General features: G+C 46.1%; 51 protein-coding genes (1 of these 51 running past the window's edge). 7 read left to right on the top strand and 44 right to left on the bottom strand.

The window, feature by feature from the left end; all coding sequences use genetic code 11:
• From carB to ACHAL6_RS10365, 5 genes are all read right to left on the bottom strand, one after another.
• Window positions 1-2,093, bottom strand: the 5' portion of a protein-coding gene (carB, locus tag ACHAL6_RS10385) for a carbamoyl-phosphate synthase large subunit (protein WP_395270602.1). 1,087 nt of this gene lie to the left of the window's left edge; only the first 2,093 of its 3,180 coding nucleotides appear in the window; the start codon lies at window positions 2,091-2,093; its stop codon lies beyond the left edge, outside the window.
• Entirely contained in the window at window positions 2,094-3,170 is a 1,077-nt protein-coding gene (carA, locus tag ACHAL6_RS10380; protein ID WP_395270601.1) for a glutamine-hydrolyzing carbamoyl-phosphate synthase small subunit, read from the bottom strand. It lies immediately after the preceding gene.
• Window positions 3,163-4,443: a dihydroorotase gene (locus ACHAL6_RS10375; RefSeq protein WP_395270600.1), complete on the bottom strand. Its 1,281-nt coding sequence runs from the start codon at window positions 4,441-4,443 to the stop codon at window positions 3,163-3,165. Before ACHAL6_RS10375 ends, carA begins: the two co-directional genes overlap by 8 nt.
• Window positions 4,440-5,321 carry an aspartate carbamoyltransferase catalytic subunit gene (locus tag ACHAL6_RS10370; RefSeq protein ID WP_395270599.1) on the bottom strand — a complete coding sequence of 294 codons (882 nt, stop codon included), beginning with the start codon at window positions 5,319-5,321 and terminating at the stop codon, window positions 4,440-4,442. Before ACHAL6_RS10370 ends, ACHAL6_RS10375 begins: the two co-directional genes overlap by 4 nt.
• Before the next feature lie 257 nt (window positions 5,322-5,578).
• Window positions 5,579-6,613, bottom strand: a complete 1,035-nt coding sequence (locus tag ACHAL6_RS10365) for an AbrB family transcriptional regulator (protein ID WP_395270598.1) — start codon at window positions 6,611-6,613, stop codon at window positions 5,579-5,581.
• Between the two features lie 273 nt (window positions 6,614-6,886).
• Here ACHAL6_RS10365 and ACHAL6_RS10360 point away from each other — a divergent pair, with 273 nt between their 5' ends.
• The gene (locus ACHAL6_RS10360) at window positions 6,887-7,759 is read left to right on the top strand and encodes a DMT family transporter (protein WP_395270597.1); all 873 of its coding nucleotides are present in this window, start codon (window positions 6,887-6,889) and stop codon (window positions 7,757-7,759) included.
• Between the two features lie 133 nt (window positions 7,760-7,892).
• Here ACHAL6_RS10360 and ACHAL6_RS10355 read toward each other — a convergent pair whose 3' ends face one another.
• From ACHAL6_RS10355 to ACHAL6_RS10325, 7 genes are all read right to left on the bottom strand, one after another.
• Entirely contained in the window at window positions 7,893-8,819 is a 927-nt protein-coding gene (locus ACHAL6_RS10355; protein WP_395270596.1) for an ABC transporter ATP-binding protein, read from the bottom strand.
• Window positions 8,809-9,888: an ABC transporter ATP-binding protein gene (locus tag ACHAL6_RS10350; RefSeq protein ID WP_395270595.1), complete on the bottom strand. Its 1,080-nt coding sequence runs from the start codon at window positions 9,886-9,888 to the stop codon at window positions 8,809-8,811. The genes ACHAL6_RS10355 and ACHAL6_RS10350 overlap by 11 nt, the downstream gene beginning before the upstream one ends.
• 9 nt (window positions 9,889-9,897) lie before the next feature.
• Window positions 9,898-10,953: an oligopeptide ABC transporter permease gene (opp3C, locus tag ACHAL6_RS10345; RefSeq protein WP_395270594.1), complete on the bottom strand. Its 1,056-nt coding sequence runs from the start codon at window positions 10,951-10,953 to the stop codon at window positions 9,898-9,900.
• Window positions 10,946-11,887 carry an ABC transporter permease gene (locus ACHAL6_RS10340; protein WP_395270593.1) on the bottom strand — a complete coding sequence of 314 codons (942 nt, stop codon included), beginning with the start codon at window positions 11,885-11,887 and terminating at the stop codon, window positions 10,946-10,948. The genes opp3C and ACHAL6_RS10340 overlap by 8 nt, the downstream gene beginning before the upstream one ends.
• Window positions 11,888-12,004: 117 nt before the next feature.
• The gene (locus tag ACHAL6_RS10335) at window positions 12,005-13,681 is read right to left on the bottom strand and encodes a peptide ABC transporter substrate-binding protein (protein ID WP_395270592.1); all 1,677 of its coding nucleotides are present in this window, start codon (window positions 13,679-13,681) and stop codon (window positions 12,005-12,007) included.
• Window positions 13,682-14,170: 489 nt separating this feature from the next.
• Window positions 14,171-19,258: an SdrD B-like domain-containing protein gene (locus tag ACHAL6_RS10330; RefSeq protein WP_395270591.1), complete on the bottom strand. Its 5,088-nt coding sequence runs from the start codon at window positions 19,256-19,258 to the stop codon at window positions 14,171-14,173.
• Between the two features lie 567 nt (window positions 19,259-19,825).
• On the bottom strand, window positions 19,826-21,232 hold the full coding sequence (locus tag ACHAL6_RS10325; RefSeq protein ID WP_395270590.1) for an MATE family efflux transporter: 1,407 nt from the start codon (window positions 21,230-21,232) through the stop codon (window positions 19,826-19,828).
• A 268-nt stretch (window positions 21,233-21,500) separates the two neighbouring features.
• Between ACHAL6_RS10325 and ACHAL6_RS10320 the strand changes: the two genes are divergently transcribed.
• Window positions 21,501-21,866 carry a YegP family protein gene (locus tag ACHAL6_RS10320; RefSeq protein WP_395270589.1) on the top strand — a complete coding sequence of 122 codons (366 nt, stop codon included), beginning with the start codon at window positions 21,501-21,503 and terminating at the stop codon, window positions 21,864-21,866.
• Between the two features lie 118 nt (window positions 21,867-21,984).
• Here the strand turns inward: ACHAL6_RS10320 and ACHAL6_RS10315 are convergent, their stop codons facing one another.
• From ACHAL6_RS10315 to ACHAL6_RS10175, 29 genes are all read right to left on the bottom strand, one after another.
• Window positions 21,985-22,848, bottom strand: coding sequence for a FoF1 ATP synthase subunit gamma (locus ACHAL6_RS10315; protein WP_395270588.1), 864 nt, complete (start codon window positions 22,846-22,848; stop codon window positions 21,985-21,987).
• Window positions 22,845-24,359 carry a F0F1 ATP synthase subunit alpha gene (locus ACHAL6_RS10310; RefSeq protein WP_395270587.1) on the bottom strand — a complete coding sequence of 505 codons (1,515 nt, stop codon included), beginning with the start codon at window positions 24,357-24,359 and terminating at the stop codon, window positions 22,845-22,847. The genes ACHAL6_RS10315 and ACHAL6_RS10310 overlap by 4 nt, the downstream gene beginning before the upstream one ends.
• Window positions 24,349-25,128: a hypothetical protein gene (locus tag ACHAL6_RS10305; RefSeq protein ID WP_395270586.1), complete on the bottom strand. Its 780-nt coding sequence runs from the start codon at window positions 25,126-25,128 to the stop codon at window positions 24,349-24,351. Before ACHAL6_RS10305 ends, ACHAL6_RS10310 begins: the two co-directional genes overlap by 11 nt.
• Window positions 25,129-25,132: 4 nt before the next feature.
• Window positions 25,133-25,399: a F0F1 ATP synthase subunit C gene (locus tag ACHAL6_RS10300; protein ID WP_207600079.1), complete on the bottom strand. Its 267-nt coding sequence runs from the start codon at window positions 25,397-25,399 to the stop codon at window positions 25,133-25,135.
• An 11-nt stretch (window positions 25,400-25,410) separates the two neighbouring features.
• Window positions 25,411-26,103, bottom strand: a complete 693-nt coding sequence (locus ACHAL6_RS10295; protein WP_395270585.1) for a F0F1 ATP synthase subunit A — start codon at window positions 26,101-26,103, stop codon at window positions 25,411-25,413.
• Between the two features lie 4 nt (window positions 26,104-26,107).
• The gene (locus ACHAL6_RS10290) at window positions 26,108-26,392 is read right to left on the bottom strand and encodes an ATP synthase subunit I (RefSeq protein WP_395270584.1); all 285 of its coding nucleotides are present in this window, start codon (window positions 26,390-26,392) and stop codon (window positions 26,108-26,110) included.
• Window positions 26,393-26,406: 14 nt separating this feature from the next.
• Window positions 26,407-26,706, bottom strand: coding sequence for an AtpZ/AtpI family protein (locus ACHAL6_RS10285; RefSeq protein ID WP_395270583.1), 300 nt, complete (start codon window positions 26,704-26,706; stop codon window positions 26,407-26,409).
• A 9-nt stretch (window positions 26,707-26,715) separates the two neighbouring features.
• On the bottom strand, window positions 26,716-27,093 hold the full coding sequence (locus tag ACHAL6_RS10280; protein ID WP_395270582.1) for a hypothetical protein: 378 nt from the start codon (window positions 27,091-27,093) through the stop codon (window positions 26,716-26,718).
• A complete protein-coding gene (atpD, locus tag ACHAL6_RS10275; RefSeq protein ID WP_395270581.1) occupies window positions 27,083-28,480 on the bottom strand; it encodes a F0F1 ATP synthase subunit beta in 1,398 nt (465 codons plus the stop codon). The genes ACHAL6_RS10280 and atpD overlap by 11 nt, the downstream gene beginning before the upstream one ends.
• 321 nt (window positions 28,481-28,801) lie before the next feature.
• The gene (locus ACHAL6_RS10270; RefSeq protein WP_395270580.1) at window positions 28,802-30,238 is read right to left on the bottom strand and encodes a multicopper oxidase family protein; all 1,437 of its coding nucleotides are present in this window, start codon (window positions 30,236-30,238) and stop codon (window positions 28,802-28,804) included.
• A gap of 70 nt (window positions 30,239-30,308) precedes the next feature.
• Window positions 30,309-32,435 carry a copper-translocating P-type ATPase gene (locus ACHAL6_RS10265; protein WP_395270579.1) on the bottom strand — a complete coding sequence of 709 codons (2,127 nt, stop codon included), beginning with the start codon at window positions 32,433-32,435 and terminating at the stop codon, window positions 30,309-30,311.
• A 22-nt stretch (window positions 32,436-32,457) separates the two neighbouring features.
• Window positions 32,458-32,724, bottom strand: a complete 267-nt coding sequence (locus ACHAL6_RS10260; RefSeq protein WP_395270578.1) for an SHOCT domain-containing protein — start codon at window positions 32,722-32,724, stop codon at window positions 32,458-32,460.
• A 16-nt stretch (window positions 32,725-32,740) separates the two neighbouring features.
• Complete coding sequence (locus tag ACHAL6_RS10255) at window positions 32,741-32,917, bottom strand: SHOCT domain-containing protein (protein WP_395270577.1); 177 nt, start codon at window positions 32,915-32,917, stop codon at window positions 32,741-32,743.
• A gap of 241 nt (window positions 32,918-33,158) precedes the next feature.
• Window positions 33,159-33,260, bottom strand: a complete 102-nt coding sequence (locus tag ACHAL6_RS10250; RefSeq protein WP_395270615.1) for an LDCC motif putative metal-binding protein — start codon at window positions 33,258-33,260, stop codon at window positions 33,159-33,161.
• Window positions 33,261-33,420: 160 nt separating this feature from the next.
• Window positions 33,421-34,779, bottom strand: coding sequence for a sensor histidine kinase (locus tag ACHAL6_RS10245; protein WP_395270576.1), 1,359 nt, complete (start codon window positions 34,777-34,779; stop codon window positions 33,421-33,423).
• Window positions 34,776-35,471 (bottom strand): response regulator transcription factor, encoded by a 696-nt coding sequence (locus ACHAL6_RS10240; protein ID WP_395270575.1) that lies wholly within the window; start codon window positions 35,469-35,471, stop codon window positions 34,776-34,778. The genes ACHAL6_RS10245 and ACHAL6_RS10240 overlap by 4 nt, the downstream gene beginning before the upstream one ends.
• Before the next feature lie 365 nt (window positions 35,472-35,836).
• A complete protein-coding gene (locus ACHAL6_RS10235) occupies window positions 35,837-36,529 on the bottom strand; it encodes an N-acetylmannosamine-6-phosphate 2-epimerase (RefSeq protein ID WP_395270574.1) in 693 nt (230 codons plus the stop codon).
• Window positions 36,526-36,861, bottom strand: coding sequence for a hypothetical protein (locus ACHAL6_RS10230; RefSeq protein WP_395270573.1), 336 nt, complete (start codon window positions 36,859-36,861; stop codon window positions 36,526-36,528). The genes ACHAL6_RS10235 and ACHAL6_RS10230 overlap by 4 nt, the downstream gene beginning before the upstream one ends.
• A gap of 11 nt (window positions 36,862-36,872) precedes the next feature.
• On the bottom strand, window positions 36,873-37,706 hold the full coding sequence (locus ACHAL6_RS10225; protein WP_395270572.1) for a carbohydrate ABC transporter permease: 834 nt from the start codon (window positions 37,704-37,706) through the stop codon (window positions 36,873-36,875).
• Window positions 37,707-37,717: 11 nt separating this feature from the next.
• Entirely contained in the window at window positions 37,718-38,653 is a 936-nt protein-coding gene (locus tag ACHAL6_RS10220; protein WP_395270571.1) for a carbohydrate ABC transporter permease, read from the bottom strand.
• A gap of 65 nt (window positions 38,654-38,718) precedes the next feature.
• Complete coding sequence (locus ACHAL6_RS10215) at window positions 38,719-40,092, bottom strand: ABC transporter substrate-binding protein (protein ID WP_395270570.1); 1,374 nt, start codon at window positions 40,090-40,092, stop codon at window positions 38,719-38,721.
• 54 nt (window positions 40,093-40,146) lie between these two features.
• Window positions 40,147-41,244, bottom strand: coding sequence for an ABC transporter ATP-binding protein (locus tag ACHAL6_RS10210; protein ID WP_395270569.1), 1,098 nt, complete (start codon window positions 41,242-41,244; stop codon window positions 40,147-40,149).
• Window positions 41,216-42,094, bottom strand: coding sequence for a MurR/RpiR family transcriptional regulator (locus tag ACHAL6_RS10205; protein ID WP_395270568.1), 879 nt, complete (start codon window positions 42,092-42,094; stop codon window positions 41,216-41,218). The genes ACHAL6_RS10210 and ACHAL6_RS10205 overlap by 29 nt, the downstream gene beginning before the upstream one ends.
• Window positions 42,095-42,569: 475 nt before the next feature.
• Entirely contained in the window at window positions 42,570-44,327 is a 1,758-nt protein-coding gene (locus tag ACHAL6_RS10200; RefSeq protein WP_395270567.1) for an ABC transporter substrate-binding protein, read from the bottom strand.
• Between the two features lie 114 nt (window positions 44,328-44,441).
• Window positions 44,442-45,404: an ABC transporter ATP-binding protein gene (locus ACHAL6_RS10195; RefSeq protein WP_395270566.1), complete on the bottom strand. Its 963-nt coding sequence runs from the start codon at window positions 45,402-45,404 to the stop codon at window positions 44,442-44,444.
• Window positions 45,382-46,404 carry an ABC transporter ATP-binding protein gene (locus ACHAL6_RS10190; protein ID WP_395270565.1) on the bottom strand — a complete coding sequence of 341 codons (1,023 nt, stop codon included), beginning with the start codon at window positions 46,402-46,404 and terminating at the stop codon, window positions 45,382-45,384. The genes ACHAL6_RS10195 and ACHAL6_RS10190 overlap by 23 nt, the downstream gene beginning before the upstream one ends.
• A gap of 4 nt (window positions 46,405-46,408) precedes the next feature.
• Window positions 46,409-47,482, bottom strand: a complete 1,074-nt coding sequence (locus tag ACHAL6_RS10185) for an ABC transporter permease (protein ID WP_395270564.1) — start codon at window positions 47,480-47,482, stop codon at window positions 46,409-46,411.
• A 12-nt stretch (window positions 47,483-47,494) separates the two neighbouring features.
• Window positions 47,495-48,406 carry an ABC transporter permease gene (locus tag ACHAL6_RS10180; protein WP_395270563.1) on the bottom strand — a complete coding sequence of 304 codons (912 nt, stop codon included), beginning with the start codon at window positions 48,404-48,406 and terminating at the stop codon, window positions 47,495-47,497.
• A 380-nt stretch (window positions 48,407-48,786) separates the two neighbouring features.
• The gene (locus tag ACHAL6_RS10175) at window positions 48,787-49,131 is read right to left on the bottom strand and encodes a hypothetical protein (RefSeq protein WP_395270562.1); all 345 of its coding nucleotides are present in this window, start codon (window positions 49,129-49,131) and stop codon (window positions 48,787-48,789) included.
• Between the two features lie 322 nt (window positions 49,132-49,453).
• Here ACHAL6_RS10175 and ACHAL6_RS10170 point away from each other — a divergent pair, with 322 nt between their 5' ends.
• The 4 genes from ACHAL6_RS10170 to ACHAL6_RS10155 all read left to right on the top strand — a co-directional run bounded on the left by ACHAL6_RS10170 (window position 49,454) and on the right by ACHAL6_RS10155 (window position 53,010).
• On the top strand, window positions 49,454-50,926 hold the full coding sequence (locus tag ACHAL6_RS10170; protein ID WP_395270561.1) for a MerR family transcriptional regulator: 1,473 nt from the start codon (window positions 49,454-49,456) through the stop codon (window positions 50,924-50,926).
• Window positions 50,923-51,144, top strand: coding sequence for a hypothetical protein (locus tag ACHAL6_RS10165; RefSeq protein ID WP_395270560.1), 222 nt, complete (start codon window positions 50,923-50,925; stop codon window positions 51,142-51,144). Before ACHAL6_RS10170 ends, ACHAL6_RS10165 begins: the two co-directional genes overlap by 4 nt.
• Window positions 51,145-51,473: 329 nt before the next feature.
• On the top strand, window positions 51,474-52,655 hold the full coding sequence (locus ACHAL6_RS10160) for a GNAT family N-acetyltransferase (RefSeq protein ID WP_395270559.1): 1,182 nt from the start codon (window positions 51,474-51,476) through the stop codon (window positions 52,653-52,655).
• 7 nt (window positions 52,656-52,662) lie between these two features.
• On the top strand, window positions 52,663-53,010 hold the full coding sequence (locus ACHAL6_RS10155; RefSeq protein WP_395270558.1) for a glycoside hydrolase family 3 N-terminal domain-containing protein: 348 nt from the start codon (window positions 52,663-52,665) through the stop codon (window positions 53,008-53,010).
• 105 nt (window positions 53,011-53,115) lie between these two features.
• Here the strand turns inward: ACHAL6_RS10155 and ACHAL6_RS10150 are convergent, their stop codons facing one another.
• From ACHAL6_RS10150 to ACHAL6_RS10140, 3 genes are all read right to left on the bottom strand, one after another.
• Complete coding sequence (locus tag ACHAL6_RS10150) at window positions 53,116-54,639, bottom strand: PepSY domain-containing protein (protein ID WP_395270557.1); 1,524 nt, start codon at window positions 54,637-54,639, stop codon at window positions 53,116-53,118.
• 75 nt (window positions 54,640-54,714) lie between these two features.
• Window positions 54,715-55,842, bottom strand: coding sequence for a PepSY domain-containing protein (locus ACHAL6_RS10145; RefSeq protein ID WP_395270556.1), 1,128 nt, complete (start codon window positions 55,840-55,842; stop codon window positions 54,715-54,717).
• Complete coding sequence (locus ACHAL6_RS10140; protein ID WP_395270555.1) at window positions 55,839-56,432, bottom strand: RNA polymerase sigma factor; 594 nt, start codon at window positions 56,430-56,432, stop codon at window positions 55,839-55,841. The genes ACHAL6_RS10145 and ACHAL6_RS10140 overlap by 4 nt, the downstream gene beginning before the upstream one ends.
• An 867-nt stretch (window positions 56,433-57,299) precedes the next feature.
• Here ACHAL6_RS10140 and ACHAL6_RS10135 point away from each other — a divergent pair.
• A partial coding sequence (locus ACHAL6_RS10135) for a helix-turn-helix domain-containing protein (protein WP_395270614.1) occupies window positions 57,300-57,671 on the top strand: 372 nt, incomplete at its 3' end.

Raw genomic sequence — 57,671 nt, 5'->3', positions numbered from 1 at the left:
TCTTCCGCAGTGCTTCTGGCATCCTTATTGTCATGAACCACGCTTCCCTCCGGCATGGGGATGGAGAGCGCTTTCAGCTTCTTCTCGAAAAGGTCCCGGTCCTCTGCAAGGTCGATGCTTTGCAGGCTGGTCCCCAGAATTCTTACCCCTCTTCTCTCCAGACCTTCGGCCAGATTGATGGCGGTCTGACCGCCGAACTGAACGATGACGCCCATGGGCTTTTCCAGTTTCACTACATGCATCACATCCTCCAGGGTCAGCGGCTCGAAGTAGAGCTTGTCGGATATGGAAAAGTCCGTGGAGACGGTCTCGGGATTGTTGTTGATGATGATGGCCTCATAGCCCAGCTTTCTGATGGACCAGACGCAGTGGACCGTGGCATAGTCGAATTCCACACCCTGACCGATCCGTATGGGACCGGAACCCAGAACGATGACCTTTTCCCTGTCTGAGGAGACCGACTCATTTTCCACCTGATAGGTGGAGTAGTAGTAAGGCGTTTCAGAGCTGAATTCTCCTGCGCAGGTATCCACCATCTTGTAGACAGGGCGAAGGGAAAGCTTCCTTCTCATTTCCTCCACCTTTTCTTCCGTGGTTTCATAAACCTTTGCGAGAGCCGCATCGGAGAAGCCCATCTTCTTTGCTTCCGGAAGGATCTTTCCCAGCGGCTCCTTCTGCATGCGAAGCTCCAGGTCCGCGATATTCTTCAGCTTATGGAGAAAGAACAGATCCATCTTTGTTCCTTCTTCTATACTTTCCAGCGCCACTTCTCTAAGAAGCAGCTCATAGATTACAAACAGTCTGTCGTCTTCCGCCCGGGACAGAAGAGCGAGAAGCTTTTCCGTTTCGATGTCCTTGTATTTCGGAAGGCTCAGGTGGTCCGCCTTGATTTCCAGGGAGCGCACTGCCTTTAAAAGTCCTTCCTCAAAGGAGCTTCCCAGGGACATGACTTCTCCTGTGGCTTTCATCTGGGTACCCAGCTTTCTGTTGGCCGACTGGAACTTATCGAAAGCGAACCTGGGCAGCTTCACCGCGATGTAGTCGATGGCCGGTTCAAAGGAGCAGTAGGAGGCTTTTGTCACAGGATTCAAGAGCTCATCGAGCCTGTAGCCCAGAGCAATCTTCGACGCCACCTTGGCGATGGGATATCCCGTGGCTTTGGAAGCCAGAGCCGAAGACCTGGATACTCTCGGATTGACTTCGATGATGAAATACTGGAAGCTTTTCGGGTCCAAAGCCAGCTGCACGTTGCATCCGCCCCTTATATCCAATGCTCGGATGATCTTGAGAGAAGCATCCCGGAGCATCTGCACTTCCTTGTCCGTCAGCGTCTGAACCGGAGCCACCACAATGGAGTCTCCCGTATGAATGCCTACAGGGTCCACATTCTCCATGGAACAGACCACGATGGCTGTATCATTTTCATCTCTCATTACTTCAAATTCGATTTCCTTCCATCCTGCGATGGACATTTCGATGAGGCACTGTCCCACCGGGGAAAGGCTGAGTCCGTTTTCCACGATGGCCTTCAGCTCCACCCTGTCTTTCGCGATTCCTCCTCCGGTTCCCCCCATGGTGAAGGCGGGTCGAACGATGACGGGATAGCCGATCTCATCCGCGAAGCGAAGAGCTCCAGCCACATCCTGGGTGATGAAGGAAGGCGGTACAGGTTCACCGATTTCTCTCATGAGACTTCGGAAGGCTTCCCTGTCCTCCGCTTTCTCGATGGCTTTAAGGTCTGTTCCCAGAACCTCCACATGAAACTCGGAAAGGATGCCGTCTTTGTGCAGCTCCATGGCCATGTTAAGGCCTGTCTGTCCTCCTAGGGAAGGAAGCAGGGCATCGGGTCTTTCCTTTCGGATGATCTTCTTGAGAAAAGGAAGGGTCAGCGGCTCCATGTAGACTCTGTCCGCCATTTCTCTGTCCGTCATGATGGTGGCCGGATTGGAATTCACAAGAACCACCTCGATACCTTCTTCCCTGATGGCCTGGCAGGCCTGGGTCCCCGCATAGTCGAATTCCGCAGCCTGTCCTATGATGATGGGTCCTGATCCGATGACCAGGATCTTTTTCAAATCTTCTCTCTTTGGCATTTACTCTACCTCCCCGTTTTCCATGAGTCTTTTAAATTCCTGATAGAGGACCCTGGCGTCCCTGGGTCCTGGTGAACTTTCCGGATGAAACTGCACCGAGAAAGCCTTCCTGCCAGGAAGCACAAGGCCTTCTATGGACCCGTCATTGACGCAGCTGTAGAGAACAGAAAGGCCGGTCCCTTCAAGGGATGCACTGTCCACCTCATAGCCATGGTTCTGACTGGTGATGAGGATCTTTCCGTTTCGATGGTCCCGCACCGCATTGTTTCCACCTCGATGACCGAACTTCATCTTTCTTGTCTTCGCCCCGGCCGCCAGCGCCAGAAGCTGATGGCCCATGCAGATGCCAAAGAGCGGAACCTGTCCGAGAAGCCCTTTCACCGTTTCTATGGGCATCAGCGCATCCTCCGGATTTCCCGGACCGTTTGAAAGAAGCACTCCATCGGGATGCTGCTCCAGAATCTCTTCTGCACTGGTGTCGTGGGGCACCACGGACACATGATATCCTTCTTCCATCAGTCCTTTTAAAATCCCCGCTTTCATCCCGAAGTCCATGAGGATGACCCTCTTGCCCCTTCCGGGCACATCATAGGCAATCTTCGTGGAAGCACGCTCGATGTGATTGGTGAAGAAGGGATGAGATGAAATCTTTTCCAGGCACTCATGAAGCGGCATCTCCTCGGGGAGGATGGCGCCTTTCAGTGCACCCTTTTCGCGGATGTGCCTCGTGAGCTGCCGGGTGTCTATCCCAGAAAGGCCTGGGAGTCTGTACTTCTCCATATAGGCTTCCAGGGTCTTTTCGCTTCTGAAATTCGATGGGTGGGTGCAGTAGTCTCTTACAATCAGTGCTGAGAGAAAGGGTCTCAGAGACTCATAGTCCTCCCGGTTGATGCCGTAGTTACCAACCAGTGGGTACGTCATGACCAGCATCTGGCCCAGGAGCGAGGGGTCTGTGAGAAGCTCCTGATAGCCCGACATGGAGGTGGTGAAGACCACCTCTCCATAGACATCCTCCTTGTACCCGAAGGCCTTTCCGTGAAATTCGCTGCCGTCTTCCAAAACCAGTTTCTTATTCAATGATCTTTCCTCCTTCTACGATGCGCTTTCCTTCCAGCATCACTGTCTCCACTTTTCCTCTGACTTCCCAGTTCTCAAAGGGTGTATTCTTCCCCTTGGAAGCGAAGGCTTCGCTTTTTATCACCCAGTCTTTTTTCAGATCGATGAAGGTGAGATCCGCGCTTGCCCCTTCTTCCAGGCTGCCGTAAGCAAGTCCCATGATTTCCGATGGACCCGCTGTCATGGCTTCCACTAGTCTTTCCAAGGTCAGGTGCCCTTTCTCCACAAGATGGGTATAAAGAAGGGCAAAGGACGTTTCCAGACCCACAATGCCGAAGGCGCTGCCTTCCAGCCCTTTCTCCTTGTCCTCTCTGGTATGGGGTGCATGGTCTGTGGCGATGGCGCCGATGACGCCTTCTCGGAGTCCTCTGATCAGCGCTTCCCGGTCTCTTTCACTGCGCAGCGGCGGATTCATCTTGAAGTTTCCGTCTTCCCGCAGATGATTCTCCGTGAGAAGCAGATGATGGGGCGTCACTTCTCCCGTGACCGGAGCGCCATCTCTCTGGGCTCTTTCAAGGGCCCGGACGCCGCCTGAGGTACTCATGTGGCAGATGTGGTAGCGGCACCCTGTGGCCTCACTTATGGCCAGATCTCTTACAATCTGAAGGTCTTCCGTGAGGGAATGGATGCCTTTGTGCTCATGTTCTCTTGCATAGTCTCCCTGATGGATGTATCCGCCGAAGAGCATGGAGTCTTCCTCGCAGTGGGCGGTGATGATGCCATCAAGCTCTTTGATCCTTCGCATGGCCTGATACATAAGCCCTGCGCTCTGAACGCCTTTCCCGTCATCGGAAAATCCTATGACGCCTTCCATGTCCATGGCAGTGAAATCCACGAGCTCCAGTCCCTTTTCTCCTTCTGTGATGGCGCCGTAGCTTTTCACCCGGATAAGGCTGTCTGTTTCCGCCTTCCTTTGAAAGGCCTTCAGCCTTTCCGGTGTATCGGGCACCGGGTCGGTGTTGGGCATGGCCACGATGGTGGTGTATCCGCCAAGGGCGGCGGCTCTTGTTCCGGTTAAGATGGTCTCCTTCTTTTCTCCTCCAGGCTCTCTCAGATGCACATGGATATCCACAAATCCCGGCGTCACCAGCATGCCTCTGGCATCGTACACTTCCTCGCCCTTTTCCTCTGAAAGCTTTTCTCCGATCTCAAGGATTCTTCCTTCATGGATTCTGATCTCACAGGGCGCTGTCTCATTTCCTTCTCTGATTCTTACTGCATGTATGATTTTCATGAATTCCCCTCCCTAAGCGCTCTCTCTAGTACCGCCATTCTCACGTAGACGCCGTTTCTCATCTGTCTCATGATCCTGCTTTTTTCGCATTCCACCACTTCATCTGTGACTTCCCAGCCTCGGTTCACCGGAGCAGGATGCATGAGTATGGCGGAAGGCTTCATGAGGGAGATTCTCTTCTCATTCATGCCGTAGTCCCTGTTGTAGCTTTCGCAGTCCACCACGGATTTCACTTCATGGCGCTCATGCTGGACCCGCAGCATCATGACGATGTCCATGTCGCGGATGACCTCATCCATTTCGTGATAGGTTCTCTTTTTCTCCTGGAAGACTTCTGGTGCACTCTGGTACACTTTCATGCCCAGCCTCTCCATGACTTCCATGTTGGAATGGGCCACCCTGGAGTGGGAGATGTCTCCTGCGATGAGGATCTTGAGGCCTTCGAATCTTCCGAACTCTTCTCTGATGGTCAGAAGATCCAGAAGACTCTGGGTCGGATGGTCTCCGCTTCCGTCTCCGCCGTTTAAAACCGGTATGGAGAGCTTTCCGCGAAGAGCTTCATAGTACTTGTCCTCTTTAGATCGGATCACCAGGGCATCTGCCCCGATGGCTTCATAGGTCTTTGCAGTATCGTAGAGACTTTCTCCTTTTTTCTGGCTGCTTCCTTCCGGATACAGATCCATGTTCTGCATCCCCATTTTCTTTTCTGCCATGATAAAGGACTGGTGTGTTCTGGTGCTGGGCTCAAAAAAAAGATTCCCCACGATCCGATCCGGAAAGTGTGAAACCTCACCATTTTTAAACGTCATGGCACGATCAAGTAAAGAAACAATTTCATTGATGTCAAGTTCTCTTAAACTGAACAGATTTCTTTCCATAATAAAAACCTCCTTTACCCGCGGTAAAAAGAGGTCAGTTAACCATAACAGATGAAAGCGGAGCGATAGACTCCTGCCTTGATCATAAAGTATTCTTCTTCTCTTTTCAGCCTCACGGGACTGATTTAAAGTATTCTTCTAGATTTTATAGCGGATTGTTTCTCCTGTCAACCGGAAATGTCAACTATTTATCATTGTTCACAAAGAAACCGTTCCCATGAAAAGGGCTTTAAAAACAGGGATTCCGCTCTCTTTCTTCAGCCCAGAAACTTCGAAATGAGATAGAAAATCTGCGGAAAGACGGATACCGCACCGATGAGCCTTGCGATCTGGATCATGGCCACATCCGAACCTGAAACGCCGAGATCCGAGGCAATGAGCGCCATATCCGATGCGCCCGCCGGGGACGAGGAAAGGATGGCCTGAGACAGAGGCAGCTCATATCTCCTGGCGAGAAAATGTCCGATGAGATAGCAGGTCAGGATATTCAGCGCCACCATGATGAGGGCGGGAAGGATAAGCAGCTTCAGGTCCGCAAAATCCTGATAACTGAAATGACTGCCGATGTAGGCGCCGGAAAATAGCTGTGCCATTCTTTTGAACCACATGGGAAACATGACTTCCAGCTTGAGAATCTTCAGAATCACCACACTAATCATGGCAAAGATCAGCGTGCCCGCTGGTACACCCAGAATATCACCAAGGTACCCCGCAAGAAACGCCACGAAAAGTGCTGACCAGAGCTTCACACTACCGAAAGGAGATACCTTTTTCTCAATGAGAGACGGCTTCTCCTTCACTGCACTTTCTCTGGGCTCATACCGGATGAGAAGCGGCACTACCGCAAGGCCTGATACCAGACGCACAAACTGAAGCACCGTGACCTTGGCTGCATCAGCGCCCAGGTCCGCCGCAATGAGCGGTGTGTCACTGATTCCGCCTGGTACGGCGGACAGAAACGAGGTGAGCAGATCCAGAGGACTTGTAAGATAGATGAGCACCCCCACCACCAGATTCGTCACAAAAAGACCCGCCAGAAGCGTCAGAATGGGCCGGATGAGATATTTCATCCGGGGAAAGTTCTCTCTTTTCACACTCATTCCGATGTAAGCTCCTGCAATGCACTGGGCCACGAATCGAAACTCCGATGGTATATGGACGAAATCCGTATTGATGTTCAGAACCGCCACAGTCAGAACGCTCCCAAGCATCATCCCTCCGGGAATGCGCAGTTTATGAAGAAAAAAGCCTCCTAGAAAGGCCAGAAAGATTGTCAGTGCAAGATATCCCATAATAAACCTCTTCTCCAGTTTTGAACCTATATTCTACTTACTATTCTATATTATACAACCATAGCACATTGCACTTCCAATGTGTTATTTCTCAGTCCTTACATGCTCGACACAGAACCTCCTATAGCAATTTAACCTTTACCATCTAAAGACTTTGATATATTCTTATACTAACTGAAGTAAATCCTGTAGGATGGGATTTCATCAATGCTCCCGTATTTTTACGTCCATTTGCTTTGCTAACGCTGCTGCCGTCAACGGAGGAATCTTTTTATGACAAAACGGAACACCGCCATATTCTATGCAGTACTTGCTGCAGCCCTTTATGCCATCTCTTCCCCTGTTTCCAAACTTCTCCTTGTGGAGGTTCCCCCCACCATGATGGCTGCCCTTCTGTATCTTGGTGCAGGCATCGGCATGTCCATCATCGCATTTTACAGATATAAGCGGGGGAAACTGAAAGAAGAGATGCGGCTCACAAAAAAAGAGCTTCCCTATACCCTGGGCATGATTGTCCTGGATATTCTCGCACCGATTTTTCTCATGGTGGGACTCACCATGACCACCCCGGCCACAGTGTCCCTTCTCAATAATTTCGAAATCGTGGCCACTTCCCTCATCGCCTTATTCATCTTCAAGGAGTTCATCACGAAAAGGCTCTGGATCGCCATCGGTCTCATCACCGTTTCCAGTATCCTTCTCTCCGTGGAGGACTTCTCCAATCTGTCCTTTTCCTTTGGTTCTCTGCTTGTGCTTCTGGCTTCCATAAGCTGGGGCTTCGAGAACAACATCACAAGAAAGCTTTCCGTGAAGGATCCTCTTCAGGTGGTCATCCTGAAAGGGTTCGGTTCGGGACTGGGATCTCTTCTCATTTCCCTGGCATTGAAGGAAACCACAACGAATATCCTCTACATCGCCCTTACACTCCTGCTGGGCTTCGTTGCCTACGGCATGAGCATCTACCTCTATGTCTATGCTCAGAGGCATCTAGGGGCCGCCAAGACCAGTGCCTACTATGCTGTGGCTCCTTTCATCGGCGCAGGTCTGTCGCTGCTGATCTTTCTGGAAGTTCCTTCCCTCACCTTCATCATCGCCCTTCTCATCATGATCATCGGCACCTATTTTGCCTCCACGGACGCAAAATAAGGAAACACCGGAAATTGATTTGCATAGAAAAGTAACCGCCATGGAACCAGACTTATTTCTGGTTCCATGGCGGTTCTTGCTTTTTCTGCTGTAAACTCCTACAGCATTTTTATCCAGCTGTCCGGATCGATCTTTATTTTGTCCACTTTTCCAGTTCCTCTTCCGTGGCGAGTACCATATGGGTTCCTCCGATGTTGGTCAGGGTGCCCTTGGTATAGTCGATGCCACTGGAAGCATAGTCATAGTTCATGGCCTTTCTGTCCCGCTCCGTGATGGGGTTGGGATGGGGAATGGCGGACAGAAGCGATTTCGTGTACGGATGCACCGGATTCGAGAAGATCTCATCCGTGGTGCCTGTTTCCACCAGATGACCATAGTGCAGTACGCCGATTCTGTCTGAGATGTATTTCACCATGGACAGGTCGTGGGCGATGAAGAGATAGGCGATGTTGGTCTTCTGCTGAATCTCCTTCATAAGGTTCACCACCTGGGCCTGAATGGATACATCCAGCGCACTGATGGCTTCATCGGCGATGACCAGGTCCGGGTCCATGATCAGCGCTCTGGCGATGCCGATACGCTGACGCTGTCCACCGGAGAACTGATGGGGATAACGGTTGGCATGTTCATGGGAGAGGCCCACCAGATCAAGGATGTCATAGACCTTCTTTTTTCTTTCCTCCGCCTTCATCTCCGGATGATGGATATCCAGCCCCAGAGCGATGAGATCCAGTACTTTCTTTCTTGGATTCAGTGAGGCCATGGGATCCTGAAAGATCATCTGCATGTTCATGCGAAGGGCTTTATTGGTGTCCTTGTCGAGCTTTCCGGATATATCCATACCATTGAAGAGGATTTCTCCTCCTGTAGGTTCATAGAGCCGGATGACGGAACGTCCGATGGTGGATTTACCGCTTCCGGATTCTCCCACAAGGCCATAGGTCTCCCCAGGATAGATGTCAAAGGAGACGCCGTCCACAGCCTTGACGTAGAACTTTCTTGAAACCTTGAAGTGCTGCTTCAGATTTCGTACTTGAAGGAGCGGTTTTCTATTTTCCATTCTCCATGACCTCCTTCCTCATGACTTCGATTCTTGCTCTCAGCTGCTCAGGCATGTCCACCTTCGGTGCGTCCTCATGGAGGAGCCACGTGCTGGCATAATGGGTATCAGTGATCTTGAACATGGGCGGCTCTTCTCTGTAATCAATATTCAGCGCATACAGATTTCTCGGTGCGAAAGGATCTCCCTTCACCTGATTCAGAAGGTTCGGAGGACTTCCGGGGATGGCATAGAGAGATTCCTCCGTCTTTTCCAGACTCGGAATGGCTGATAAGAGGCCCCAGGTATAGGGATGACGGGGATCAAAGAAGATCTCTTCCGTGGTGCCCTTCTCAATGAACTTTCCGGCATACATCACTGCCACATAATCCGCCACCTTGGCCACAACACCCAGATCATGGGTGATGTAGATGACCGAGATGCCAAGCTTCTTCTGAATGTCTTTGATCAGTTCCAGAATCTTCGCCTGGATGGTCACATCCAGTGCCGTGGTGGGTTCATCACAGATCAGCACTTCCGGGTCGCAGGACAGGGCAATGGCGATGACCACTCTCTGTCTCATGCCGCCGGAGAGCTGATGCGGATAGTTCTTCATTCTTTTTTCCGGTTCAGGAATACCTACGAGATCCAGCAGTTCAATGGCCTTCTTTCTCGCTTCCTCCCTGCTTTTACTGTAATGGTAGATCATGCCCTCCATGACCTGTGCTCCGATGGACATGGTGGGATTCAGGGACGTCATGGGATCCTGGAATACCATGGCGATTCTTTTTCCGTTGATTCGTTTTCTCATCTGGTTCTTGGACAGCTTCAGAAGGTCCTCGTGGATGACTTCCTCTCCTCTTCTGTAGGTGAAATCAATGGTTCCACTGTTGATGGTCTCATTGCCCGATAAAATACCCATGATGGCCTTTACCGTAACGGACTTTCCGCTGCCGCTCTCACCGACGATGGCGACGGTGTCACCTTTGTACAGGGTGAAATCCACACCACGGATGGCTTTGATCTCACCGGCTGATGTCTTGAACGAGATGGACAGGTTTTTCATATCCAGTACAACTTCTTTTTGCATAACATTCACCTACATTTCTTTCATTTTAGGATCAAAAGCATCCCTTAAACCGTCTGCCAGGAGATTGAAGCTCAGCATGATCACAGCAAGGACGATCACCGGGAACACGATCATATAAGGATGTGTGGTGAAGGACTTGAAGGCATCACTGATGAGCGATCCCAGGGAGGCATTCGGTGCCGGTACACCAAGTCCCACGAAGGCCAGAAAGGCTTCGGTGAAGATGGCGTTGGGCACGGAAAACATCGACATGATGATCAGCTGACCGAAGATGTTGGGCAGAATCTCCTTGAAGATGATGAAGAAATCTTTTGCACCCAGCGTCTTGGAGGCCAGAATGAACTCCTGCTCCTTCAGCTTCAGCACCTGCGCTCTTGCCACACGGCTCATCCCGATCCAGCCCGTCAGGGCCAGAGCCAGGGTGATGGTGAAGAGCCCCGGTTTCATGACGATGATAAGTAGCGTTACGAGAACCAGTGTCGGAATACCGTTGAGCACTTCAGAGAATCTCTGCATGATCATATCCACCCTGCCACCGAAGTAGCCGGAGATCAGGCCATAGCTCATACCGAAGATCATATCCACCAGCACTGCCACAAGAGCAATGTAGAGGGAGATTCGGGTTCCTGTCCAGGTTCTTGTGAAGATGTCACGGCCCAGAACGTCTGTGCCGAACCAGTAGTACGTATCTTCCAGACCCGTTTCTTTTTCAGGGTCCACATATTTATTGATTTCCACAACACCTGTGGAGGTGTTCATGGTTTCCGCACCATCAAAAATACCGATGCCCAGGCTTTCAATGCCCTTTATTCTCGGTGCCAGATTCTGGTGCTGAATGATCTGAGAATCAAAGGTGTATTCATTCATACCCGGTCCGATGACGGCCATGATGATGATGAGCACGATGAAGATCAGGCCGAAGATGGCACCCTTGTTCTTCACGAATCTCATGAGGATGTCTTTCCAGTAGGATTCCTTCGCATAGGTTTCATCCACGAAATCATCCTGGTCTTTTCTCACCAGCTCAAAATCGTCCGGCTTAAATTCTATCGTCTGATTATTCATGGAGATCCTCCTTTGCAAGTCTGATTCTTGGATCGATGATGCCGTAGAGTATGTCCACCACAAGCATGATGCCGATGAACATGACGCTGTAGACAAAGGCCAGTGCTATGATGACGTTATAGTCATTGGATTGGATGGCTGTAACCATGAGAGAGCCGATACCCGGAATGGAGAACAGCTTCTCGATGACCAGGCTTCCCGTCATGAGACTGACAATGAGTGGTGCCAGTACCGTGATGATCGGAATCAGCGCATTTCTCAGTGCATGGACGAAAATGAGTCTTTTCTGGTCCACTCCTTTGCTTTCCGCAAGAAGCATATAGTCTGACCCCAGCACTTCCAGCATTTCCGTTCTCGTGAACCTGGCCACCGTGGCAATGGTGAACATGCTCAGCGCCACTGTAGGGAGGATTGTCGACTCGAAGGGCGCATCGATCTCATAGAGAAGCGGGAACCACTTCAGTTTGAATCCCATGGAATAAATCAGCGCCATGGCAAACACATAGGAAGGAAGACTGACACCCAGAACTGAAATAACAGTAGTCAGCGTATCGAAAATCGTATTGTGCTTGATTGCAGCGATGAGCCCCAGTACGATCCCGATGATGGTACCGATGAAGACTGCCTGACCACCGATTCTCAAGGAAAGGGGTAGTCTTGACTGCAGAAGCTGCGTAATCGGTGTGTTCTTCGAAATATTGTAGGAAACACCAAAATCCCCGGAAACCATGGCTTTCAGGTAATTGAAGAATCTTACAAACATCGGTTTGTCCAGGCCGTATTTCGCATTGATGATGGCTCTCTGGGCATCGGTCAGCTTTTCATCGTTGAACGGTGAGCCCGGCATGAGCTCCAGCATGATGAAAAGGATAAAAAGAATGACCAGAAGCGTCAATGCGGAGATGCCGATACGTTTTAAAATATACTTTTTCATAAGCACTACTCCTCATAGAATTAGCTCGGTAAACAGAAGAAGGACGCTGTATTTTCATGTGTTCTCAAACAGCGTCACACTCTTCTTTTGTTTTAAATATATAGGGTTAGAAGTAAACTAGTTTTTGGTTGCGTTCTTGAAGACTCTGTTGATACCCACGGAGTGGAACTCAACGCCTTCAACACCGGTTCTTACCATGACCGCATCACCCTTCTGGTATACAGGCAGGATGACTGCTTCGTCCATGACAATCTTTTCAGCGTCTTTCAGTGCTTCCCATCTGGCTTCCAGATCAAGAGCAAGGTCGCCCTTCTTGGCATCTTCGATGATGGCATCATATTCTGCGCTGGACCATGAACCATAGTTGTTGGAACTTCCTGTGGTCCACATGTCAAGATAAGTCATTGGATCCGCATAGTCTGGGCCCCATCTTGTCAGAACAAGCTCGTAGTCTCCAGCCTGCATTCTTTCCACACGATTCTTCTTTGGCATGGTCTGCAGTTCTACAGTGAGTCCTGGAAGAGTTGTCTGCCATTCGGACTGCAGGAACTGTGCCACGTTGATGGAAGCTTCAGTGTCTTCTACAAGCATGGTGTAGGTAAGTTCTGTAACGCCTAGCTCTGCCAGACCTGCTTCAAAGTATTCCACAGCTTTCGCCTTATCGGTTTCAAGGTAGGTTCCGGCGGTTTCTCTGAAGTCCTTACCATCTGGGCCTGTGGCCAGAAGTGTAGGTACAGGGAAGTTCGCAGGAATGGATCCGTCTTTCAGGATATTGTTGGCTATGGCATCCTTATCGAAAGCCAGGGCCATACCGGTTCTGATGTTCACATTTTCAAGTCCTGCCACCAGCTGATTTGGAGAAACATACCACAGGTATCCTGCTACTACATTAACGAATTCAGGATCGTTCATGAACTGTTCCACCTGTTCTCCGGAAAGAGTCGCGATGTCGAGGTCTCCATTCTGATAGGAAAGCATGGTCTGCTGTGAATCCTTGATGACCTGGTACTGGATTCCATCCAGTGCTACAGCATCAGCATCCCAGTAGTCTGCATTCTTTTCCAGGGAAATGGTTGTCGCTGCTGGCTCGTAAGCGGTGATCTTGAAAGGTCCGTTTGCAAGCAGTGTTTCTGGAGAGGTTCCATAGTTGTCGCCTACTGATGTGAAGAACTCTTCATTCATAGGAAGGAAGGATGGGAAGGACATGAGAGATTCAAAGTATGGTACAGGGAAATCCAGTTCCACGACCAGAGTCTTCTCATCTTCTGCTGTGACACCCAGCTCTTCTACTGCCACTTCACCGGATGCGATGGCATCTGCGTTCTTGACGCCTGCCACGCCCATGATGAAAGCATATTCACTGGCAACTTCAGGGTCTACCAGTCTTCTCCATGCGAAAACAAAATCATCTGCTGTCACAGGAGTACCGTTGGACCAGTTTGCGTCTTTCAGCTTGAACGTATAGGTCAGTCCATCTTCACTCTTCTCCACGGTATCCACCATGGCTGGAATCGCTGAACCATCCGCATCTACGGAGTAGAGACCTTCAGTCACTGCTGCGATGACTTCAAATGAAGTTCCATCTGTAGCAATCTGAGGATCCATGGAAGCCACTTCCACGTTGAACTGCACTTTCAGTACATTGTCGCCATCTTCACCTGTCGGTTCTTCTCCTGGCGTTTCTGCTGGAGTTTCACCCGGCGTTTCTGCTGGCGTATCGGCATCTCCGCATGCTGTGATCATCATCACTGCCGCAAGCGCCATGGCTATTGCGAGTATTCTCTTTTTCTTCATGATATTCCTCCTTGTTTTTTTAGACTAATTCCTGTTACGGAAACATCTGTACAGACCACCCGAACATTATTGTGAACAAAATGTATCGATGTGATTGTTTTTTATAATTATACATCTACCATTTCTCAAGTCAACAAAAATGAGATAATTTCTTCCATAATAATGATATTTGCTAAAATAATCCTCTATTCATTTGATGTAAACGTATTTAAATTACATAATATTATTGATTTATCAATATGTAAAATGAATTCAATGCGTACGATAATTTCATTTTTTCCGCTTCCATTCCGATTATCCCAGTCGATTCACAGAAATAAAACAATATAGTACGTCATCCATGCAGGATATCCTGCATGGATTCCAGAAACATGAAATTTCATTCTCATAATTATGCATACTATACATTCGCTGCAGAAAACCTCCGAAATGGTAAATCCCCCGGCAGCTTCAGCTGCCGGGGGAAACCAGTCTGGGTCCGATCAGATTCTAGTATTTGGTTGTGTTATAGAAACTGTTCATCTCCCAGTAAGGAACATAGACTACGGAATGCGCTGCAATATAGATGTCTCCGCTGAACTTATCCTTCGGTGTATACTCGAATACTGTAGCCTGGTCAGGTACCAGAGGTTTGAATGGGAACTGTCCAGGGTCTGCAACAGTAACTGTTGTCTTACCAGTTTTCTTCTCAGGCAGCTCATCCTCTCCAGCATACAGATGAACTTCCATCAGGCTGAATCCCTTATTCATCTCATACCTGAACGTTACCTTACCGTCCAGATAAGTCACATAAAGTCTGCCTGCATCCAGTGCCTTGGTGACATCGTTAAGTCCTGCGCCTGTGTAGACGGTGAAGACATACTTTCCTTCAGGCAGAGGACCATTGGTCCATCCCCAGTTGGCGGCGGTGACAATCTCATTGATTGGAATGGATTTATCCGGACTCAGATAAGCCCATCCGGTCTCATCGTAGAGCTTCTGTCTGACTTCCACTGTTTCAGTGTCTTTATCGGTGATCTCATTTGGCAGACCTCTTGGATTTGCCAGAACGTATGCTGTATTTTCAAGCATACCGATATCAGCCACAGTAAGAAGTCTCTGATAGCTGTGTTCATCGCTTGCGCCAGTAATAAGTGTTGTCGCAAATTCAGGCATGCTTCCCAGCATGGTGTCTGTAACTGCGATGTTCACAAGATCCACATCTCCGGTGTTTGTGATCTTCACGGTGTAGGTCAATGTGTCTCCTACGTGAGCAAGATTGGTATTGACGCTCTTTTCAAGGTCGATGTGAGGATGTACCAGATTTACGGTAGCACTGGCTGATAACTCGAACCTACTGATGGCCTCAAATCCTATTGGGCTTGCAGCAAGGGTTACTGTGTTCTTCAGCTCTGTCCAGCCGTACTTGGTCATATAATCCGGATCATCTGTTTCCTTCACCACATAATTCACGGTGATGGTCTTGACAGCACCTGATGCCAGATCGAATGTATCATCCAGTCCCAGCATTGGGTCTGTGACTCTGACCTTCATATCCGGTGCATAGCTTTCAGCGGTGAGGTTGGTGACCTTGATGGTGTAGACGATGGTGTCACCGACTTTGGAGATCTCCGTGTCAGCCATTTTTTCAATCTTGATGTCCGGTGTAAAGAGCCTAATCTCATGGCTGTCCTTATCTGTCAGGACATTCGGGAATCCTTTAGGAGATGCTGTGACTTCTGCTGTATTGACAAGCGGATTCGTGTCGCCTGCTTTGACGAGATAAGTATAGGTGTACTCACCAGACATTCCAGATGCAAGCACGGCATCCTGTACAACCAGTCCTGCGATGTCATCATCAACAGTAAATACCAGGTCTGGTGCGTCCATGGAACTGGTGTTTTTCACGATGATCTTGTAAGTAATGGTATCGCCGATCATGGATACCGTTCTATCAGCAGTCTTCTCGATGGTTATGCCAGGCTGGAAGAGGTTGATGGAGAAGGTGCTGGTCTCCGTAACAGTTTTAGTGAATGAACCCATGACATAATTGTAAGTAGCTGTGACTTTGTTTTCAAAAGGATCTGCTGCACCTTCTGGAATCATGAATTCCTTGCTGGCAGTATCTGTTTCACCAACACCAAGTACAGTCTTTGTAAAGAGACTGGTCAGGTCAAAGTCAAAGGTTTCGTCATAGACTTTCTCAAGTTCTAACGGAACATCTCCGATATTCTTGACCGTGAAGGTATAGGTTACAGGGTCGCCGATCTTCGACAGCTCATCACTCTTCTTGGTGATTTCCAGCATCGGCATCAGCACTTTCGTGTCTGCAGATGCTTTTCCTCTGAATACATTCGTGAAGTCCGCGAAGGAGGTGACAAAGGACACTTCATTTGTGATGATGGAGCCTCTGACTGCATCCAGTGGAATCATGTAATCGGTGGAAGCATCATCAAAGACCATGCTTTCTCCTGATTTCAGACTGAACACCTTGGCATCGGCACCGACCCATCCCAGCTTCTCATCTGTTACAGTGAACTTTGTTTCTGGTGTATCAGTTGAGCTGATGTTCTTGATGGTGATGATGTAATGAACGGTCTCACCAGGCACCGCTACAGCCTTGTCTACAGTCTTTGTGATGCTGTACTCAGGCTGGAACAGGTTCACTTCATGGCTGGATTCCGAGGTGACAGCTTTCTCGTAGGTACCGGAAACATATTTATACTCTGCAGTTACAACGTTCTTGAATGGATCTACGGCATCTTCCGGAATGAGGAATTTCACTGAGACTTCATCGCTTTCGCCCGGTTTCAGGATATCCTTCATGAAGAGACCCGTCAGATCCTTATTCATGGTCACATCAAAGATTTTCACTTTGTGCAGATCCACGGAACCGATGTTCTCTACCAGGAATTTGTAGGTGACTTCATCACCGATCTTCGATAACGCATCGCCGGTCTTTGTGATCCTGATTGCAGGTGTCTTCACCGTTGTTTCCGCAAAGGCTTTACCCTCATAGGTGTTCGGGAAGTCTGCAAAGGACGTTACAAAGGAGGCTTCATTCTTGATGATGGATCCATCCAGTGCGTCTGCCGGAATCACGAAATCCGTTTCAGGACCTTCAAAGATCATACCCGCACCGGAGGCCAGATCAAACGACTTCGCATCTGCACCTGTCCACCCCAGCAGTTCATCTGTCAGAACGAAGGAGGTCAGCGGTGTATCGGAAGAGCTGAGGTTCTTCACGGTGATCTTGTAGCGTACGGTCTCTCCAGGAATCGCAACAGCCTTATCCACAGTCTTTTCAATGCTGTAGTCCGGCTGGAAGAGGTTCACGGAGAATTCAGAGGAAGCACTGGCAGTCATAAAGAACTCACCAGATACATATTTGTACGTGGCAGATACTTTGTTGATGAATGGATCTGATGCTGTTTCAGGAATCTTAAACGTGTAGCTTGCTGTATCTGTTGCTCCGACGGCCAGTGTTTCTTTCGCAAAGGCACTGGTGATATCCTCTGCAAAGGTATCATCAAAGACTTTATCCTTCTGAACCGGTACATCACCGATGTTTTCTATGACAAAGTTGAATGTTACGGTGTCACCGATCTTCGATAACGCATCGCCGGTCTTTGTGATCTTGATTTCAGGCATCAGCACCTTCGTCTCCGCAAAGGCTTTGCCCTCGTAGATGTTCGGGAAGTCTGCAAAGGAAGTGACGAAGGAGGCTTCATTCTTGATGATGGAACCTCTGACCGCATCCGAAGGAATGACATAGTCCGCGGATGCATCATCAAATACTTTTTCTTCACCAGGTAACAGATCAAAAGTCTTCACATTGGCATCTGTCCAGCCAAGCAGTTCATCTGTGAGCACAAAGGAGGTCAGTGGTGTATCCGATGAGCTGTTGTTCTTCACAGTTATGGTGTAATGTACCGTCTCACCAGGTACTGCGCCGGCCTTGTCTACAGTCTTTGTGATCTCATAGTCCGGCTGGAACAGGTTTGTTTCATGCTGGGCATCCGCAGTTGCTTCCTTACCCATATAGCTGTAAATAGCGGTCACTTTGTTTATAAAAGGATCCACAGCTCCTTCAGGAATCGCCATTTCGAATTCATGGCTTTCTTCAGCACCCTTAAGAAGTGTTGTACCGAATCCACCTGTTACTGCAACTGCATCCAGAGGACCGAATTTGTCATCTATGATGCTGACCAGGTCCAGATCCACATTTCCTGTGTTTTTCACAGTGACAGTGAACTTGATGGTGTCACCGATCTTGGAGAGCATATCCCCAGTCTTTGTCACTTCGATCTTAGGTTCCGGCATGAAGTTACCAAAATCCACACCTGAAATTACAAGGTCTCCCGTATCCGGCATCATCATGGATGGAATTCTCCATCTCCAGCTGCCTTCACCAAGAACTTCCTTATAATAGGAAATGGCACCGATCGGAAGCGTCTCTTCTTTGTTCGGATAGGTCTGGAAGTAGTTCTCTTCCATCATCTCATGCACAAACAGCTCCGAACCATAGGAGAGTTCATTGAAGTAATAGTATCCGTCGGCATCCGTTGTCGTTGTAAGAGGTACCTCAATATCCTCGATTTTACCTATGAGGTTGATGGTCCATCCGGGAAGTCCAACCTCTCCTTCATCATACATACCATTGTTGTTGGCATCGAGGAATTTTCTTCCTGTTACACTACGATAGGTTTCAGGAGTATCTGGCAGCTGCACGTCTCTGGATCCCTTTGCTTCGAGCATACCGAAATGTCCACTGGAACCCGTGGATGGTCCTGCCCCATATCCAACGAAATCAAAGTCCAGAGCACCAAATAGATATCCACCCCAATCAGCTGGAGGTCCACTGGCATAATACTCTTGCAGATCTCTGGAATAGATGGAGGTTCTTGCCAGATGGAACTCGAAATAGATATAGAAATCATCCACATCATCCGGATTCAGCCCCTGAGCTTCCAGTGCATTCATGATATCTTCAGCTGTTACGATAAAGCATCGCTCTTCATCAAGCGGACTACCGATTTCACCGATACTTCCTGTTATCGCAGAACGGTTGATCTGCTCGTTGGGAAGGTTCAGCAGGGAGTATCCGTTCCACGCATTTTCACCAGGATGGTTCTGAGCGATATTCACAAGCTCCGGTGTTCCAAGAGGATAAGCGGTACCATCCGCCTGAGGCCACCCTTCAGCATTTGTAAGCTCTCTTGTTCCCACCTGTATACCTTTGACAAGGTCTACAAATATACCATAATCCGCACCACCCAATATTGGATAAACCGACGTGTACCAGAATTTCAGATCAGGAAAATTCTCAAACCCGGGATATAGTGACTGAAAACCGGAAATATGCGCTCTACCAGGGAAAGTCTCTCCTTCCTGATAGGATTTCGCAAGGTTACCCGTGGTCCAGTCCCCAGTCCAGTCCTTCGTGTCAACGTTGTATCCCTCCAAAGTCACACTGCCATCATAAGTAGCGGCTTCAACAATCTTCGGCGTAAATCCGAGAGTCATCACCATCAAAAACGCAATCAGTAACGAAGGGAATTTCATTACATATCGGCGACGCGTTTTATAGGCAGCCATGTTTTACACTTCCTTTCCCGCGTTAGCGGACTTGAGAAACGAGCAACATATCAAACCCGATCCGATCAATAATACGGATGAATAAGACCCATGATATAAATTCACTCTTTTCTCAACATGGAAACACAATAAATGAAATAATAGATGAACACTTCACAATAGATAAAGTTTCAATCTATATTTTATTTTAATTAAATAAATAGAGCAAAATCTATTTTGTAAATAACTGCAGGATAGATTTTCCATAAGTATAACCAGAATCTAATTCTTATGAATCAACTGATATCTCAATCTGATTATACCAACAAACCACACTGATAACAACGCTTTCATCTCTCAAGCATAAAAGTTAACATACCGAACACCCACTTATCATAATTCACACCTAGTATATCAATCAGATTTATATTTTCATCACATTTTAATTATAATCGCTTTTTTATCTTAAAATGTCGATATTTGTTAATCAGCTGGACGTAAAGAAACTCCCCTATATTTCATAAGGGAGTGACTTTCCTGTTCAATCTCTGCAATTCATGACATCACTTATTAATGAAGCTTTCTCGTTTATATGACCTCTTTCGTCCATCGATCAGATTTGTAGATCCAGAAACCATAGAGAACCACAAGTATATTAGATACATTCATGGCAATCCATACACCTCTCTGGCCGAGCTCCGTGAAGCTGCTGAAAAGAAGAATCAGCGGGATTCTTACAAGCCAAAGTCTGCCGATGGCCATGAACATGGAGTAATTGGTATGCCCAGTCCCCTGAAAAAGCCCCTGGAAAATCGAGAACAGTCCCATCAGAGGAATCGTAAGCAGAATATAGGTCAGGTATTCCAGACTCTGGGCCACCATGAGGTCATCTGCAGTAGGTGTAAAGAAATAGATCAGGCGATACCGGAGCAGATAGATGAAGAACGTGCCCACCACACTGATGATGAGAGACAGTTTCACTGCTTTCCAGAACCCTTCCTTGACTCTGGGAGAGTTTCCGGCACCCATGTTCTGGCCCACGATGGATGTGAGCCCCATACCGATGCCCATGGCGGGCATCATGATCATGTTATTGATGCGGTTGATGAGAGAAAATGCCGCAAGAAGCGAAGTTCCATATCCCGCTATGAAAGTATTCAGCAGAATGAATCCGAAAGCCGCACCTGAATGACCCGCTGAGCTTGGAAGCCCTACACTGATGATCCTTGTGAGCTTCTTTTTATCGAAAGGAATGTTTCTGAAACTCACAGGCAGCTCTTCAGAGGTCCTCCTCATGACGAAGAACCCTAGAATCATGAGAACCACCTGGGATGCGGAAGTTGCCATGGCTGCACCCGCCACGCCCATACCAAGGCCCGGCAGTCCCAGCACCGGAATGGTTGCGAAGATGAAGAACGGATCCAGAAAAATATTCAGCACAGCGGAAAAGGAGTTCACGAAAGTGGAGGACCTGGTGTTACCCTGTGCATTCATAATGGCCACAAAGCCCATGAAGACAATCTGAAACGGCACACCCAGGAATATATAACGAAGGTAATCATTGGAAAGTTCACCAAAACGCCCTGAACCACCCATGAACTGGATGATGTAGGGAGATGTGTAATATCCGATGAATCCGATGAGAAGACCCATACCCACTGTGAAGAGCATCACATGCCAGGCGTATTCCTTGGCTTCTCTGATCTTCTCTCTACCAATGAGTTGTGCAAGAATAGAAGTTCCCGCAATCTGAATACCCATTCCGATGGAACGGAAAAGAAACATCACTGGATTGACAAAAGAAACCGCCGCAAATTCCGTGGTTCCCAGCTGGCCTACAAAAAACGCATCCGCCATATTGTATACCGTCATAATGAGGTTATTGATGATCAGAGGCAGAGAGATCATCCAGATCACCTTATACATGGGTCCGCCTAAAATCATCTCAGTCTTTGTTGAATCTTTACTATTTGGAACAGGTTTGTTTAAAGCCATGTGAATCATCCTTTATCTGCAGTTCTTATTTCATGTGGAATAACCGGAAAGCAGTTCCTGATATAGTCCAATATACCACGATAGCAGGTGGTACTCCTTTTTCGGGATATACAGATTATCTTGCAATGAATACAAAATAGTGTATTTAACCGGTTCACTGTACTGCAACACTTATTGAATGCTGCGCAGATATTTGTTATACTCATATAAAGACAGAAAATTCACTCAAAATATTCTTTGTATAGAAGAACAATTATAGGAGGGTACTATGTCATCTAAATTTATTGTGAAAGAAACCAAAACAGGAATGAAATTCGATCTGCTTGCAGCCAATGGTCAGGTCATCGCCACTTCAGAAGTATATGCATCCAGAAAATCTGTGAAAAACGGTATTGCAAGTGTGAAAACCAATGCACCCATTGCAGAAGTGGAAGATCAGACCATAGAAAGCTTTATCACAGTGAAAAATCCGAAATTCGAAGTTTATGCAGATAAGGCAGGAGAATTCAGATTCAGACTGAAAGCCAAAAACGGTCAGATCATCGCTACAGGTGAAGGATACAAAAAGAAAGCCTCCTGCATGAACGGCATCGAATCCGTAAAGAAAAACGCTCCCGAAGCTGCTGTCGAATAGCAGCAAGTCAAACTCTGAATAAATAGTTTTCAGAGAAATATCGGCATTATGGTAAAACATAATATATACTCAAACCCCAAGAATGAACGCTCAGTCTATCCCATAGCAGACTAAGCGTTCATTCTTTGTTTCTGAATACATGAAACCCGGAAGTGATGTCCCTGATCTCATCCGTGATGGAATCCTGTCTGAGACGTTTGTACTTCATCTCCAGTTCTTCCATCCGCTCTTCAATGTTCTTTTTGGCCGATGTCATGGAAGCAATGCGGCTTTCGTTCTCCGTCACCAGAGAATAGCAGAAGGTTCTGTAGAGCGTGATGAAATAATACTGCTTCAGAAGATCGGACAAAAGCCTTTCTCCTGACATATAGTAAGCAGGCTGTGCTCCTTCCTTCCATTTCACATCCTCTTTTCTGATTTTCTTCAGGTCAAGGGGAAACAGTTTTTCCGAATGCTCCTTGAACCCCTGCCTTCCTGTAGACCGATTATAGTGAAGATAAATCTCCTTCACCTTTTCCGTTTCTCTCAATTCATCCAGTTCAGAAAGAAGATACTGAACCGAGGAGGTGATGCCGTCCACACTCTGCGGTACAGAAAAGAATTCTTCCACTTCGTATTCTTCCAGTCTTCTTAACCCCTGTTCCCCTATGATAAGAAGCAGATTTTTTCCATCCTTAGGGATTCTGGTCCTTGCATAGTCTGTGATTCTTTCATTGAAGCTTCCACATAGTCCATGGTCCGAACTGAACACCACATGGATTGTCTTTCCTTCACTGCGTCTTAAGACTTCTTCCGGCATTTCTCTCTTTTTCATCACCACAGTCAGCGCTTTATTAAGCACCTGACGATACTGCATGGAAGCATCCGCCGCCTGCTGAAACTGATTGATGTTTGTGGTGGCATGAAGTTTCATGGTATTTACGATGGTATACAGATTCCTGGCCGAAGTCAGGCTCTTTTTAAGAGACTGAAGATTTTTCATCCGTCCTCCCCCTCTTCCATGGTCTCTCTCACCGCGTCCAGAAATTCCTTTTTCATTTCCTCTTCGATTGTTCTGTTCCGCAGAACCGCATTCCGGAATGATTCCATGCTTTCCACGACTTCCATGATCCGTTTCTCATGGTCTCCAATCTCATCCAGAGGCACCTCATCCAGGAGCCCTTCAGTGAGCGCCATGAACACGCCGATCTGATGCGTCACTTCCATGGGTGAAAACTGCGGCTGATTGAAGACCTTTCTGATCCTCTCTCCACGTGCAAGAAGCTGCTTTGTGCTCTCATCCACCACCGTACTGAAACTGGAGAAGAGTTCCAGCTCTTCAAACTGGGAATAGCTCAGTTTAAGCGGACCTGTGATGTCTCTATACGCTGCCAGCTGTGATTTTCCACCTACTCTGGATACGGACGTCCCTACATTGACCGCAGGTATGTTTCCGCTCTGAAAGATCTTGGGAGACAGATAGATCTGGCCATCTGTAATGGAAATGAGATTCGTCGGAATGTAGGCGGAGATATTTTCCGCCTGGGTCTCTATGATGGGAAGCGCTGTGATGCTGCCTCCTCCATAGATTTCTCTAAGGTGGGTGGAGCGCTCCAGCAGCCTGGAGTGGATATAAAAGATGTCTCCGGGATAGGCTTCACGACCGGAAGGTCTTTCCAGCAGAATGGATAGTTCTCTGTATGCTCTTGCATGCTTGGTCAGATCGTCATAGACGATGAGCACATCCTCTCCTTCCATCATGAAGAATTCCGCCAGAGATGTGGCCGCATAGGGCGCTATATAGGATACGCCCGGAGGACTGTCAGAAGAAGCCACCAGGACTACGGTATGGTCCAGCGCACCTTTATTCTTCAGCACTTCCAGATTCTTTGTAACCGAAGAAATCTGCTGTCCGATGGAACAGTAGATACAGATCACATCTTTTCCTTTCTGGTTGATGATGGTGTCCAGGGCAATGGAAGTTTTTCCGCTCTTCCGGTCACCCAGAATCAGCTCTCTCTGCCCCCTTCCGATGGGCACAATGGCATCTATGACCTTGATTCCCGTCTGCAGCGGCTCCGATACCGGCGCTCTATGCATGATGGGCGGAGATTCCCTTTCAATGGGCAGAACTCTACTGGATTCTACGGGTTTTTTCCCATCCAGCACGTTCCCCAGAGGATCGATGACTCTTCCCAGAAACTTTCTGCTTACGGGAATGGATGCCACCTTGAACGTACGCATGACCGGGTCTCCTGCTCGAATGCCTGTGTAATCACCTAACAGGATGACGCCCAGCTCATGAGGGTCGAGATTGTATGTCAGGCCTAGAATACCCTGCGGGAACTGTACCAGCTCCTGGTTTTTCACATGATGGAGACCTTTCACCACCGCAATTCCTCTGTCAACGGATGCCACGGTTCCGCTTTCCTCCACTTCAGCAACCGCAAGAGGTGTCTCTTTCATCTGATCCAGCATATTTTCCAGATAGGCTATTTCCTTTCTAAGCGTCATAATCCTCACCTCTGTCTCTTACCACCTGCTCCAGAAACTCCTTCAGCTGCTCTTCTTTCTTGTCCACAAAGTGGCTGATGCTGGAATAGATGGTGTAATCAGGCATCTTCAGCATGTATCCAGCCACAAGAGATGGGTCTTCTCTCATTTCTAGTGAAGCGATTTCTAAACGATTTTCCTGCAGCACATATTCCAGCTGCTCCTTCTTTCTTTCATCCACCTTTTCCGCACTGATCAGGATATACGCTCCGACCTCTTTACCTTGACTTCTTTCATGATTCTCTTCTGCAAAGGTCCTGATTCTTTCAAGAAGCGCTTCAAACAGATAGGTCTCAAGATCCTCCCGCTTGAAACTATCCACAAGGTTTCTAGCGATATCAACAGATCCCTTCACCATGAAGTTTCTGATTTCCACACCGATGGCTTCCTGATCTTCTCTTACATCGGCGAGAAAAGCCGATTTCTTCCCTTCCGCTTCCTTTTCATACTTTTCCACAAGATTCTTTTTGTATTCTTCTGCCTCTTTCACCGCTTCATTCATGGTCTCCGCTTTCTCTTTTTCGATTTCACTCAATTTCCTCTCATAGGTTCTGATGAGCTCCTCCGCTTCCTCGTTCTTTCTTTCCGCATTCCTGATATTGTCCTCGATCTTCTGCTGCCTCTCCTCCATGATTTCCGTCACAGGTTTGTAGAACAGTTTCTGCAGCACAAAAAGGAGAACAAAGAAGTTGATGATCAGGGCTATGATCTCAAATAAACCGATCTGCATGACATCAACCCGCTACCAGGTTCCAGAATGGATTCGCGAAAAGAAGAATCATGGTCACCACAAAGCAGTAGATGGCCGTCGATTCAATCATGGCCAGACCTACAAAAAGCGTTCTGGAGATGGTGTTGGATTCATCAGGCTGCTGCGCCATGGATGCCAGTGCCTGGGAAACCGCTTTTCCTTCCCCAAGAGCCGGTGCGATAGAGCCGATGGATATGGTGAATCCTGCTACGATGATGGATGTCATTCCGATGATGGTCATTGAATCCATGATTATACCTCCTATTGTTCTGATTCCGATACACTATTTTCCTTGTTTCTGATGGCTGCTGATATATAGACCACTGCCAGTACCGCAAAGATGTATGCCTGTATGACGCCAGTGAGAAGTCCCAGAAGCTGAAGGGCTACAGGAAACAAAAGCGGCACGATGGTGACTAGAATCCCCACAATGATGGAGGAGCTCATGACGTTTCCATAGAGACGGATGGCCATGGATACAGCTCTGGAAATCTCACTGATGATGTTGAAGGGCAGCATGATCCAGGTGGGTTTGAGATAATCCTTGAGATAACCCCTTATCCCCTGACTGGAAATGCCATAGAAGGGAACCGCAAAGAATACGCAAAGAGCCAGGGCGATGGTGGTGTTCAGGGATCCCGCCGGCGAGATGAATCCTGGTATCAGAGACAGAAGAACTGAAGCCAGAATGAACAGAAACAGCGTCCCTGCAAAGGGCAGTATTTTATCTGCATTTCCTTGACTGATTTCACTGATCTGATCATTGATCATGGTGAAAAGGGCTTCCACCGCATTCTGCTTTCTGCTTATTTTCGTATCGCTTCTGAGATTTCTTGTAAGAATGAATGCCCCTATGACGATCACTGCTGTGGTGATCCAGGCGAACACCAGAGTGGCTGTGATTTTCACAAATCCCCACTCAAAATAGACAATTTCACTAGGGTCTATATTCACAAAATCACACTCCTTCCCCTCTTTCAGAGGGAACCGATTTTCCTAGCCTTTGGATCATCACAAATCTTACAATGAGAATTCCTGCCATGGCCGAGAGAAGATTCTTTATTTCACCATCCATGATGAGATAGATTCCTCCCGCAAGAATCACCAGCCTCAGAATCAGGCTGAGCATCATGAAAAGAGCCGGGTGCTTTATGGAATTAAGCTTTCTCACCGTCAGGTACAGTCCGCCAAAGAATACTGCGCCCAGAAGAGCGCCTACGATAAACGCCAGTATCATCTTCATCCTCTCCACCTCCTCTACTTCTTTCCTTCACTTGTCTCTTTCACCCATCTCCATGCATTGATACACCCGATGACCAGTCCCAGAAAAAGAAACGTCATGGTGAAGGATATGCTGGACTCTGTTCTTCCATCGAGATAGGAACCGAGAAGAATTCCCAGTAGAGTGGGAATGGCGATGGAGAATCCCACGATACCGAAAATACCCAGACCGAACATGATCTCCTTTCCCTTCTTTCTCGCATCAATCTTCTTCTGTGCATCGGAAGAAATCTTATCCATGAGTTTTTCTTCAGGCGTCCTGCTCTCTTTTTTCACTTAACCCTCCTATTCCAGCTCTGCCAGTCTGATCAGCGTATCCGCTTCCAGCTTATCCAGAATTCTGCTGAGTTTCTTCTCTTTTTCATCCAGGTTTCTGAAGTTCTTCTCCACCGTTTCCTTGAGCTCCTCCAGTGAAGTGCTTTCCACCACCTGATAGGATGAAATCTGCACCAGAGACTTTTCCTTCACGAGCACCCCCTGATGGATGGCGAAAAACCTTTCCTCCTCTTCTCTTGTGAGAATGAGGATGCCTGCCTGAAGAGTCCATACCACATCGACATGACGAGGCAGTATCTGAAAGGATCCTTCCGCACCTGGGGCGGTGATTTTTTCCACTTCCTGATCCAGCAGCAGTTTTCCCGGTACAACGATTCTAACTCTCATGGTCTGATTCCTTCTTTCTTACAGCTTCGTCTATGGCGCCGATCATATACAGCTCCTCTTCGCTGTAGTCCGAAAACTCGTCATGAAGAATTCTCTCGCATCCGGTAAGGGCATCTTCAAGCTTTACAAACTTTCCTTTCATCCCTGTAAACTGTTCCGTGGTGAAGAAGGGCTGCGTAAGAAACCGTTCCAGCCTTCTTGCCCGGTAGACGATATTCCTGTCATTACTGGAAAGCTCACTGATGCCAAGCATGGCAATGACATCCTTAAGATCCTCATAGGCCGACAGCGTCATCTTGATTTCACGGGCAATATCATAGTGCCTCTGTCCCACTATCTCAGGATTCAGCATTCTGGAGGTGGAGTTTAAGGGGTCCATGGCAGGATAGAGCCCTTCACTGGCTCTTTTTCTGGACAGCACCACAGAAGCGGACAGATGCGGGAAGGTGTGGGTTGCCGACGGATCCGTGAAATCATCTGCAGGCACATAGACTGCCTGGATGGAAGTGATGGATCCGCTTCTGGTATTGCAGATTCTTTCCTCAAGCTCCGAAAGTTCCGTGGCCAGAGTTGGCTGATATCCTACTCTGGAAGGCATCTTTCCGGTAAGACCAGACACTTCAGACCCAGCCTGGATGAACCGGAAGATATTGTCAATGAGGAGCAGTACGTCTTTCTTCTCCGTATCACGGAAATATTCAGCCATGGTCAGCGCACCATGTCCCACTCTGAACCTTGCTCCTGGCGGTTCGTTCATCTGGGCAAATACCAGCACGGTATGATCCAGGACTCCCGCCTCCCTGATTTCACGGTAGAGTTCCTCCGCTTCTCTTGACCTTTCTCCGATGCCGCAGAAAATGCTGTACCCTTCCAAGGAGGAAGCGGTGTTATGGATGAGCTCCGTGATCAGCACAGATTTACCTACCCCCGCACCACCGAAAAGCCCCGCTTTTTCCCCCTTGGCCAGAGGCGTCAGAACATCTATGGCTTTGATGCCGGTGATGAAAATCTCATCACTGGTGCTGCGCCTGGAAAAGGGCACGGGCTTCTGATGAATGGATCGCAGAGGCAGCTCCCCGGACATCGTGTCTTCATCCAGCTGATTGCCCAGTACATCAAATATCTTTCCAAGGGTCCTGTTTCCCACAGGAACCATGATGGGTTTTCCTGCATCCAGTATGGAGGCACCCCTTGAAAGACCCGATGTGGAAGTCAGCGCAATGGCCATGACGCTTTTATCACTGATCTGGGAATTCACTTCAAAGACCACCTTATGATCTTCTCCAGTAGTCAGTTTATTGTTGATAAGTGGCAGACGATCCGGAAAATAAGCCTCAATGATGCTTCCTCTGATTCTCGTGATCTGCCCCCAGTTCTGATTTTCCATCCCTTCACCTCCCGTGCATCTGGTACAAACGATTCCATAGCCGATTGATTCTACAGATAAGACAAGCCGGCTTCTCCAGAAGTCTGTCCTTATGTTACACGCCTCTTTATTAGCCGAATATTCTGTTTATTTAAAGTATACTGTAAGTGAAAAAGATTGTCTAATGTGCCTGAACTGTATACACGGTATAATACCTACAGCTCCTTTCTTCTGATGCTCCGAAAAAAAGACGGCATCATCATGACACCGTCCTCCTCTTCCTGACAGATCTCCTTTCATGGATGATCCTACATCTCAATCATGAAACTTTTCCGCTGCTTCTCAATACACTTCCAGCTGTCCCATCATGCCTGCTTCTTCATGTTCCAGAATATGACAGTGGTACATGAAGACTCCTTTGAATCTGAACCTGACAATGATCCGGACGGTTTCCCCCGCATTCACGAAAATGGTATCTTTCCACCCCATCTCGTTCTGGTAAGGCTCCTCTCCATTTCGGCTGAGCACCTGAAACTGTGTCCCATGAATATGGAAGGGATGTCCGAGACTCCCCATCATCATGGATCTGTTTGTGGTGATTTCCCAGATTTCAAGTTCTCCTTCTGCCACATCATCATCAATCCGATCCATATCAAACTGACGGCCATTCAGTGTGACCATGCGGCCCATACCATCCAGTTCGATGCTCTTGAAACCGGTCACCAGGTCCTGATCCATCTTTTCGATTTCTGCCAGCTCTAAAGGAATCTCTGTGGTATCTTCCGCTTCTTCTCCTACTCTGAATGACATGACCCGTTCTCCATCACTTTCAAGTTCAAGAACGTCTCCGTCCTCATATTTTGAGAAATCAACGATGATTTCCGCTCTCTCTCCTGGTGTGATGAAGAGGGAATCCCTTTCCACAGGACTTTCGAGAAGCCCTCCATCCGATGCGATCTGCTGGAACTCGCTCCGGTCACTAAGCCTCAGATCAAAGTTGCTTGCATTGGCTCCATTTACGACTCTGAATCTCATCTTCACCTGGTCCACATCCAGATAGGGCGTGATGGCACCATTGACCATGATATGTTCTCCGTAGGCTCCATCCATCATGTTATCGTAATATAGAAACGAACCGTCTTCACTGAAACTTCTGTCCTGAATAATCAGAGGAATATCATTGACCCCATATTCATCCGGAAGATTCAGCGATTTCGAGTTTTCATCCTCCACGATGAGCAGTCCTGCCAAACCATAGTAGACCTGAATGGCCGTTGTGCCGATGACATGAGGATGAAACCATAGCGTGGCCGCAGGCTGACTGATTTCAAAGACAGGCTCCCAGACCCCATTCTCCGCTATCACCTGGTGAGGACCTCCGTCATCTGTACCTTCCACTTCCAGTCCATGCCAGTGCACGGAGGTTTCATCAGAAAGCTCGTTTTTAATATGCATCCGCACTTCGTCTCCTCTTGAGACCCTGATTACAGGCCCAAGATAACTTCCGTTATACCCCAGCGTGGGCGTTTTTAGTCCACTGATGAATTCCGTTTCCCCTTCCTGCACACTGATCTCGAATTCGGAAATACCGTCATTCGGGTTCTTGTCTTCCAAGAGGGCAGGGACAGGGAGTTTTCTGTCCGTATCTGTATCCACGACATCTTCATTTCCGTCATCTCTGTTCACCGGAAATTCTCCAGGTCTAAGAAAGAGTCCCAGAAGTCCGATGAAAACCAGAAATGTCCCAATGATGACGCCTGCTATCCATTTATTCTTCAATTTCCTCACCTCCTATGGCAAAGGTATGCTTTCAGTAAGAGCTGGAGCACTCTCCAGTCCCCACAAAGAATCAGTCTATTTTAAGAAACCTTGCATTGATGGCTACAATCACAGTACTTAGGGACATGAGCATCGCACCCAGCGCTGGGCTTATGACAATGCCCTGATTAATGAGTACACCCGCTGCAAGGGGCAGTGCAATGACATTATATCCAGTAGCCCAGATGAGATTCTGGATCATCTTTCTATAGGTCGCCTTTGAAAGTTTAATGATATTCACAACATCCAGCGGATTGCTTTTCACCAGAATGATGTCCGCCGTTTCTATGGCTACATCCGTTCCTGCACCCACTGCAATGCCAAGGTCTGCCTTTGCCAGGGCAGGTGCGTCGTTGACTCCGTCTCCGGTCATGGCAACCTTTCTTCCCTGACGAATCAGCGCATCAATCTTGTCCGCCTTCTCATTGGGCAGCACTTCTGAAATGATCTCATCGATGCCCAGCTCCTTTCCTACAAAGGAAGCCACCTTTCGGTTGTCACCTGTGAGCATGATGGATTCAATATTCATGGACTTGAGGACTCGTACCGCTTCCTTGGCAGACTCCCTCACCATATCGGACAAGGCGATGATTCCGATGAGCTTCCTGTCCTCAAGTACAAATACCACGGTCTTTCCCTGCTCTGCAAGGTGCTCATAGTATTCTTCGTCAAAGCTGATGTTTTCCTCTCTGATATAGCCAGGACTCACCACCATAATGTCTCTGCCATCCATCTTCGCCTGAAGACCCTGCCCTGGAATGTTCCTGTAGTCCGTCACATCCGAAAGCTTCATACTTCTCTCTTTACCTTCTCTTACAATGCCTCTGGCAATGGGATGCTCCGAATTGGATTCCACAGAGTAGGCGATGTTCATGACTTCCTCTTCGGTTCTTCCTACGGCTTTGATATCCGTTACGCCGAATTCACCTTCCGTCAGCGTACCCGTCTTGTCAAATACCACAGCGTCCAGTTTACGTGCACTTTCAAAGGCATTTCTGTCTCTTATGAGCAGCCCTCTTTTTGCACCGATGCTGGTGGATACCGCTGTAACCAGAGGCGTCGCCAGTCCCAGTGCATGGGGACAGGAAATGATGATCACTGTGACGGCTCTTTCCATGGCAAAGCTGATTTCTCGTCCGAGAAGCATCCAGACCGTAAAGGTCAGTATTCCTGATACCGAAGCGATATAGAAAAGCCACTTGGCCGCGATATCCGCCAGTCTCTGGGTTCTGGATCTGGATTCCTGCGCCTCTTTCACGAGTTTTATGACCTGGGATAGGAATGTATCCTCCCCCACATGACTGACTCTGAATTTCAGGATGCCTTCTCCATTGATGGCGCCTCCGATGATTTCATCGCCATCTGCCTTCACCACAGGTACCGATTCCCCTGTGATCATGGATTCATTCACCTCAGACTTCCCTTCATAGACAATCCCATCGATGGGAATCTTCTCTCCTGGTTTCACCAGAACTTCATCCTTCTCTTTTAGCTCTTTCACCGGCACATCCACAGTTTCTCCATGCTCATCCAGAAGATGCGCCTCTTCCGGCATGAGCTTCAATAGCTCATCCAGTGCTCTGGAGGCGCTCATGACGGACTTCATTTCGATCCAGTGTCCTAGGAGCATAATCACGATCAGTGTCGCCAGTTCCCAGAAGAAATCACTGCCGATCTTCGTGAAGACTGCAACGGTACTGTATATGTAGGCGACGGTGATGGCAAAAGCGATCAGCGTCATCATACCAGGTTCTTTCTTCTTCAGCTCGTCTTTTGCCCCGGTAAGAAAAGGCTTTCCTCCATAGATGTAGAGCACCGTAGAGAGTGCGAACAGCAGATACGAATCTCCGGTGAATCTCCAGTCCACACCAAGGAACATCTGGATCATGGGGGAAAGAACAAGAATCGGTACCGTGATCACAAGAGAGATGAAAAATCTTCTTCTGAAATCCTCCACCATCATGGCATGGTGGTCATGATGGTCATCGTGTCCCGATCCATTATGCTTCTTGCCCTGACTATGGTGCTCTTCATGTTCTGATCCGTTTTCATTTGATTCATGATGCTCTTCCTGTCCTGTCCCAGCATGTTCTTCTTCATGAGAAACAGAATCATGAGCATCATGCTCCATTCTCTTGTTCATCTTATCTTCCTTCATTCATATCACTCCTGACAGGCAGCTAGTTCTCGTCTAAAAACTTCTTCTTGGTTTTATACTCTTCCTCTGATATTTCTCCTCTGACATATCTCTCATCCAGTATTCTCTTCAGATTTTCATTGGTATCTTTCGTTTCCTTCTGACCGGATTTTCTGGTCAGAAGCACTACAACGGATAGGATGAGAAGGATCACTCCGATGACAATAAGGACATGCCATAAGGTGATTCCATAAAAATCTCTATCCATGAAGAATCTTCTTCTATCGTAAAATCCTCTACCAAACATCATTTACATCACCTCCAATTTATTTTCCATGGATGACCGACTTCATCCTGAGGTATGTCTCCTCATCTATTTCTCCATTGATATATCTTTCCTTGAGTTTCTGCTCCGGGCTCTCCTTCTGTGTGAAGTTCACTTTAGTATCTCCCTTCACCAGCAGATACACCACAGCAATCACTAAGATCCATCCAAAAAACATTATTTTATCCTCCCTAATGTACAGTTATATTTTGTTCTGATTCATTGATCTATGTAAAAAAGACAAATAGCTCACGTGAACTATCCGCCTTTCTTCTAAACTATGAAATTACTCATTGTTCTGGTCTATGTTTACACTCTGAAATGCCGGTTCTTCCTATAGGAAGGCAGATAGCTTTTCTGTCCTATGATGAACTCTACATTTCGCATTTCTATACGGAGATTTCATTCTCAGCTTCTCATTATTTCTGTCGGTTCAGATCACAGCAGTCCAGTCGCTTGGAACCATACTCTTTTCTGTTTGATTCGGCTATTCTTTCTATCAGATTCTTCCACCATTTCATCAATACAATCACCTCATTTACTTGATTATCCGAAACAAGCAGCTCCTGCAGCCGTATCTTCCGGATACTTTCTCTGATATGTTCATGATAATCCATAATTGTGAAGAAAATAAGGAGATTATAATAACATATAGTATCACTTATATAGAATGAAACGCACTTAGGTAGTGTAAAGTGGTAGAATAATTATCACTGTGGTTCCTTTTCCGCTCTCGCTTTCGACCCGAATGGTTCCCTGATGCGCTTCCACCAGCGACTTTGCGATGGTCAGTCCGATTCCTTTCCCACCAGTGCTGCGGTTTCTCGAGAGATCGCTTCTGTAGAATCTTTCGAAAACATAAGGAATGTCTTTCTCCTCAATTCCGATTCCATTATCCTTAATGATGATTTCAGCCTGTTTCTTCTTCTCCCTGAGCGTAACCTCTACAGAACTTCCCTCATCGGTATATTTCAGTGCATTGGATAGGATATTAACCAATACCTGATTCAGGCGATCAGCGTCTCCATAGACAAAGACATCCTTTGCAAGATCTGCAAGGAGCACTTTCTCGTCGGAGAGAAACAGCGGCTCGAATCCATCCATGATGTTTGCGATGAGCTCGGTCAGATTCAGCTTGTTCATCGCGAGCCTGATTTCGCCGCTTTCCATATAGGACAGATCTCCAAGATCCCTGATGAGACTTGTGAGTCTTCTGATTTCATCCTGAAGCAGCACCAGCCTTTCCGGAGTCGGTTCCCACACGCCATCAATGAATGCTTCCAGATGACTGTTTACTGTGGACAGGGGTGTTCTCAGCTCATGTGCGATGTCCGCAGTGAGCCTTTTTCTCAGTTCTTCCTGATTTTGCAGACGAAGCGCCATATTCTTTATGGAACCAGCCAGTTCATCCAGCTCCACCGTGTCTGTATCCACACTCTCCACCAGCTGGTATTTCCCCTCTTCGATACACCTGGCATTGTCCTGTATGGCGTAGATGGGACGCAGAAAGTTTCCTTTGATCTTGTCTCTCAGAAGCATTCCGATAAAGAGCGAAATCACCGCAGACAGGAGATAGATGAAATTGATGGTCAGAAGAAAATTTCTGTCCGGTGATGCCGAAAAGATGCTTTTGGATCTGCCGATGAACATGGTTCTGTCTTCTCCATAGGCGTACTCCCGATAACTGAACTTCTCAGGATCCATATAGTTCATCCTGTCTCTGCTGTTCCCCATTTCCGAAATGGGTTCACGGGTACTCAGGATCACTTCTTCCTCTTCATTTTCAAGAATCACTTCAGCCTTCATGGTAAATGCATAGTGCTCTATGCTCATGAGGTCCTGCTCGTCCAGAGAACCCTCTTCAGCCAGAAGTTCCCTTGTATATTCGGCAATGGCCTGGTCATCTGATTCCTGTGCAGATCTGAGATAGGTTGTGAAGAACACATTCATCCCGATATTAGACAGAACCGTTATAAGAAGAACAGAGGATAAGGATACCAGAGAGAAATATCTTCCGAGTTTCTTTCCGATTCTCATCATTTCACATCACCCATGAACTTGTACCCCACACCGTAAACAGTCAGAATATAGGTAGGATTTTTCATGTCATCTTCGATTTTGTGTCTGATGTTCTTGATGTGTGTATCTATGGTTCGGTCATAACCCTCAAAATCAAATCCCAATGCCACACTGACAATTCTAGATCTCGTGAATACCTGGTCCGGATACTGAACCAGGGTATGGAGAATTTTGTATTCATTGGGGGTAAGACTGATTTCCTCTCCTCTCTTCCTTACGGTTCTTCTGCTGTTATCAAGGATGAGATCCTCATTTCTGAAGGAATAGATTTCAGACAGGTTTCCTTTGCTTCTTGCTCTCCGGATAATGGCATTGACTCTTACCACCAGTTCTCTTGGGCTGAATGGTTTGGTGAGATAATCATCTGCTCCGAGGCTGAAGCCCGTTATTTTGTCATCTTCCGATGTTTTGGCTGTAAGCATGAGAATGGGTACATCTGAAGTCTTTCGGATTTCTCTGCAGATTTCTTCCCCTGACATGTCCGGTAGATTAAGATCCAGTATAAGAAAATCAGGTTCCATCTCATGGAACATTTCCAGCGCCTTCAAGCCACGGTCAGCCATAAAGACTTCAAATCCGTTTTTTCTCAGATAGTCGCTCACCACTTCCAGAAGATTCTGTTCATCATCTATTATGAGTATTTTCTCAGGCATATGCGGTCCTCCATTTCATGAGACTTCTTAAAATGAGCATATCTTAAATCTTCTTCTACATCAATTAGAATTTCCAAGTGAAATGATGTGCTTTTTTCATCCAATACTAAATTTGATAATCCTATGCAGCATTCTTGCTTGAGTTGTCAGCAAATGAAAAACCCCACCCTGAGGTGGAGCTTTCAAAATGTATTATAGAGGGGAAGAAAACAGCGATTGTACTATATTCATAAATACCTTTCATCCACAGAGCTGCTTCAATCACGTAGGATATGAAACAGACAGATTAATGGCATAGTCGATGCTTCGTAATAAATTAACTTACTTTTCCCTGTAACAGCTCTGTTTTCCGAATCATGCTTTTTCTACTGTATTTTCTGGATTTCATCTGTATAACTTTTAGTGATCAGCTGAGGTCTTGTTATGGCTGATCCGACCACAACACTGTAACAGCCTAGCTCAAGAACCCGTCTGGCCTTATTAGGGGTATTGATGTTGCCTTCAGCAATCACAGGGTGCTTCACCTTTGCCAGAATTTCTCTCAGCATTCTAAAATCATCTGAGGAGATTTCCATTCCTTCTGAATGTTTCGTATACCCTACCAGTGTGGATCCGATAAAATCAAAACCAAGCTCATCAGCATAGATCGCTTCCTCCACTGTGGAACAGTCAGCCATAAACAGCTGATTCGGATATTTCATCTTTACTTCTTCGAAAAACTGTTTCAGCGTTCTTCCGCCTGGTCTTAGCTGATCTGTTGCATCCATCGCAATGATTTCAACATTCACTGACACCAGTTCATCGATCTCTTTCATTGTAGGTGTGATATACACCTGTGAATCCTCGTAGTCTCTTTTCACGATTCCGATGATCGGGAGATCCACCACTTTTGTGATTTCTCTGATATCTTCCCATGTATTTGCGCGAATACCACTGGCTCCGCCTTCCTTTGCCGCAAGGGCCATTCTACCCATGATGAACGAGGAATGCAGTGGTTCGTAATTTAACGCCTGACATGAAACGATGAGCTTTCCTTTCAGGTCTTCAACTTTGCTCATTTACTACCTCTTCTCTGTGCAGGCTGAATCGCCCGCACTTTTTCATTTAGTATGAATTTCAGTTTCCTGTAGATTCCTATGCATAAATTGACTGCGACACTCGCAAAAACGATGGGCATATAGTTGAAGTACATTGCATAGGTTGCATCCTTTTCCGGAATCCATCCTGAAGATGCAGCCGCTAAAAGTATCACAATACTCACCGCATTGATAATCAGCGGAGTAAGCCAAAGCCTTTTTGTGACACGATTCAAGGCTACAGTCATAAAAGCGGATGCCAGCATATAATATGCACTGTAGAAGAACCATCCGTAGATGAATTTGATGATCATTCTGACTCCTCCTATCCTTTGATTGCACCCATGGTCACCCCTTGCGTGAAGTAACTCTGGAATATGAGGAATACAACAATCATCGGCAGTGATGCGATCAGCGCACCTGCCATCAGAAGTCCATAGTTGATGGTGAACTCCGCTCCTTGACTCATGGCTGCAAGACCTAAAGGCAGTGTCTTCATTTCCTGGGAATTGGTGAACACAAGTTGTGAAAAATAGTCATTCCAGCTTGAAATGAAGGTGAATATGGCAAGCGCTCCGACACCAGGTTTTATGATGGGGAGCACGATGCTGTAAAATGTTCTCAATTCACCACATCCGTCGATTCTAGCAGATTCGAGAAGCTCTTTCGGCACTGAGTGGGAAAACTGCTTCATCAGGAATACACCGAATGGCCATCCTATGGCAGGAAGAATCAGTGCCGCATAAGTATCCATCAGATTAAGTTCTGTGATGAATTTAAGAAGTGGAATCAGAATCACCTGCTTTGGAAGTGCCATGGCACCGACAAAAATCATAAAAATAATTTTGACCCCTGGAAACTTCTTCTTTGCTAGAGCATACCCTGCCAGGGATGCTGTGCTGCAGACCAGAACAGTGGTACTCGTGGAGATGAATACTGAGTTGAAAAACCATCTGCCTGTGAGTGGAACAAGGAGCGCTTTGTAGTTTTCCAGTGTAGGATTCACAGGAAACCATTCAGGAGGAATGGTGATTGCAACTTCCTGCAGCTTGAAGGAACCTGTCAGAATCCAATAGAACGGAAATATGAAGAATATGGCTAGAGCAATCAAAATGACCATGGAAACAATGCCTAATACATTCACTTTTTTCTTTTTCATTCTGACCCTCCTTAGTATTCCACATCAGTGGAAAAGAATTTGAACTGTATCACAGAGATGATGGCGATAATTATTGCAAGAATTACACCCATTGCACTGGAAATACCGAATCTGCCTTCCACAATGGCTTTTGTATAAACCAGATACATCACAGTTGACGTACCGTAATTCGGACCACCGGCTGTCAGGAGCTGAATCAGTGCAAAAATCTGAAAACTGTTGATTGTGGTGACAACCACAATATAAAGAGTTGTTGGCATGATCAGCGGCCAGATGATCTTTCTGAAAATCAGCCATCTGCTTGCACCATCTATGGTAGCCGCTTCGATATAATCCTTCGGTACATTACCTAACGCTGCAACATACAGGATGATAGGCTGCCCAACGGAGGTCGTTATAAGTATTGCAATAATTGCGAAAATCGCTGTTCTGTTACTGCCCAGCCAATCCATATTCTCCTGAATTGCACCGGCACTTTTAAGAACGAAATTCAGAATGCCATATTGCGGATGATAGATCCATGCCCAGACGACTGTTACAGACACAACGGATGAAATCGCCGGGATATAGAAAACTCCTCTGAAAAATGATCTTACAGCAGCACTCTTATTATAAATGCTCAGTGCCACAAACATGGAGAACACAATGACAATCGGAACTGCCACAAGTGTTATGAGGCCGGTATTTCTTACTGATGTCAGAAAGACCTTATCATCTATAAGATTTTTATAGTTATCCATTCCGATGAAAGAAACGTTTCGTCCTCTGAATCTGAACAAGGATAAGTAGATCCCTTTGATCATAGGATAAAGAACAAAAGTGCCGAAAAAGAATAATGTGGGTAGTAAGAAAAGATATCCGCTTATGCTTTCTTTTATCTTTCTCTTTCTTCTTGCTGCATTATTCGCTTTTTCCAATGCCGTGTTTATGCTTGTTTGCTCTGCCATATTCCACCTCTTCTTTTAAAAAAGAGGTAAGAGCTACTCTCACCTCTTTTCATAACTGTTACTGATTATTTAGCATCTTCAATGGACTGATTTGCAGATTCAACGAAACCATCCAGCCCTTCTTGTGCTGTTGTGTCACCATTGAGTACGCCCTGTACCATCGGGAACCATGCAGCTCTCATCTGAGCAAAACCAGGAATGGTGTTGTAGTATGGCCCGAAGTATTCGCTCATAGTTTCTGCAAAAAGCAGTTCAGGATCGTCATACAGGCCTGTTTCACCCTTCATTGCAGAGAAATTTCCAGTGGCTTTGAGTGATCTCATGCCCCATTCACTGTCATTGATCATAAAATCAACGAAAAGCTTCGCTGCAGTAGCACGATCTTCATCTTCATTATCAAATACACAAGGTCCAGCTACAAGATATTCAAGTTCAGGCTGACCTGAATTGTTAGGATATGGAATCAGCAGTGGTTCAAATACATCTCCCGCTGCATCAGGCTTGTATAGTCCTGGTGAGTAGAGAATCGTTGATGCAGCCAGACCGCTTCTGAACGCTTCAATGCTTGCACCAGCGTCTAACGCGATTCCCTGTCCAAGAAGTCCCTTATCATAAGCAGCCTTAGCCCACTCCATAGATTTCACACCATTTTCATCATTAATGGTATATTCTGTGACTTCATCATTTGTAATCCATGAGCCGTAAAGGTTAGAGATAAAAGCTCTTGGACCCTGGTCTCCACCAGCTGATTTTGCAAAGAGGATAGCTGGAGACATATCCGGTTTCTTTTCTTTCAGTGCTGTGAGCAGTGCTTCATATTCTTCCACAGTCCACGCTCTGTTTTCTTTATCCATTGGAAGCATATCCATAAGATCAAGCTCTTCCAGTAATGTCTTGTTGAAGCCCATCATAAAGGGTGCGACACCCTGAGGATAAAGATAAAGTTCATCTTCGTAGCTGCTTGCAGATACTGCAGCATCAAGAAGTGTGCCCTTGTCGACGATATCATCCAGTGGTACCAGATATCCCTTGCTTGCCCAGTCGATTACTCTACCTGGCGCATCATAGACTACATCGGGATTTGTTCTTGACTGAATGGCAGTTTCCAGCTTCGCTGGTCCATCGGTAAACTCGATGGCCTGATATTCGACTTTAATGTTCGGATAAGCTTCCTCAAAAGCCTTGATTAATGCAAGATCATATTCATCTTTGCTCAGTTCTTCATCTCCAGTGAAATTAGGAAAGTTCCAGTATTTGATGGTCAGCGGATTTTCAGCCGTATATTCAGACAATACGCCTTCCTCTGCAGGCTCACCCGGTGTTTCTGCAGGTGTCTCTGCAGGAGTTTCAGGCTCCTTGGGATCTTGTGCACTTGAACATCCAGCAAGAACCATGGAAGCAAATAACAGACTTGCAACGAGTTTTTGAAGCTTTTTCATAATGTTCCTCCTAATAATTTAGATTGTTCCTTCTTATATGAATAGCATTGCTATTTATACGCTATAAATTCTTTTCTGTGTCTCTTCGTCGAAAAAGAAACTTTTCCTGAGATCTAAATGGAGTGTCACGTTCTGATGATTCTTTACTATGTCTGCTTCCTGTATTTTAGCCACAAGAGGCTGCGTACCATGTAAACCGTGAAGAATGCTCTCATGCCCCAGCAGTTCTGATACCTCTACATAAAAGTCAAGAGGGATATTGGTATCCGAATTACTGTCATCTGTTTCCAGCGACAGATTTTCCGGTCTTATTCCAATCACAACATTCTTACCGTCATAAGGTTTGAGTGATTTCTGAAACTTATCGGGAATTCTGTATTTCTTTCTTTCAAGTTCGAGATGATCTCCGATGATTTTCGTTACCATGAAGTTCGTAGCCGGCGCACCAACAAAACTTGCCACAAACATATTGCTGGGATTATTGTAGATTTCCTTTGGTGTACCAATCTGCTGAATGTACCCAGCCTTCATGACCACAATCCTTGTAGCCATAGTCATCGCTTCCGTCTGATCATGGGTAACGTAGATTGTTGTGGACCCGATTCTTTCATGGAGCTTTATGATTTCACTTCTCATCTGAACTCTAAGTTTGGCATCCAGATTCGATAGTGGTTCATCCATGAGAAATACTTTCGCATTTCGAACGATGGCTCTTCCCAGGGCAACTCTCTGCCTCTGACCACCTGATAAAGCTTTGGGTTTTCTATCCAGATATTCTTCGATTTCAAGCACTCTCGCAGCGTCTTTCACGCGTCTGTCGATTTCATCCTTCGCTATTTTCTTGATCTTAAGACCAAAAGCCATATTCTCATATACTGTCATATGGGGATATAATGCATAGCTCTGAAAAACCATAGCTATTTCACGATCCTTAGGCTCCACATGGTTCATATATTTCCCATCTATATACAGCTCGCCACCGGTAATATCTTCCAGTCCTGCAATCATTCTTAATGTAGTGGATTTTCCACATCCTGATGGACCGACAAAAACAATGAATTCCTTGTCTTCGATATCCAGACTGAAATCAAAAACCGCCTGCACCTTATTGTCATAGACTTTATCAATCTTCTTTAGCTGAAGTTGTGCCATTCGTCTTTCTCCTTCTCTGATTTTTTCTTTTATTATGCTCTACCGTTTTGTCGAGTATGGAAAGCGCTGTCCTTTCTCTCATTTCTGCCGTCAGCTGCGGATCTCTCAATGAGTACCCGGTAATCAGTAAGTCTATGATGTAAAGCTGAGATATTTTACCTGTAAGACTACCCCCATTCATCGGTGATTCTTTCCCAGCAGTCAGCAATACCACATCTGCCAGAGAAGCCACTGGTGAAAGGATATGATTCGTGACTGCAATGATGTTGACATTGTTTTTCTTGGCCATATTCAGAGAATCGACCAGTTCCAGGGTAGACCCTGATAAAGAGAAGGCAATAATCACATCCTCTTCACTTAAGATGGATGAAGTCATAAGCTGGAAATGGTTATCTATGACAGCATGGGTGATCTTACCCGATCTCAGCAATCTGCTTTCCAATTCCTGAGCAGCATTGCCTGACGCTCCGATACCATAAATAACGATTCTTTTCCCCTTGACCATCAGATCAACTGCAGCTTCCAGGTTCTCCATGTCCAGAACGGCTTTCGTTTCAGTGATGGACCTTGTGATATTTGCAGTCACCTGTTCAATGTAATCACCTTCAACTGATTGATCAGGGTTTGGTTCTTCCTTCGCGATGTTAAGTTTGAGATCCTGAAATCCATCAAATCCTATTTTGTAGCAGAACCTTAATATGGTAGCCTCTCCCACATTGATATTCTTTGAAATCTCCTGTAGCGTCTGATAGATAATCTGATCTTTTTCCTTCTTCACATAATCTGCTACTGTTTTCTCTGTTTTAGATAGTGACGGGTAAAAAGAATCAATCATAGTTATATACTTCATTTCATCCCTCCTTTGAAATAAATATAGCATATCTATAAATTAAAGTAAACGTTTAAATGAAATTTTACTCCAATTATTTTATTTAGTATGGAGTATTATCTACAGATCTATTCTCTCTTTTATTATATATAGAACACCAGCTCTTTTTCTAGAATCTCATTATTCACTTATTTCAAGTAATATACAGCCTTACAGCGAGGAATGGACACCTGGAAGGTTTTAATTTTAAATTCTTATCCACTTCATTTTATGTGATATATCTGGTGTGCATATTTATATCACCGAAGTTTTACACCATTTTTCTTTCTGCCTTGGAAGTGTTCTTTGATCATGACCTTTTTCTCCTTCTGCGCTTCTTCAGGCGGAGAAGCAGACGATGACCGTGGAGGATTATATGTTTCCTGACCCACTGAGGAAATCAGAAAAGGCCAGCTGCAATCAGCCGACCTTTCCGTTTCCATTTATTCAAGAAGTGTTATTTACCGAATTGTGCGTCGTTGTTACCTGAATCCGATGTCCACATTTCAAGCATATTGATTGGGTCATTGAAGTCTGCGATCCATCCGTTTCTGGCTACGTCGAAGTTTCCTGCTTTTCTTTCATTCAGGAATACGCTCCATTCCATGGTCTTGATGGTCATATCGATGCCTACCACAGCCAGGTCCTGCTGCATTGCTTCAGCAACCGCAATGTGTCCTGAAGATTCATTGGTCACATATTCGAAGCTGATTGGGTTGGATGCATCAAGCATTCCATCTGCAGTCATGGTGAATCCCGCTTCTTCAAGCAGTGCAATGGCTTCTTCCACATTTTCATTGGAGTATACAGGATCAAAATATCCTACACTTTCTTCATCAGGATAGGTGTAATCCGCATCATTTTCCTTGAATACGCCACCATGTCCATCCATCATTCCCGCTGGAATGAATGCATTGGCTGGGACCTGTCCAGTCTGTCCTATATTCTCAGCGATGTATCCTCTGTCGATGAGCAGCGTGATTGCCTTTCTCATGGCATTGGCCTGTTCTACAGTCTTTCCTTCAAACAGTGGGCTCTTGACGTTGAATGTGACATAATAGGTTCCAAGCTGTTCCACAATGTTGAATTCCGGATTATCCAGGAGTGATGCGATTTCATCTGTTGGAACTGTATCGATGAACTGCAGGTCTCCAGAGTTGTATGCGGCGTAGATTGCAGCATCATCGTCACTGAGCATGAATTCCAGTTTCTCAATGGTGACTTCATCCGCTCTGTAGAAGTTCGGATTCTTCACATAAACCATACTTTCATTATGGTTCCATGTTTCAAGGGTGTATGCACCATTGGATATGAATCCTGCTTCCAGTGCCCATGCACCAGGATTGGTGGCATAGTCTGCTGGTGCTTCCACTACATCCTGCTTCAGAGGCAGATAGGTTGGGAATGCAACAAGATCCAGGAAGTATGCGGTAGGTGCTGCAAGAACAACTGTAAGGGTCTTTCCATCTTCAGATGCTGTGACCTGAAGATCATTGTCGTCATATCCGGCAATGGCATTGAACATGTAGCTGTAATCTGCACCAGTGTCAGGATTTGCAGCACGTTTCCATGAGTATTCGAAATCCTTGGCAGTTAGTTCAGATCCATCGCTCCATTTGAGTCCGTCTTTCAGGGTGAACACATAGGTCAGCCCGTCTTCGGATTCTGTGTAGCTTTCTGCTAGAGCTGGAGCCAATGCACCCTTGTCATCATAGGTATAGAGACCGATAAAGGTATTGGCTGCAAGAGTTGCTCCATCTACAGTACTGTTCAGAGCTGGGTCCAGCTTATCTGGCTCACTTGCCAGCTGAAGTTTCAGTACGTTATCAGGTGCTGAACCATACATGAAGAACTTTGTGCCGAATGGATTGGCATAAAGACCTGTCACTTCTGGCTTCTGCAGATAGATGTCATTGTAGTAATAGAGGGGAACAAGCGCGAAAGTTTCCATGAGCATATCTTCTGCTTCATGCATCAGCGCCTCACGAGCAACAAAGTCTGTGCTGGATTTGATTTCCTTGATCAGAGCATCATAGGCTTCCCATTCTGGAAGCGGATTTGCTTCAGCAGGTTCCTCTTCACCAGGTTCTTCTTCAGCAGGTTCTTCTGCCGGAGTTTCTGCAGGTTCTTCAGGGGTCTCTTCATTGTTACTGCAGGCAGCAAGCACCGACATGGACATGAAAGCAGCAAGTAACAGTGCAATGAGCTTTTTCATAGTATTTTCCTCCTTATAACTTTGTTCTTGTCTTCTTATATTCAAGCATTTCCTGTCAGATGATCTTGACCCCTTTTCTGCCAGAAAATGTGAGAATCACAGTAGCATTCTATCCTATTTATTCCAGCAGGCCACAAAATGGCCAGCTCCACGATCCGTCAATGGAGGAACCTTTGCCGCACATTCTTCCGTAGCATAGCGGCATCTTGTTCTGAAGGAACATCCACTTGGCATGTTCAGCGGACTTGGTACATCTCCTTCCAGTATGATTCTCTTTTTCTCTCTGCTGATTTTCGGATCTGGTATAGGTACCGCCGAAAGAAGCGAGAGCGTATAGGGATGAATGGGATGATCATTCAGTTCATCCGCATCCGCAATTTCCACAATCTTTCCAAGATACATCACCGCAATTCTGTCTGCCAGATGGTGTACTACAAGCAGATCATGGGCAATGAAGAGATACGCCACCCCCAGTTTTTTCTGAAGGTCTTCAAACATATTGAGCACCTGCGCCTGAATGGAAACATCCAGAGCTGATACCGGTTCATCGCATACGATGAACTTCGGATCCACTGCCAGGGCTCTGGCAATTCCGATACGCTGTCTCTGTCCGCCTGAGAATTCATGGGCATACCTTGCGGCATGCTCCGCATTGAGTCCGACCAGCTCCATGAGCGATAATATTCTTTCTCTTCTTTCCTTTTTCGTCTTGCAGAGATTATGCACATCAAAGGGCTCTCCGATGATGTCTTCCACGGTCATTCTAGGATTCAGAGAAGAATAGGGATCCTGAAAGACCATTTGCATGTTCCTTCTCATGGACTGGATATTCTCTTTACTGACCAGTTCTCCATCAAAGAGCACCGTTCCGTCTGTAGGCTCATACAACCTGATGATGGAGCGTCCCACGGTGGTTTTTCCGCAGCCGCTTTCGCCCACAAGGCCCAGAGTTTCACCCGGTTTGATCTTGAAGGATACATCATCCACCGCTTTCAGTGGTACGGTCTTGAACAAGCCCATTCTGATGGGAAAATACTGTTTCAGGTTCTGAACTTCAACCAGATATTCCGCCGCCATGGTCCTCCTCCTTCCGGCTATTTTCGGCCATCTTCTTCACATTGAGCCAGCAGGACGCCTTATGGGTTTCGCTTAAAGTCAGCTCTTCCGGCACAGTTGTAAGGCATACTTTCATGGCACTGTCGCATCGGCTGGCAAAAGCGCATCCGGGCGGCATGTTGATGATATTGATCGGCGATCCCGCTATGGGCTTCAGCCTCTCCTTGATTCTCGTGATGTTCGGTATGGAGTTCAGAAGACCCTTGGTGTATTCATGGGATGGGTTATAGAAGATATCATCTGCCGTACCCCGTTCGCATACGCGTCCGCCGTACATGACGATGATTTCGTCGCACATCTCGGCAATAACCCCTAAATCATGAGTTACAAGAATGATCGACATACCCAGTCTTCCCTGAAGCTCCTGCATCAGTTCCAGAATCTGAGCCTGGATTGTCACATCCAAAGCCGTGGTCGGTTCATCCGCAATCAGGATATCCGGTTCGCAGGCCAGCGCCATGGCAATCATGACTCTCTGTCTCATTCCCCCTGAAAGCTCAAAGGGATACTGCTTCACTCTCTTTCGTGGTTCATTGACCCCTACAAGCTCCAACATCTCCACAGCATGTTCTCTGGCTTCCTTCTGATTACGGTCTGTATGGAGAAGAATAGCTTCCTCCAGCTGGTTGCCGATGGTAAACACCGGATTCAGGCTGGTCATGGGGTCCTGAAAGATGATACTGACATTCTTTCCTCTGAAATTATGGATCTGCTTCTTACTGTATTTCAGTACGTCCTCACCATTGTATAAAATCTGCCCTTTGGTCACCTTTCCCGTATCCGCAAGGATACTCATGATGGAGTAGGCTGTGACACTTTTGCCAGAACCGGACTCCCCAACGATGCCCAGAATCTTTCCTTTCTCAAGATTGAACGATACGCCGTTCACCGCCTGCACTTCTCCGGCATCTGTAAAAAAGGATGTATGCAGATCTTTAACCTCAAGTAGATATTCGCTCATAGTATCACTTCCTTAATTTCGGATCGAAGGCATCTCGCATGCCGTCTCCCAGAAGATTCAGGGAGAGTACGATCAGACTGATGATGGCAGCAGGAAACAGCAGTTTATAGGGATAGCTCTGAAGTCCTTCTCTTGCCGCATTGGCAAGACTGCCTAAGGACGGCATGGGTGCCTGAACCCCTAACCCAACGAAACTCAGAAAGCTTTCGGTGAAGATCGCCGCTGGTATCTGGAGTGCAGTGGAGATGATGATCACACTGATGCTGTTGGGAAGGATGTGTTTCAGAATAATTCTAGGTGCTTTCGCTCCCACAGCTTTGGCTGCGAGAACATAGTCATTCTTCTTGATGGAGAGGATCTGTCCTCTTACAAGTCTTGCCATACTTACCCAGTACAGCAGCCCGAAAACAAGGAATATACTGATCATATTGCTGCCGAGCCGATTCACCAGGGGACCGCCCACATCGGAAAGCACCTGGTCAAGAACCACGGACAGTAAGATGATGATCAGCATGTCCGGAAGAGAATAGATGATATCCACAATTCTCATCATGATGAGGTCCGCCCGACCGCCCACATATCCGGAAATACTGCCGTAAAGCAGCCCGATGACAAGGACGATGAGACTGGCAAAAAGACCTACTCCAAGGGATACTCTCGTGCCGTATACCACACGGATGAAATAGTCTCTGGAAAGGGCATCCGTTCCGAAGATATGAGGAAAGACTTCCCCACCATTATCGATGAATTCCTGTTCCAGTTCCGAATACTCGAAAGGTCCGAGGTTTTTGGCTCCGCGGTCTCTCATTCCATTTACTGATATGATTTCAGAATACTTATAGGGCACCACCATCGGTGCAACGACGATTGTGATCAGTATGATTGCAATGACCACAAGACTGAACACCGCCAGTGGATTCTTCAGTAGCTTCTTCACTCCATCCCTCAGAAAAGTCGTGGATTCCCCCATGACCTCCTGTTGTCTCTTTTCTTCTTCTGTAGCCAATTCAAACATGTTGGGATCAAGCTGCATGCTGAACGGTTTTTTCATCGGCTGTTTCTCTGTGTTCTGCATCATTTTCTCCCTCCTTTAATCAAAACTGATTCTCGGATCCACAAGTTTATAGATCAGGTCGCTGATCAGATTGGCCATGACCATGAGCGTGGCCAGAAAGATTGTTGTGGCCATGATCATGGGATAATCTCTGTTTGTGATTCCACTTACGAATTTGGAGCCCAGTCCACCGATGGTGAATACTGTTTCCACCACAAGACTTCCTGTAAGAATATAAGCTGTCATAGGACCCACGTAGGTGATGATTGGAATCAGCGCATTTCTCAGTGCATGCTTGAAGATGATTTTCCATCCCACAACGCCTTTGGCTTTCGCTGTTCTCACATAGTCCTGCCCCAGAGCATCGAGCATGCTGCTTTTGGTGAGCCTTGTTATATAGGCCATGGGATAAAGAGACAGTGAAATCACCGGAAGAATATAATTCGTGGATTCCGCATTCCATACCTGAATCCATCCTAGCTGGATGGAGAACACAAGAAGCAGAATCGTCGCCAGTACAAAGCTTGGCACCGCCGTAGCAAGGGTGGAAAAGAAAATAATAATACGATCCGGCAGCTTATTTCTGTTCAGAGCAGCTATGCTGCCTAAAGTTACACCGAAAAACAGTGCGACCACCACAGCCATTCCACCGAGCTTCGCTGATGTGGAGAAGGACTCTGTAATGGTGAGCATGATGTCTCTTCCGGTCTTAAGAGAAACGCCGAAGTCGCCCTCCAGAATATTGCCTAAATAGAGCACATACTGCTGCCCGATTGGCTTATCCAGATTGAATCTTGCTTCCAGAACAGCCTTTACAGCAGGACTAGGCGCTTTCTCCGCATCAAAGGGTCCTCCCGGGATTGCATTCATGGTGAAAAATGTGATGGCTGTAATAATAAGGACTGTCAGCCCTGCAAGCCCTACACGCTTTACTACATAACGAAGCACATCAAGCTCCTCCTTTCAATTCCACTTCTTCAAAAGTATTGAGTTATAGCTATTGTATTAACATTAATATTATTCCTTTATTAATACTTTGTCAATAATTCTTGAATTGAGTTAATAATTCAGCAAACTTAAACAATTCTTAAAAGCATTGACCCGAGCGACTCATGGCTGGTCCAATAGCTTCTCTGTTCCCTCTGCATCGGAATTGTCCTGTATCTGAGCATTGAAAATACATGAGCATCTGGCGGATTTCCAGCGCTCATGTTTCGTCCACACTATATCTTTATTTCCTTTATCAATTTATTGTAGTCATTCACTTCATCTATAAGATGACCTTAAACTCTTCTGTATTATCGAAAAATGAAGGGGGTGAAGTCTTTCTATTCTTCTCTCTTCTCAAATCTCACCCATTCACTCTCAATGAGTACCACCACATACTCATTCCCATCACTGATTCTTGCATAAACAGCATCCTCTATAGGAAAGTTGATTTCCCCATCCTTCTTCGGCAGTTCTCTATGGTCCGTAACACCTGTGATTTTCTTAATGGCTTCTTCTGCAGGTTCAATGGGCATTTCCATTCCTGTAGTGTAATAGAGCTCCCCTTCCACAAAGATGGCTGGTTGCATGGTGTTTGGCGTTTCTGGTAGAGGTTCGGATGAAGCACTGCAGCCTGTAAAAAGAAACAGTCCGATCATCAGAATACCTATTGACAATTTTCTCATTCTCTTTCCCTCCAGATTCCTATACTCTTTCTTTGTTACTCTAACCCTTGATTCTCTGATTTCATCATAAGTGAAAATCAGAGAATCAACATGACAAATCTACTTCAAATATTAAATGACTATATTTTATATTATAATAGAAGAGATGCTGCATTTTAGATCTTGATCCCTGAATATATGTATTTCTAATACATTCTGCGCAGGTTTAAAGCCGGATTCAAGAAAATACAGGGTTATTTCACTGAATTTCTTATAAAAAGTTGACTATGAAGGAACTTGATAGTCTAGAATGAAGTCAAAAGCAGCGAAAGGATATGCATATATGAAGATCAAAGAGATTGAAATGAAGTCCGGCATTGACCGGGCAACCATTTATTATTATGAAAAGGAAAAACTTCTGCTTCCACACCGGACTGAGAATGGATACAGAGAATACGGGGAGGAAGACCTTATTACATTACAGAGAATCAAGCTTCTGCGCAGCCTTCATCTTCCGCTGGATGAAATCCGTTCCCTGATGAATGGAAGCGACAGCCTTCGAGACACCCTATCGAAACAGATCGGGCAACTGAAGAAGGAAGAGGAGGACATCTCCTACGCAGAAGATCTCTGCAGAACCATCTATAAGGAAACGCCCCATTACAGTGAACTGAATGCAGAGAAATACCTGAAACAGATCGAGACCATTTCAAAAGATAAGGTAGGAAGCTATTTCAAGGTACAGGATGAGCTTCCGATGGTGTTTGATCCAAGGATCCGTTTTGCAGCAAGAATCATTGATCTATTTCTCTATGGCCTCCTCTGGAACTTTATCCGGACCTTTCTTCTCCATCAGAATGTACTGGATCCATCCAATACGGAACGATTAATTCTGTGGGGAATGGCACTATTTCTCACCCTCATACTGGAACCGGTCTTTCTTGCTCTTTTTCGGACCACACCCGGGAAATTCATCTACGGCATCACTTTGGAGAAAGAAGATCACAAAAGGCTTACGCTGGAGGAATCCTTCCAGAGAACCTGGGGCGTTCTTTCAAAGGGATTCGCCTTCGGTATCCTGCCCATTACCCTGATCACCTTGTCCATAAGCAGAATCCGATGTGAAAACGGTCAGATTCAACCCTGGGATGAGGATATCGCCTATCGAATAAAAGACTACCGGTATCATAGAAACCTTCTGGCATTTCTGGCTCTGATTCTCGTTATCGGCATGAACTTTCTTCTGTCCGTTTTCTACTATAGTCCGCCAAACAGAGGAGATCTCACCGTGGAAGAGTTCGTGGAGAACTTCAACCACTACAGGGAAGCCTATGACATTGACCTTGGTGAGTATACGCTGAAAAGCTCCTCCGCGTGGGATTCCGACTACGATTTCAGAAAGTATTATCTGCCAAGTCATCTGAGAAATGCACCGAATTTCACCTATAATCTGAAAACCGGCATTGTGCAAGCAGTTTCATTCTCAGTGGATGCGCGAGACACCGACTTCTATGTAGACTCCTACAGCAACTACATGATCCTCATGGCCCTGGCACTCACACAGCCGGAATCGGTTTTCGACACAGCACTGAATGCCCATAAGATCATAAGTCCCATAAGATGGGAGCCTTTCAAGCCCTTCGAATTCAGTGAAATGGGCATTACCCTGATAAATGAAGTGGAGTATGAGGGTTTTGAGGACAACTACGATCATATGCGTCCTGAAAGAAACGATGATGGTGAGCCGAATAACTTCTACAGACAGAAATTCACCGTAGAGAGGCAGTCCATGGAAGAAGGAGGAAAAAATAAGTGATATTTGAAAAGATCATTCTCACCGTGATTACAATCCCTTTCATCATTATGCTGCTCTACAGCTTTGTCTATCCGGAGGATGTGATGAAAAAGAAGTCCTTCCTTCATGAGGAAGAGCAACTTACAGTAAAACCAGGAGTCATCAAATTCACAAAGTGGTTTTCTCTGAGCAGCGCTGTAATCACTTTGATCCTCATGACCTTTTATCTTTACAGCTGATGTGGATACGACTGGCAGTCCGGACCCAGATCACATAGCCGATGCTTTAGGGTTTTGAGAGAAAGGTTCAATTTTTCTCAATCAAACTGAATGACCCAATGTATTGATACTACATTCAATCGTCTTTATGTGACAGCTTCAAGGAATCCCTCGGGATTCCTTTTGTATTTGTAACCCTTCCATCCATCTCACTCTCCCTGATCCTTTTTCTATGACTGATATCCCTGATCATCTGTCCTCATTTCACTATATTAAATATATCTTTTACTCTTGCAATATCCTGAAAATATGCGTATGCTGAAAAAAAGTACAATTATAAGGAGAAATTCATGGACTACGAAATCATCCATCTGCCCAAAGAAAACTGGAAAGACACCACTTTGCCCATGGGTTACACCACAGAAGAATTCTATGACGTAAAACTTGAAAAAAGCACCAGTGGCTACAGCATCCAGCTTACCAGAAAGAAGCTGTCAGAGCCTCTTACCCATTCCCCAGAAGAAGATGATTTTCCCGATCAGCTCTATGCCAAATACTATGAGCATGCCTTCGCATGGGGAATCGTCATGGAAGATGAACTCATTGCTGCTATTGAAACAGATCCCGAACTCTGGTCCAACAGGCTCCGCATAACGGAAATCTGGGTCAGAGAAGACTACAGAAGAAAAGGGATCGGTCATGCATTGATGGAGATTGCAAAAGAGCAGGCAAGAAAAGAAAGACGGAGATGCATCATCCTTGAAACCCAGTCCTGCAACGTGGACGCTCTAGACTTCTATCATCAGGAGGGCTTCACCCTCATTGGCCTTGATACCTGCGCCTACAGCTATGATGACATGCAGAAGAAGGAAGTCCGTATGGAAATGGGCTGGTTTCCCAGAAAAAGAGAGAAGGTGACCTTAGAGGAGATCGAAATCAGAGCCGAACGGATGGAAGACCATCATGCAGTGGAAACCATGACCCAGAGAGCCTTCTGGAACAAGCACCAGCCGGGCTGTGATGAGCATTATCTGGTCCATAAGCTGAGAACCCATGGGGATTATCTACCCGAGCTCAGCAGAATCGCGGTGAAGGACGGTGAAATTCTAGGCGCCATCTTCTATTCCAGAGCGCAAGTGACAGATGGAGATACCCTCCATGACGTCCTCACCTTCGGTCCGCTATGCGTCGAACCTTCCTGGCAGGGATGCGGCATCGGAGAACTGCTTTTCAAAGAGACCATGGAACATGCAAAAGAAATGGGCTACAAGGGTATCATCATTTTCGGAGAGCCGGATTACTATCCTCGATTGGGCTTTAAAACCTGCGACCATTTCAGCATCACCACAGCAGACGGAAAAAACTTTGATGCCTTCGTGGGCATCGAACTGTCTGAAAACAGCTTCAGTGAAATCAAGGGAAAGTATACCTATTCTGAGGTCTTTGAAGATCTTCCTCAGAAGGAAGTGGAGAAATACAACAAAAACTTCCCTCCTCTCAAAAAGCAGAGATTCCCTGATCAATGGGACTGATTCATAGATGCTGAGAACAGAACTTCAGTACAAAGGAGTCGTCATCACAGATGATCTGATGATGAAAGCCATCGATGCCAATTACGGCCTGGATGAAGCGGCTGTTCTTTCCCTAAAGGCCGGCAGTGATATCGTAATGATTGCCGGTGGCTACGAAAAAGTTCGAGATGTGCTCACTGCACTTTTAGACGCAGACGTTAGCGGTGAAATCCCAGAAGAACGGATCTATAAGAGTGTCAGGCGGATTCTTCTTCTGAAAGAGAAATATGAGATCACCGATGCTCCCGTAGAAGGAATTCAGACTGAAAGGCTGAATAATCTGCTTGAGACACTTCTGAAGAGGTATATGAACTGACTCCATCTCTTCCGATATGCGATTGCACTATTATCATCTACAATAGAAGTGCATAGAAAAAGACAGATTTTCATCTGTCTTTTTCTGATTGAATCAGGCTATATTCTAGTCTTCATCGTCGTCGTTATCATTATCGTCGTCCAGATCTTCCACATCAAAGTCCACGATTTTTCCAGTGTAGGCGTGGACTTTGATCTCATATTTCATGTTGTCCCTTGTGATTTCAAATTCATAGCTGTCGTCATCAGCGTCTTCTTCCACGATGGTTCCATTGACTCTGCCAAGGGCGATCTTTCTAGCTTCTTCCATTGTAAGCCTGGTTCTGTCCGGTGCTTCTACCTTGTCGTCATCATCATCCTGGTCATCATCGTCATCCAGATCTTGCACTTCATACTCTTCGATGGCCCCTGTGTAGGCATTGATCTCTATATCGTATTCTCTACCATTCAGTCTGATTTCAAAATCATAACTGTCATCATCAGCGTCTTCTTCCACTACAGTTCCATTGACCTTGCCAAGAGCAATCTTTCTGGCTTCTTCCATTGTAAGCCTGGTTCTGTCCGGTGCTTCTACCTTGTCGTCGTCATCATCCTGGTCATCTCGATCATAATCATCATCCAGGTCTTCCACTTCGTATTCTTCGATGGCCCCTGTGTAGGCATTCACTTCGATCTCATGCTTTCTGTTATCCAGCCTGATTTCGAAATCGTAGCTGTCATCATCAGCATCTTCTTCCACTATAGTTCCATTGACTCTGCTAAGGGCGATCTTTCTGGCTTCTTCCAGGGTGAGCCTTACTCCTGTATGTTCCTTCTCATCATCCTCTGTGTCATCATCACGGTCTATTTCTGTAACGGTTCCTGAGAAGGCATGGATTTCCAGTTCATATTTGATGCCACCACTGAGTATTTTCACTTCGTATTCGTCATCATCACGTTCAAGCTTGATGATTTCTCCAGGTACCTTCTCCAGTGCGATGATGCGCACTTCATCTGGTGTCAGCATACCTGTTTCTGTAAGATCATCCTCATAATGATATCCGCTCACAATATGAAAAAGCTCCTCCTGTGATATATTCTGTGCTCTGCTGTACTCGAACAATTCCTTAAGGGTCATCCGGGAAAGCTCTTCCTCGCTGAGTGAAGCACCCAGTTCACTCAGTTTTCTCGCTGCTTTTTCTTTTCCTGTCAGATCCTCATCCACAATATCCAGGCTTGTACTAAGGATGGTCGCCTCAATCTTTCTGTTCTCCAGATAGGCCTGGATGGCACGATTGATTTTCCCGACGATTTCAGCATCCGCATCCTCATCGCTCACACTGATCATGACCATATTATCCTGTCCACCGTCTATGAACCCTTCAAAGATCATACGATCCACCAGATCGCCTACAGTGCCTTCCAGTGAATCATCCTTGATCACATACCCGTCCAGCATCTTAGCCGCATCCTCATTTTTCGCATTCACTTCGATTACACTTTCCAGTCTGTTGGTCACCACTTCAATACTGGGGTTCACATCCATGGTCATGCGGAAAGACGGCTGTATCATATACATATAGAGCACTACCACACCCAGCAGAAGTACTACGGGGATAAACCAGATTCTTCTTAATAGTTTCATTGTCATCGAGAATTCCTCCTTTATTCTATATACTGTTAACTTCCGGGATGATGATTTTATTGCATCCTTCGAGAATTATTTTTAGTCATCATCCTCTTCATCTTTATCGTCTTCATCTTCTTCGTCTTCTTCGTCATCGCCATCTCTGTCATCTTCATCTTCGTCATCATTATTTTCGTCCAGATCTTCCGCATCAAAGTCCACGATGTTTCCTGTGTAAGCATGGACTTCGATCTCATATTTCATGTTATCCTTTGTGATTTCAAATTCATAGCTGTCATCATCAGCATCTTCCTCCAGGATCGTTCCGTTCACTCTGCCCAAGGCAATCCTTCTCGCCTCTTCCAGAGTCAGTCTGGTCCTTGCAGGTTCCATCTCATCATCTTCATCGTCATCATCCTGATCGTCAATATCATCATCCATTTCCGGAATGACTTCTTCGTCGATCTTCTCCCAGTCCTGACTTTCAATGATACCTTCCAGGTCAATGCCCAGGTTTCTGCTGAGCTTAATCAGGTCTCTGATGGACATCTGCGTGAGCTCTTCCACCTGAAGCTCCGGATGGAGAATCATGAGATTTCTGATGAAAGTCATCTTGCTTAAGGAAATGCCATAATCTCTTGCATAGTCTTCAATGGTATTGGTCTTTTCGATCTTCTGTCCCAGCACCACGGGGTCGATTCCTCTTTCTCTCAGGTAGTCATGGATATAGGTATCCAGTTCACTTAGCTGACTGGTTTCCTTCTCCATATCTTCATTGTAGACAGAAAGAAGCAGAAGCTCTCTGGCCTCTCCCAGGTACCCACTAAGAATCAGCTCATCCAGAAGCTCTCCTGTCACTTCCAGATAATCCTTTCCTTTATAAGAGAGATTCTCAATGAGATCCTCCCCTTCCATGTTTCCGGCTTTGATGTCGATGACCTGACTCTTTCTGTTTGTGACAATCTCAATGCTCGGATTGATATCCATATAGATTTCAGTATCTGCCGCCAGATACTGGTGCTGCCAGGTGCCAAACATCACCAGAAGAATGGCCGCCGCTGCCAGTGGAATCAGTTTCTCCACAAGGGTCTTCGGCTTCTTCTGACTGGTGATCTCGTCATGTCTCATCATTCTGGCAACAGGTTTTTCCTTGATCTGATCCAGAAGGTCAATGGGTGCATCATCCACGATACTTTTTATTCTTTCGTTGATATTCTTTTCGTTCATGACCTTCCCTCCTTTTCTTCCAGATAGTCTTTCAGTTTCTTCAGGCCTCTATGGTATTTCGACAGCAGTGTGGAGAGCTTCATATCAAGGTTCTCCGCGATTTCACGGTGCTTCATGCCCGATACGGCATAGAGCATGATGATCTCCCTCTCCTCTTCTGTGAGTTTCATGAGAACCCCTTCCAGCACCAGGCGGTCCTCCGCATCGGTGACATAGGAGAACCTTCTGTCATTGCTGAGCTCCATGGGATCCAGCACATCATATCGCCCTCTTTTCTTCACCTCGGAGTAGTACAGATTCTTCGTGATGGTGAACATCCACGCCAGGGGTTTCCCCATGGGTTTATAGAGATGTGCTGCAGAAAGGATTTTGAGATAGGTCTCCTGCATGATTTCAAGGGCCATGTCATGGTCCCGGGTCAAAGATACGGTGAACGCATACAGGGTCCTTTCCGTAAGATGGTATAATTCGTCCAGTGCAGTATTGTCTCCTTTTCCGATTCGGACAAAAAGCCTCTCATCAATGGCTATGGGCTTATATTCAGTTTTCGGTAGTTCGTTCACACTGAGAATGAATGTAAACAGCATCATCTCTTTGTCCTCCTATCTGGATAACTGTCCAGAAACTCATTTTATTGCATTCTTTTCGTTAATTTACATTTTGTTCATATATAAAAAGAAGGAAAGCCTCAAAGACTTCCCCGATGATTTATTTTCTCGATTATTACCTGTTATATTATCATATTTTCACAAACAATGTGCTGATTATCCTAAAAACGTTATCATTTATTACGATGGAAAAGTCTTCAATGACTTCCCTGATTGTTTCCCATGAGTCAGGAGTATATGGAACCATTTCGGACCATCTGCCCGTAATTCTAAGAATGGGACTTTTCACCTCTTCTCAGATGGCATTCTTTTGCATTACTCCTGTATACTCCATCATATGGTGTTTTACTTTGTATTTACAATATATTATATTACTATTATGTTTATAAATATGTGAGATTCATAATGGTGTCACCTATCTAACGAGTGATCACCATCATATTTTTGTAAGCTTATTTTTTTTGCGTGATTTTCACCATGGATTTCATTCAGAGAGAAGCTTATGCTCACTGCATTCATTCTATAAAATAGGTACAAGATCAGCACAAAAGAAAAGGAGTAGTTAATGATTCTTAAAAATATGTACAATCATGTACAAAAGTGAAGGTATATGCCCATGACTCATGGACTCCCTGAGTTCTTACATGTTTCTGCTATGATAGTCCAGCTTTAGTGCAATGATAATAGGAACGAGCTTTTCGCATAGGTTCACTCCATACGATCAGACTCAGGCTCATCCTGCTTTTTCCATTCGATACAATAATATATGTTTCATATTCAATTGCCATAAACGAACATATGTGCTATAATTTTCTTAAAGAAATTCAAGGAAAATAGTGCATAAAGGTGATGATCAGGGTGCTGAAAAGTTACAAGACGGAAATACATCCGACTGAGAAGCAGAAACATAAAATAAACAGAACCATCGGTGTCTGCAGGTTCATCTACAATTTCTACATTGCGGAAAACAAAGAGATCTACAAAGCAGAGAAAAACTTCCTGTCCGGAATGGATTTCTCGAAATGGCTGAACAATGAATTCCTGCCAGAGAATCCGGAATACCTGTGGATCAAAGAGGTCAGCAGCAAAGCTGTGAAGCAGAGCATCATGAATGGGGAGAAGGCTTTCAGGAAGTTTTTCAGGAAACAGTCCGGATTTCCGAGATTCAAGAAGAAGAACAGGTCGGATGTCAAGGCATACTTCCCTAGGAACAACTCAAGC

It is taken from the genome of Proteiniclasticum sp. C24MP, assembly GCF_043951855.1.
Lineage (GTDB): Bacteria > Bacillota > Clostridia > Clostridiales > Clostridiaceae > Proteiniclasticum.
This window is presented reverse-complemented; position numbering and strand designations above follow the sequence as displayed.

Bases quoted from the DNA above. Each gene is read 5' to 3' on its own strand.
- ACHAL6_RS10375 (WP_395270600.1), bottom strand. From the start codon at position 4,443: ATGAAAATCATACATGCAGTAAGAATCAGAGAAGGAAATGAGACAGCG.
- ACHAL6_RS10370 (WP_395270599.1), bottom strand. From the start codon at position 5,321: ATGGAAAGAAATCTGTTCAGTTTAAGAGAACTTGACATCAATGAAATT.
- ACHAL6_RS10365 (WP_395270598.1), bottom strand. From the start codon at position 6,613: ATGGGATATCTTGCACTGACAATCTTTCTGGCCTTTCTAGGAGGCTTT.
- ACHAL6_RS10360 (WP_395270597.1), top strand. From the start codon at position 6,887: ATGACAAAACGGAACACCGCCATATTCTATGCAGTACTTGCTGCAGCC.
- ACHAL6_RS10355 (WP_395270596.1), bottom strand. From the start codon at position 8,819: ATGGAAAATAGAAAACCGCTCCTTCAAGTACGAAATCTGAAGCAGCAC.
- ACHAL6_RS10350 (WP_395270595.1), bottom strand. From the start codon at position 9,888: ATGCAAAAAGAAGTTGTACTGGATATGAAAAACCTGTCCATCTCGTTC.
- opp3C (WP_395270594.1), bottom strand. From the start codon at position 10,953: ATGAATAATCAGACGATAGAATTTAAGCCGGACGATTTTGAGCTGGTG.
- ACHAL6_RS10340 (WP_395270593.1), bottom strand. From the start codon at position 11,887: ATGAAAAAGTATATTTTAAAACGTATCGGCATCTCCGCATTGACGCTT.
- ACHAL6_RS10335 (WP_395270592.1), bottom strand. From the start codon at position 13,681: ATGAAGAAAAAGAGAATACTCGCAATAGCCATGGCGCTTGCGGCAGTG.
- ACHAL6_RS10330 (WP_395270591.1), bottom strand. From the start codon at position 19,258: ATGGCTGCCTATAAAACGCGTCGCCGATATGTAATGAAATTCCCTTCG.
- ACHAL6_RS10325 (WP_395270590.1), bottom strand. From the start codon at position 21,232: ATGGCTTTAAACAAACCTGTTCCAAATAGTAAAGATTCAACAAAGACT.
- ACHAL6_RS10320 (WP_395270589.1), top strand. From the start codon at position 21,501: ATGTCATCTAAATTTATTGTGAAAGAAACCAAAACAGGAATGAAATTC.
- ACHAL6_RS10315 (WP_395270588.1), bottom strand. From the start codon at position 22,848: ATGAAAAATCTTCAGTCTCTTAAAAAGAGCCTGACTTCGGCCAGGAAT.
- ACHAL6_RS10310 (WP_395270587.1), bottom strand. From the start codon at position 24,359: ATGACGCTTAGAAAGGAAATAGCCTATCTGGAAAATATGCTGGATCAG.
- ACHAL6_RS10305 (WP_395270586.1), bottom strand. From the start codon at position 25,128: ATGCAGATCGGTTTATTTGAGATCATAGCCCTGATCATCAACTTCTTT.
- ACHAL6_RS10300 (WP_207600079.1), bottom strand. From the start codon at position 25,399: ATGGATTCAATGACCATCATCGGAATGACATCCATCATCGTAGCAGGA.
- ACHAL6_RS10290 (WP_395270584.1), bottom strand. From the start codon at position 26,392: ATGAAGATGATACTGGCGTTTATCGTAGGCGCTCTTCTGGGCGCAGTA.
- ACHAL6_RS10280 (WP_395270582.1), bottom strand. From the start codon at position 27,093: ATGAGAGTTAGAATCGTTGTACCGGGAAAACTGCTGCTGGATCAGGAA.
- atpD (WP_395270581.1), bottom strand. From the start codon at position 28,480: ATGGAAAATCAGAACTGGGGGCAGATCACGAGAATCAGAGGAAGCATC.
- ACHAL6_RS10265 (WP_395270579.1), bottom strand. From the start codon at position 32,435: ATGAAGGAAGATAAGATGAACAAGAGAATGGAGCATGATGCTCATGAT.
- ACHAL6_RS10260 (WP_395270578.1), bottom strand. From the start codon at position 32,724: ATGATGTTTGGTAGAGGATTTTACGATAGAAGAAGATTCTTCATGGAT.
- ACHAL6_RS10255 (WP_395270577.1), bottom strand. From the start codon at position 32,917: ATGTTTTTTGGATGGATCTTAGTGATTGCTGTGGTGTATCTGCTGGTG.
- ACHAL6_RS10250 (WP_395270615.1), bottom strand. From the start codon at position 33,260: ATGAAATGGTGGAAGAATCTGATAGAAAGAATAGCCGAATCAAACAGA.
- ACHAL6_RS10245 (WP_395270576.1), bottom strand. From the start codon at position 34,779: ATGATGAGAATCGGAAAGAAACTCGGAAGATATTTCTCTCTGGTATCC.
- ACHAL6_RS10240 (WP_395270575.1), bottom strand. From the start codon at position 35,471: ATGCCTGAGAAAATACTCATAATAGATGATGAACAGAATCTTCTGGAA.
- ACHAL6_RS10235 (WP_395270574.1), bottom strand. From the start codon at position 36,529: ATGAGCAAAGTTGAAGACCTGAAAGGAAAGCTCATCGTTTCATGTCAG.
- ACHAL6_RS10230 (WP_395270573.1), bottom strand. From the start codon at position 36,861: ATGATCATCAAATTCATCTACGGATGGTTCTTCTACAGTGCATATTAT.
- ACHAL6_RS10225 (WP_395270572.1), bottom strand. From the start codon at position 37,706: ATGAAAAAGAAAAAAGTGAATGTATTAGGCATTGTTTCCATGGTCATT.
- ACHAL6_RS10220 (WP_395270571.1), bottom strand. From the start codon at position 38,653: ATGGCAGAGCAAACAAGCATAAACACGGCATTGGAAAAAGCGAATAAT.
- ACHAL6_RS10215 (WP_395270570.1), bottom strand. From the start codon at position 40,092: ATGAAAAAGCTTCAAAAACTCGTTGCAAGTCTGTTATTTGCTTCCATG.
- ACHAL6_RS10210 (WP_395270569.1), bottom strand. From the start codon at position 41,244: ATGGCACAACTTCAGCTAAAGAAGATTGATAAAGTCTATGACAATAAG.
- ACHAL6_RS10205 (WP_395270568.1), bottom strand. From the start codon at position 42,094: ATGAAGTATATAACTATGATTGATTCTTTTTACCCGTCACTATCTAAA.
- ACHAL6_RS10200 (WP_395270567.1), bottom strand. From the start codon at position 44,327: ATGAAAAAGCTCATTGCACTGTTACTTGCTGCTTTCATGTCCATGTCG.
- ACHAL6_RS10195 (WP_395270566.1), bottom strand. From the start codon at position 45,404: ATGGCGGCGGAATATCTGGTTGAAGTTCAGAACCTGAAACAGTATTTT.
- ACHAL6_RS10190 (WP_395270565.1), bottom strand. From the start codon at position 46,404: ATGAGCGAATATCTACTTGAGGTTAAAGATCTGCATACATCCTTTTTT.
- ACHAL6_RS10185 (WP_395270564.1), bottom strand. From the start codon at position 47,482: ATGATGCAGAACACAGAGAAACAGCCGATGAAAAAACCGTTCAGCATG.
- ACHAL6_RS10175 (WP_395270562.1), bottom strand. From the start codon at position 49,131: ATGAGAAAATTGTCAATAGGTATTCTGATGATCGGACTGTTTCTTTTT.
- ACHAL6_RS10170 (WP_395270561.1), top strand. From the start codon at position 49,454: ATGAAGATCAAAGAGATTGAAATGAAGTCCGGCATTGACCGGGCAACC.
- ACHAL6_RS10160 (WP_395270559.1), top strand. From the start codon at position 51,474: ATGGACTACGAAATCATCCATCTGCCCAAAGAAAACTGGAAAGACACC.
- ACHAL6_RS10155 (WP_395270558.1), top strand. From the start codon at position 52,663: ATGCTGAGAACAGAACTTCAGTACAAAGGAGTCGTCATCACAGATGAT.
- ACHAL6_RS10150 (WP_395270557.1), bottom strand. From the start codon at position 54,639: ATGACAATGAAACTATTAAGAAGAATCTGGTTTATCCCCGTAGTACTT.
- ACHAL6_RS10145 (WP_395270556.1), bottom strand. From the start codon at position 55,842: ATGAACGAAAAGAATATCAACGAAAGAATAAAAAGTATCGTGGATGAT.
- ACHAL6_RS10140 (WP_395270555.1), bottom strand. From the start codon at position 56,432: ATGATGCTGTTTACATTCATTCTCAGTGTGAACGAACTACCGAAAACT.